The sequence below is a fragment of the Natronomonas amylolytica genome (genome assembly GCF_037031205.1).
GTDB classification, from domain to species: Archaea; Halobacteriota; Halobacteria; order Halobacteriales; family Haloarculaceae; genus Natronomonas; species Natronomonas amylolytica.
The window spans coordinates 1-54274 of sequence record NZ_JAYEZM010000004.1 but is presented as its reverse complement, the minus strand read 5'-3'; the positions used below and the strand labels follow the sequence as shown (position 1 = coordinate 54274).

Here is a 54274-nt window from a genome sequence, read left to right as displayed (position 1 = left end):
TGCCAGCGCGGCCGTCTTCGATTCCGGAACCGACGCCGTTTCTATCGAATCAGACGCCTACGTCCCCGAGAGCGGCGGCATTCATCCGCGCGAAGCCGCCGAACACATGCGCTCGGCGATTCCCGCCGTCGTCGAAGACGCCCTCGACCACGTCAGAGCCGAGTACGGCGACCCCGCCGAAGCCCTCGATGCCGTCGCCTTCTCCCGCGGGCCGGGCATCGGCCCCTGCCTTCGCATCGCTGGCACCGCGGCCCGCGCGCTCGCTGGCGCGCTGGAGGTGCCGCTGGTCGGCGTCAATCACATGGTCGCCCACCTCGAAATCGGGCGGCATCGCTCCGGCTTCGACTCGCCGGTCTGTCTGAACGCGTCGGGTGCCAACGCCCACCTCCTCGGCTTCCGGAACGGCCGGTATCGCGTCCTCGGGGAGACGATGGACACCGGTGTCGGCAACGCTATCGACAAGTTCACCCGCCACGTCGGCTGGCAGCATCCGGGCGGCCCGAAGGTCGAAGCACACGCCCGCGACGGCGAGTACGTCGACCTCCCCTACGTCGTCAAGGGGATGGACTTCTCGTTTTCGGGTATCATGTCCGCCGCGAAGCAGGCCTACGACGACGGGACGCCCGTCGAGGACGTCTGCTGTGGTCTCCAGGAGACCATCTTCGCGATGCTCACCGAAGTCTCCGAGCGCGCGCTGTCGCTGACCGGCGCCGACGAACTCGTCCTCGGCGGCGGCGTCGGGCAGAACGACCGCCTCCGTGAGATGCTCGAATCGATGTGTGCGGAACGCGGCGCCGACTTCTACGCGCCGGAACCGCGCTTCCTCCGCGATAACGCCGGCATGATAGCTGTCCTCGGCGCGAAGATGTACGACGCGGGCGATACGGTTCCCATCGAGGAATCACGCGTCCTGCCCGATTTCCGCCCCGACGAGGTCGACGTGACGTGGCGCTCGGACGAGGCGGTCGCGAAACCGGTTCCGGCCGACGAGCGCGCGCAGGGCGCCGAGGCCGTCGTCGACCTCGCGCCGGCCGACGAGCGCGTTTATAAACACCGCCTCGCCAAGACCTACCGGCACCCCGAACTGGACGCGAAACTCAGGCGTCGGCGGACGCGGTCGGAGGCCCGACTGACGAGCGAGGCACGACGGCTCGGCGTCCCGACGCCCGTCGTCTACGATATCGACCCCGTCGAGGCGACGCTGGATTTCGAGTTCGTCGGCGAGTCGGACCTCCGGGAGGCTCTGACCGAACCGCACGTCGCGGCTGTCGGCCGCCATCTCGCGTTGTGTCACGAGGCGGGGTTCGTCCACGGTGACCCGACGCCGCGGAACGTCCGGGTCGCCCCCGAGGAGGCCGACGGCGGGCGGACTTACCTCATCGATCTCGGCCTCGGCTACTACACCGACGACATCGAGGACTACGCGATGGACCTCCACGTCTTCGAGGGCGCCGTCGGCGGGACGGCCGACGACGCACCCGCGCTCGTCGAGGCCTTCGAGGCCGCCTATCGGGAGACGGGCGACGAGCGCGTCGTCGAGCAGTTGCGCGAAATCGAGGAACGCGGCCGGTATCAGTAGCTTCGGTCGGCGTCCCCGGGGCCTATAAGTTCCGGCCCGCCCTATGTCCGAGCATGCCAGAGAAACCGCAGTCCGGCGAACTGTTCGGAATCCCGTATAACTTCGACAAGCCCTCGCTGGGGCGTATGATGTCCTCGTACTGGCAGCCCGACGAGGGGATGTTGGTCGAGAAGCCCTTCGGCGTCGGCTACACGCTGAACCTCGCCAACTGGCGGTCGTGGGTCGTGCTGGCGGTCGCAGGGGCGCTCTTCTACCAGCAACAGCAGTCCGGCTCCGAAAGCGAGGAGATGGAGGACGAGGAGCCGGTCGAAGTCGTGGTCGACGACTAGCGAGACCCCGAGCGTAGCGAGGGGTCTCGATTAAATCGAGCGGCGAACGGAGTGAGCCGAGAGATAGGAGGTTTCGACCGTAGGGAGAAACCTCGATAAAGTCGAGCGGTGACCGCAGGGAACCGCGAGACAGCAAGACGTAGACTGTACGGAGGCGTCTCGGAGAATCGAACCACAATCGGACCTTTTAGTGCGCCGGCCGCCGAACCGACGCGCATGTACGACGGCCTGAAGGGGTTCCGTGATTTCTACCCCGGCGAGATGTCTGCCCGGCGGGAGGTCACCGACAAAATCGAGGAGCGCGTGCGTCGGTACGGCTTCCGCGAGGTGGGGACGCCGGCGATGGAGCGGACCCAGATGTACGTGGACAAATCGGGCGAGGAGATCGTCGAGGAGCTCTACCACTTCGAGGACAAGGGTGGCCGCGACGTGTCGCTGACGCCCGAACTGACGCCGACGGTCGCGCGGATGGTCGTCGCCCGCCAGCAGGCCCTCCAGAAGCCCATCAAGTGGTTCTCGACGCGGCCCTTCTGGCGCTACGAGCAGGTCCAGCAGGGGCGCTTCCGGGAGTTCTACCAGACGAACGTCGACATCTTCGGGTCGGAGGAACCGGAGGCCGACGCCGAAATCCTCGCGGCGGCCGCGGATATCATGACCGACCTCGGCCTCTCCGGCGATGACTTCGAGTTCCGGGTCTCCCACCGCGACATCCTCGGCGGGTTGCTGGAATCACTCGACAGCGACGTGGATACGACCGACGCGATTCGCGCGGTCGACAAGAAGGAGAAGATCGATATCGAGGAGTACTACGACCTGCTGGTCGCGGCGGGCCTCGATTACGAGGAAGCCGAGGCCTTCGACGACGTGCTCGGGACCGACGACCTCGACGACCTCGTCGACTTCGCTGAGACGGACCGCGTCGAAAGCGCCGTCGAGAACCTGCGTGCGGTGCTTGCGGCCGCCGAGGACTTCGGCGCCCGGGAGTACTGTACGATTTCGCTGGAGACGGCCCGCGGGCTCGATTATTATACCGGCGTCGTCTTCGAGTGTTTCGACACCGCCGGCGAGGTCTCGCGGTCGGTCTTCGGTGGCGGCCGCTACGACGACCTCATCGAGGGCTTCGGCGGCGAACCGACGCCTGCCGTCGGCGTCGGCATCGGCCACGAGACGCTGTCGCTGCTCTGCCAGCGCGCGGACGTCTGGCCCGAGGAGGAGGTCGCGACCGATTACTACGTGCTGACGGTCGGCGACACCCGCTCCGAGGCCGCCGAAATCGCTCGCGAACTCCGCGAGTTGGGCCACGTCGTCGAACTGAACCTGACGGGCCGCGGCTTCGGCGACCAACTGTCGTACGCCGACGGCATCAACGCTGAAACCGTCGTCGTGGTCGGCGAGCAAGACCTCGCGGACGACGCGGTCACCATCAAGGACATGGAATCGGGCGACCAGAAGCAGATTCCCATCGACGAGTTCCCACCCGACGGGGGGCGTCCGACCTACGACGACTACGAATAACGCGGCCACGAGGTATTTTATCGCGGCGGGACACAGGTTCCGACAGCAATGGCACTGCTCTCGCTTCGGGACCAGGGGAAGGTACTCACCAACGAGCGCGCCGAGGAGATCGGCATCGTCACCGATGTGGCCCCCGACGAACAGGTCGCCTACGTCGAACCCGACCCGGGGGTCACCGACGCTATCGTGCAGGGCCTCGGGTTCGGCGAGGCGGACGAGGACGACCTCAAGGTTCCGGCCGATACGGTCGAGACGATTACCGGCTCTGAACTCCGCATCCGCACCGACTACTGAACGTTCGCGGCCGCGGGTCCGACGGCGGACCGCCATCTCCAAGCCGCTGGCCCTCCGGTACACGAGGTATGCGCACGTTTCGGGTGGCCTACGACGGGACAGACTATCGCGGCTTCCAGCGCCAGCCCCACGGCGAGACGGTCGAGGATACGCTGTTCACGGCGCTCGCGGCGCTCGATATCCCCTTCGAGGACGGCGCCCCGGCGGGCTATTCGGCGGCCGGTCGCACCGACGCTGGCGTCTCCGCCCGCGCGCAGACCGTGGCTATCGAGGCGCCCGACTGGCTGACACCCCGGGCGCTCAACGGCGAACTCCCCGCGGGTATCAGGGCATGGGCCCACGCCGACGTGGACGAGGGGTTCCACGCGACACACGACGCCGTCGAGCGCACCTATCGCTACTTCCTGTATGCCCCCGACCTCGACGACGAACGCGCCGAGCGCGCCGCTGGGCGGCTCTCCGGCGCCTACGACTTCCACAACTTCACGCCCGATTCGACGGGGACCGAGCGTGACCTGACGGTGCGACTCCGACGGGACGGACCCTTCCTCGTGGTCGACTGTGTGGCCGGCGGGTTCGCCCGCCAACTGGTCCGCAGAGTCGTCTCGGCGGTCGAATCGGTGGGCCTCGGCGAGCGCGAGGTGGCCTTTCTCGACCGGGCGCTCGGCGACGAACCGCTCGACGGGCCCGACGGAATCGCCCCCGCGGCCCCGGAACCGCTCGTGTTGCTCGACGTGGCGTATCCCGGCGTCGAGTTCGCGGTCGACGAAGCGGCCGCAGCAAGCGCTCGTGAGGTGTTCGCCGAGCGCCGGCGCCGACGGCTGTCCGAAGCCCGCGTTGCCGGGTCGTTGGCCCCGGAAACGGTCGACCGGTGACGACGGGTTTAGGGCGTTACCGCCCAAACGAGGCGGTATGAGTTCGGTTCCCGAGCGCAGCGACATCGCCGAGGAGTACACGTGGGACCTCACGGACCTCTTTGCCGACGAGGAGGAATGGGAGGCGGCCTACGAGGACGTCGAGGAACGCCTCGCGGACCTCGAAGCCTACGAGGGACGCGTCACCGAGGACGCCGAGACCCTCCAAGAGGTACTGGAGCTTCGCGAATCCATCATGCGAGAGGTCTCGAACGTCGCCGCCTATGCCCGAATGCGGAAGGACGAGGACACGACGAACCAGACGTATCAGGCGCTTGCGGCTCGCTCGCAGTCGCTGGCCGCCGACGCCTCCAGCACCGCGAGCTTCATCGAACCGGAACTGCAGGAACTCGACCGCGAGGCCATCGACGCGTTCGTCGACGAGAACCCGGAACTGGAGACCTACGAGCACTACTTCGACGACGTGTTGCGGATGAAGCCACACACCCGCTCGGCCGAAATCGAGGCGCTGCTGGCCGACCTCAGCGAGGTGACCGATGCGGCCGGCGACGTCTACAACATGCTGACCAACGCGGACATGGAGTTCCCCGCCGTCGACGACCCGGAGGGCGAACCCCAGCGCGTCACGCTGTCGAACTTCGCGAAACTCCAGAAGAACCCGGACCGCGAGTTCCGCCAGCGCGTCTACGAGGCCTTCTACGACGAGTGGAGCGAGTACCGCAACTCCGTCGGCACGGCCTACAAGAACAGCGTCAAGTCCGACTCCAAACTCGCGGCCGCGCGCAACTACGAGACGGCCCGGGAGGCCGCCCTCGACGGCCCGAACGTCCCTATCGATGTCTACGACACGCTGGTCGATACCGTCGAGGACAACCTCGACGTCCTGCACCGACATGCCGAACTGAAACGGGACTGTCTCGGCGTCGACGACCTGAAGATGTGGGACCTCTACGCGCCGCTGGCCGGCGGCGAGAGCCCCGAGGTCGACTACGAGCAGGCCAAGGAGTACGTCATCGAGGCGGTCGCACCGCTCGGTGAGGCCTATCAGGAGCGGATGGCCGAAGGACTGGAATCCCGCTGGGTCGACGTCTACGAGACGGCCAACAAGCAGTCGGGCGCCTACAGCGGCGGCACCTACGACAGCCAGCCGTACATCCTGCTGAACTATCAGGACGACATCGCCTCGATGTACACGCTGGCTCACGAACTCGGCCACTCGATGCACTCGGAGTTGACCAGCGAGGAACAGCCCTACGTCTACTCCGGCTACGAGATATTCGTCGCCGAGGTCGCCTCGACGGTCAACGAGGCGCTTCTGACCCGGCACCTGCTGGAGACGGTCGACGACGAGGCGTTCCGCAAGCACGTCCTCGACGAGTACCTCGAACGGTTCCGGTCGACGCTGTTCCGCCAGACGATGTTCGCCTCCTTCGAGCATCGTGCCCACGAACTCAGCGAGGCCGGCGAGGCGCTGACGCCCGACCGACTGGACGACCTCTATGGCGACCTCAAGCGCCAGTATTACGAACCCGCCGACGTCGACGACCGCATCGCCCGCGAGTGGATGCGCATCCCGCACTTCTATCGGGCCTACTACGTCTACCAGTACGCGACGGGCATCAGCGCGGCCAACGCCATCGTCGAACACATCGACGCCGAGGGCGAGGAGGCTGCGGCCGACTACCGCGAGTTCCTTCGGTCGGGGTCGCACGGCTACCCGCTGGAGTTGCTGGAGACGGCGGGCATCGACATGTCGACGCCCGACCCCGTCCAGTCGGCCATCGACGCCTACGACGAGATGGTCGGCGAGTACGAGTCGCTCCAATAAGGTTCGAGCGACCGGCCGCCACGCCCGTCTCGTGGTGTGGTACCTCCTAGCGCAACCGTTTCCCCCACCCAAAGCCACTTTTAATCTCCAACTCCTACGGTCCAGCAATGTCGCATAGTCCCTCTCTTCCCGACCGGCCGACCCTCGACCTCGACCCCGATATGTCGGAGGAAGAGCGGCTCGCCGCGCTTCGGGAACACTTCATCGACGTCTCCCAGGTCCACGACGAACTCGCGGACCAACTCGAAGACGCCCGCTCGCGTCAGGCGGACCTTCGAGAGGAGGTCAGCGACCTCCAGGAGCAAAACGAGGCGCTGAAAACCTCGTCGCTGTACATCGCGACGGTCGAAGAGCTCACCGACGACCAGGTCCTGCTCAAACAGCACGGCAACAATCAGGAGGTCCTGACCGACGTCTCCCCGCGGCTCTACCAGAAGCTCGAAGCGGGCGACCGCGTCGCCATCAACGACTCCTTCGCCATCCAGACGGTTCTCGACCAGGAGACCGACGCCCGCGCACAGGCGATGGAAATCTCCGAGAAACCCGAGGTCCACTACGAGGACATCGGCGGCCTCGACGAGCAGATTCAGGAGGTCCGGGAAGCCGTCGAGGACCCCCTCACGAACCCCGAGAAGTTCCAGCAGGTCGGCATCGAACCGCCGAGCGGCGTTCTCCTCTATGGCCCGCCGGGGACCGGCAAGACGATGCTCGCGAGGGCCGTCGCCAACCAGACCGACGCCACCTTCATCAAGATGGCCGGCTCCGAACTCGTCCAGAAGTTCATCGGCGAGGGCGCACGCCTCGTTCGCGACCTCTTCGAACTCGCCGCGGAGCGGGAACCCGCCATCATCTTCATCGACGAGATCGACGCCATTGCCTCGAAGCGCACCGAATCCAAAACGTCGGGCGACGCCGAGGTCCAGCGGACGATGATGCAACTCCTCTCGGAGATGGACGGCTTCGACCAGCGCGGCGACATCTCGATTATCGCCGCGACCAACCGCTTCGACATGCTCGACCGCGCCATCCTCCGACCCGGCCGGTTCGACCGCCTCATCGAGGTGCCCGAACCCGACATCGAGGGCCGCGAGCGCATCCTCGAGATTCACACGCGCGACATGAATCTCGCGCCGGAACTCGACCTCCACGCCGTCGCCGAGGAGACAGAGGGCTTCACCGGCGCCGAACTGGAGAGTCTCGCCACCGAATCCGGGATGTTCGCCATCCGCGACGGTCGCACCGAGGTCACCGACACGGACTTCGAAGACGCCCTCGAGAAGGTCTCCCGCGAGGAATCGCCCGGGAAGCCGATTGCCTTCTATTAGAACCACTTTTTGCACCTCCTTCGCGCGCCTTCGGCGCGCTCAGTCGGGCAAAAACGTGGTGAAAATATGCGCGCGTACTCCTTCCGCGAGCCTCCGGCTCGCGTCAGTCCGTGCGCGCTACGGCGCCTCGCTTCGCTCGGCGCCGGGAACCGCTTCGAGAGGGTTCTCCGAACCCCCTCTCGCGGATGCTAATCTTATACATTGACTTAGCCAGCTAAGAGAGAACTCTATTTCGGCTTGCTGAAACAACTATAGTCTTGTATCCGCCGAGTGGGGCCTTCTTCGAAGGCCCCCGAGGCGGTTCCCGGCACCGAGCAAAGCGAGGTGCCGTAGCGCCGACCGACTACCGCGCGGCCGTCAGGCCGCGCGACTGGAGGGAGGCGCGCATATTTTCACCACGTTTTTGCCGCGGAGCCGGGTCTGGCGCCATAGCGCGCCAGACCGGCGGAGCGTGCAAAAAGTGGGCTTTAATACTTGGGCTCGGCGTCCGTGAGTTCGTAGACGTCGTCCATCAGGCCGTCGCGGCGGGACTGCCAGTCGTCGAACTCGTCGGGGGTGGTCGGGTAGTCGTCGTAGACGTCCTTGAGGTCGGTCGCGTACTCGTTGAGTTTCTTGAGTTCGAAGAGGGTACTCCAGTGACCAAAGGTCTTGATGGCGGTCTTGATCTTGAGCGGCCAACTCATGGAGGCGGTGCCCTCCAGCGCGAGCGCGTCGGCGAGTTGCTGGCCGGGCATCGCGCTGATGATGTCGACGAGGTAGTCGGTGTCGTAGGTGCCGCCCCAGATGTTGTAGAGGTCCATCGCGGCGAAGCGCTTGCCGAAGTCCGTCTGGACGCGGCGGTTGTACTCCCAGAGGGCGCCCTCGCTCGTGTCGCCGTCGCTGATGGCCTCGATGGCGGCTTCGGCGGCCCACGTGCCCGCCTTCGCGGCGCCGGGGATGCCGCCGCCGGTACAGGGGTTGACGTGGCCCGCGGCGTCGCCGACGGCCATGTAGCCGGGCGCGACCGCCGAATCGTAGGGGCGTCGGGTCGGGAGCGCGGCGCCGAGTTTGTCCTTGACGGTGGCGTTCTTGAACTCGTCGCGGTTGCGGAGGTCCTTTCGGAGGTGTTCGACGAGTTTCATCGGCTCCTTGTTCATCTGGAAGCCGAGGCCGACGTTGATTTCGGTCGGGGTGCGCGGGAAGTACCAGAGGTAACCGAGTTCGGCGGTCGGCTTGAAGACGATGGCGTTGTGCCAGTCGACGGGTTCGTCGACCTCGACGATTTCGCGGTAGGCCGAACAGAACTGCTGGTAGTTGACGTTGGTGTCGAAGGTGGTGTCGTCGAAGTCGGTCTTGTCCTGTAGGAGGGACAGCGAGCCGGCGGCGTCGATGAGGACGTCGGTCTCGAACTCCTTGACGGAGCCACGCTGGGTGGCCGTGACGCCCTTGACGGCGCCGTTCTGGACGACGTCCTGAACGACGGTCTCGTAATGGACGTCGGCGCCGGCGCGTTCGGCCTCTTCGAGGAGGACCTCACCGTAGCGTTTCCGGTCGACGATGGCACCGTTGCCGCCGCGGAAGCCGATATCGAGGTTCTCGTCGGTCTTGGGGTTCTCGAAGCGCGCGAGGGTGATGCCCTCGTTGGTGAACGATTCCTCGCGGAGGTAGTCGAGGTCGATGACGTCAGGGAAGGTACTCGTGCCCTTGATGGCGTCGCCGCAGGCGATGCGGCCGCCTTCGTCCTCGGTTTTTCGCTCGAGAAGGGCCACGTCGAGCCCCTCTCCAGCAGCCGTTGCCGCGGCGAAACAGCCGGCGGTCCCGCCGCCGACAACGACCATGTCATACGTTTCTGCGGGCATGTTCGGGCGTTAACACGGAAGAGCATAAATAACCAACCTTTGGGCTTCCGTCGCGACGTGTTTCGGTTTCCCCCCGGACTCGCCGGTGACCCAACCGTTTTCGCCGGCAACGACGAATAGTCGGATATGACGCAACGAGAACCCAGCCGCAGCGCTCCCGAACGGAGCGGCATGCCTGCCCTCGGATTCGGAACGTGGCAGAACGACGACCCAAAACAGTGTACGGAATCGGTTCGAACCGCCCTCGAGACGGGCTATCGGCACATCGACACCGCTCAGGCCTACGGCAACGAGGCCGCCGTCGGCGAGGGCATCGCCTCGGCGTCGGTCGACCGCGAGGACGTCTTCCTCGCGACGAAGGTGTGGATCGACCAACTGAGCCACGACGACGTGCTCGAATCGACCGAGGCGAGTCTCGACCGTCTCGGCACCGACTACCTCGACCTGCTGTACGTCCACTGGCCCGCGGACGCCTACGACCCCGAGGGAACCCTGTCGGCCTTCGAGACGCTCTACGAGGACGGCCGCATCGAGAACATCGGCGTCTCGAACTTCGAGCCGTCGCATCTGGAGACGGCACAGGAGGTCATCGACGCGCCCATCTTCGCCAATCAGGTCGAGATGCATCCGCTGCTCCCCCAGCGGGAACTCCGGGAGTACTGCGAGGACGCGGATATCGAACTGGTCGCCTACTCGCCGCTGGCACGCGGTGACGTCTTCGAGGTGGACGTGCTCACCGACATCGCCGACGACCACGGTGTCTCGGCCGCGCAGGTGAGCCTCGCGTGGCTCCGACAGAAGGACGTGACGGCGATTCCGAAGGCGACCGGCGCCGACCACGTTCGCGACAACTGGGAGTCGCTGGACCTGACGCTTTCGGATGCCGAGGTGGGCCGTATCGACGATATCGACCGGACGGACCGCAAGGTCGACCCCGGATTCGCGCCCGACTGGTAGGCCGAAACCGTCAGACGGCCGCAAGCCGAGGCCGGAACCTATTTTGGGTGGCGACCGGAGTGTGGGAGTATGTCAGCGGGCGGCCTCCTCCAAGGAATCAAAATCGACATCGTCCGGCTCCACGAGACGTGGATGGAGCTCGTCTTTCCGCGCCAGCGGACGGCCGTCCACAACGTGCTCGGGAAGTGGACGCCCCGGACCCGCGGTGACCGAATCAAGTACCGCATCTGGGCTGCCCTCGGCGTTCTCGTCGTCGCGTTGCTCTATCCCCTCTTAGTCGTCGGCTTCGCCGTTCGATTCAATGCCAAGCGGTTCGACAGCGCGACGGCCCGCCTCGGCATCATCGGCGTCGTGTTGCTCGCGGCGGTCGTCTGGGGCGGCTTGACCGCGCTCGCTCGCGTCCGCCTTTCGTTCGATGGGTTCGTTGCCGTCGGTGCAGCGAGCGCCGTCGCCGTCGCTTCCGCCGGGTTAGCGGCCCTCTTCAGCCGTGTCGGCGGCCGTGGCACGACGGTCTTCTTCGCGTATCCGTTCGCGATGAACGCCGTCTTCCTGCCGCCAGTCGTCGCGGCGCTGTACGACCCCTCACTCGGCGTCATCATCGAGCAGAGCACGCAAATCGCGAACTTCTTCCGCGATAGCGTCTTCGTCGGGCCGCTGGACCCGGTGAGCGAGTATCTCAGCAACAACTACGACTTCGAGGGGGTCGTGGTCGCGCTGATGTGGTTCGCAATCGCGACGCCGCTGGGCTGGTTCCTCGGCTTCGTGGTGACGCTGGCCGACGCGGTTCGGCCGCGTTCGGACGAGGAATAGCCCGGCGCCGACTTCGGCTCCGGTGTGGTTTTTTGGGTGTCGCCGCTCTGGTCGCGGATATGCCCTCCGAGCTCCGGAAACGCGTCGATGTCGCCATCGTCCTACTGTGTCTCGTTTTCACCCTTCTTTTCGCGCTCGCGTATCATCGACTCGGGCTGGGTGCTATCCTCACGGTGCTTGCCGGGTTCCTGCTCGGCGGCGTAGTCTTGCTGGGGCTTTCGGCTATACAGTAGAGCAGGTAAAGCCCGAATCGGACGCAAGTCTGGAATTCAATATAAATACGGCCGGTCGGTCAACGACGGCAGGAGTAGCACCCGGCGCGAGGCCGGAGGCCGAGCGCCGTGGTGGTGATGTTCACCGTGCGACCGTAGGGAGCGCGGGACCAAGGGCCGACCATCGGGAGGCCCGCAGTGTCTTTTTCATGAAAGTTTTTGCCGCGAGCGCGGAGCGCTCGCGTGCAAAAAGTTTCACATGTAGCCGAGGTCGCGCAGGCGCTCCATCAGGTCCTCTTTGTCCTGGGCGCGGCCGGCGCGCTCGGTCGTGTTCTCGAGGTCCTGCAGCCAGGCAGGCTCTTCGTCGGATTTCTCGGTCGAGATCTCGCTCCCCAGCGAGCGGAACCCGGCGAAGTACTTCGGGGAGACCGGGATGTCCTCGTGGGTGAGGTCGTTCGGCAGGTCGTCGTAGTCCTGCGGGACGTAGCCGTCGTCCGGGAAGTCCGGGACGGTTTCGGGGACGACGTAGAACCAGAAGGCGTCCCAGACGTCGGCTTCGTCGAACTGCAGGATGGGCTGGATGCGGTCGTGCGGGGGGTAGATGTCGGGGTCGTGGCGGGGGCTGAAGAACGTCTCGTCGGCGCGGGCTTCCTGTTCGTCCCAGCGGATGCCGGAGATGATGCCGTCGATGCCCTCGGATTCGAGGGTGTTGTTGAGCGCGACTGTCTTCAGCAGGTGGTTGCCGACGTAGGTGTCCAGCAGGAACGGGAAGGTGTCCTCCTCGTATTCGAGGATGTTGCGGATGTGGTGCTGGTTGTTCTCGTCGAGGGCGTCGACGGGGATGTCGTCGCCGGGTTCGAGGCCGTTCTCGTCGACGTAGGCGCCGACGTCCTCGTTGCGCGCGAAGATGACTTCGAGGTCCCACTCGTCGGCCCAGCGTTCGACGAACTCGATGAGTTCGTCGAAGTGCTGGTAGTGGTCGATGAAGACCGTCGCCGGCATCTCGTAGTCGAACTGCTCGACGACTTCCTTCACGAAGTACAGCGTCAGCGTCGAGTCCTTCCCGCCGGTCCACATGATGGCGGGGTTTTCGTACTCCTCGAGGCCCGTCTGGACGACCTCGATGGCCTTCTCTATCTTGTCCTCGAGGTTCGGGTAGTCCTCGGGGTTTTCGCCTTCGCCGTCGGTGTAGTCGACGTCGACGTAGTCGGGGAATTCACTCATAGCGTATAATTACATCTCATTATAGATGTAAGGGTCTTTTGGGTTCGGCGAACCTCGGGGCGGCCGGTGACGCGATGTCGGCGCTTTCGGCAACACTTCGTTCGCGGGTGACCGCGGCACCCGAAACGACTTTTCGTCGTCGGCTTCCAGATGTCGGCGATGGCTGAGTGCAGCAACTGCGGGACGGAGATGGAGTCTCGACCGGGCGGTCTCCGGGGGTTGCTGTCGTTCTCCTCGGCCGAGGGCTACGAGTGTACGAGCTGTGGCGCGACGCTCTGTGTGGAGTGCAAACGCGAAAAGGTCATCAACACGATGGGCGGCTCCGACGTGACCTGTGGCGTCTGTGGTGGCCGGCTGGAACCACGGTAGTTCGGACGATGTGACGCGTTTTGGAATGGTGGCGCTGTCGCTCGGCAGGTAGCTGGCTGGAAAAGCGGCTGTGTTTCAGTCGTCGCTGATGAACTTGTTGTCCCGCCAGTTGACGGTGTCCTCGCCGTCGCGCTCGCGGGGGTCGTCGATGACCTCGATGCTCGCCGACCGCTCTTCGCCGTCGACGATGCGGGTGGCTTCGAGTTCGTCGTCGACGGCTGCGATGGCGGTCAGCGTGCCCTTCTTGGCGAACTTCGCGAGGTCGCACAGTACCTCGAACATCGGGTACTGCAGCGCCGTATTCTGGAGTACGGTCTCGCGGTCGCCCTTGAAGCAGGCGTACTCGACGAGTTTGGAGTTGATCTCCTCCTCTTCTTCCTGCAGTTGGCCGCCTTCGCCGAGGCTGCCCCACTGTGGGCCGTCATCGTCGTCGCTGTCGGTCGAAGCGGCACCGTTCTGCGGTTCGGGTGGCGTCTCGGACCACCCGTCCTCGGTCTCGTAGATGCGGTTCTCGGTGACGCTCGCCTTCAGCTGTGCCGTCGGCGTGTACTTCGAGATGTTGTCTTCGGCCGCAACGGCACTCACGATGAGTGTGTTGTTTCGCCTCGTTACTTCGACGTCCTCGATTTCGACGGGTAACTCGTACTCGTCGAAGAATTCGTGAACGTCGTCGAGTTGCAGTTCCAGCGTCGAATGAAGTCTGTAAACACGACTGGTCATGGTATCCCTGTCCCACAGAGGGCGCTTACCCTCTGACGCGAGTGGTCCGCCTAAATGTAGGGGTTCATCACTTATATCACCTGTCCTTCCCTTTGTGATGGAATGACACAGGGCTCCGCGGTAGTCAGGCGTTGAGTTCGGCGGCGAGTTCGCCCTGCTCGTCGAGCTCCTCGAGGATGTCGCTCCCGCCGATGAACTCCCCGTCGACGTAGACCTGTGGGATGGTCGTCCAGCCGCTGTGCCGCTCGAGGGCCGCTCGGAACTCGTCGCTGGCGGTCAACACGTCGACGGTCTCGATGTCGTCGCGGTGTCGCTGGATGTGGCTGATGGCCTTCTCGGAGTAGCCACACTGCGGGGCGATGGGGGTCCCCTTCATGAACAGCACCACTTCGTTTTCCGCGATGGTTTCGTCGACCAGTTCGTCGACCTGTTCCTGTGGGAGTCCCTCGTCGAATGACATACCCCCTCTATCGGCCGCGGGGGGAAAGCGGTTGCGCCACCGCCGAACGGCTGTCGGTGGCGTCACCGTCGCCGCCGCCGTTTCTCGTCGAGCAACCGCTTCGTGGCCTTTCCCGGGCCGCCCTCGATGGGCCACCCCTTCGAACGCCACGCGGGCGGTTCGGGCGCGAACGCCGAACACCGACCGGAGCACTCGGCGGCGGTCTGTTCGCGGCCCTTCGCGGCACACCACGGGAACGGCCCCTTTGGTTTCCGTACTTCGAAATGCCGACAGTCGGGCCGCATCGTATCGGCGTAGGAGCGCCAGCCGCGCTCGTAGGCCCGTTCGGCGATTTCGAGGCGCTTGCGTGCCTTCCATTCGGGGTCGGCGTACTCGAACCGGCAGGCCGAAGCGTCGTAATCGCCGCCGTCGGGCCGTTCGAGAATCCGCGTGCCGGGCTCGCCGACCGCCAGCGTTCGGGGGTTCCAGACCGGGTCGGCCCGCCAGCCCTCGGGGCCTTCGGAGACGGCGAGGATGCCGACCTCGACGGGCATCGCCTCCAGTAGCGCGGGTTCGATTTCCTCGCGTGTCGCCCGCGTCGCCAGCCAGACCTCGTCGGCCAGCGACAGACCCACGTCGTGTTCGAGTTGGTCGGCGAGGGCGCGTGCGGCGGAGGCATCGAGGTCCGGTTTGTTCTCGATGGCGACGATGCGGTCGACCCAGTCGGGATAGCGATAGCGGCGACGAATCTCGATGCGGTTGCCATCCCGGCGCGTCTCGATGAATCCGCGGTCGGCGGCCCGGTGGACGGCCTCCCGGACGTAGCGCCACGGATAGCTGGGTTCCGGAAGCGCGTCCCGGTAGAAGGCCCACGACCCGGGCGCGTTGCGGGCGATATGCAGGAGGTCCGAATCCAGTCGCTCCTCGCCGAAGGGCGCGCGGTGGTCGAGGGATGGGTCGGTCGTCTCCACGACGAGGGTGTCCCAGCGGCGCCGCTGGGTGCCGAGTTGCCGGGCGACGAGCGCTGTGGATTCGGCATCGCTCGCGTCGCCGTCGCTGTTGGCGGCGGCCGACCGCCCGCCTCCCTCGGGCGGCCAGTTGCGCTCGGCCCACGAACAGACCCGCAACTCGAAGCCGAACTCCTTCACGGCCCGGTCTCGGAGTCGCGGGACCGTAAGCGGTTCGGGGAGCGGCGACTACCTTTTTCACGTCGCCCGCGCAAATATTGCCGTATGGCAGAATACGACCACTACATCGGCGGTGAGTGGGTCGACGGCGACGGCGAGGCCTTCGAGAGTGCGAACCCGGCGACCGGCGAGACGCTGGGGACCTTCCCCCGCGGCACCGACGCGGAGGTCGACCGCGCGCTGGCGGCCGCGGACGACGCCTTCGAGGAGTGGCGGAACCTCTCCTACATCGACCGCGCGGAGTACCTCTGGGACATCTATCACGAACTGCGCGACCGCCACGAGGAGTTGGGCGAAATCGTCACCAAGGAGTGCGGCAAGGAGATCTCGGAGGGCAAAGCCGACGTCACCGAGGCCTGGCACATGGTCGAGTGGGCCGCCGGAAACGCCCGCCATCCCCACGGCGACGTGGTGCCCTCCGAGATTCCGAGCAAGGACGCCTACATGCGGCGGAAACCCCGCGGCGTCGTCGGCTGTATCACGCCCTGGAACTTCCCGGTCGCGATCCCGTTCTGGCACATGGCGGTCGCCCTCGTGGAGGGCAACGTCGTCGTCTGGAAACCCGCCGAGCAGACGCCGTGGTGCGGTCAGGTCGTCGCCGAGATGTTCGACGACACGGGCATCCCCGACGGCGTCTTCAACATGGTTCAGGGCTTCGGCGACGCCGGCGCCGCCATCGTCGACGATGACCGGGTCGATACCGTCCTGTTTACCGGCTCTTCGGAGGTCGGCCACTCCATCGCGGACACGGTCGGCGGCACGCCCGGCAAGCTCGCCGCCTGCGAGATGGGCGGCAAGAACGGTATCGTCATCACCGAGGAGGCGGACCTCGACATCGCCGTCCATTCGGCGGTGATGTCATCGTTCAAGACGACGGGCCAGCGCTGCGTGTCGAGCGAACGGCTCATCGTCCACACCGACGTCTACGAGGCGTTCAAGGAGCGCTTCGTCGAGGTCGCCGAGAAAATCGCCGTTGGCGACCCCCTCGACGAGGGCACCTTCATGGGTCCGCTCGTCGACGAGGACCAAATCGAGAAGTTCGGCCGGTACAACGACCTCGCCCGCGAGGAGGGCGCCAACGTCCTCGTCGACCGTGAGGAACTGGGTGCCGATGAGGTTCCCGAGGGCCACGAGGATGGCCACTGGGTCGGGCCGTTCGTCTACGAAATCGACTACGACCCCGAACTTCGGTGTATCAAGGAGGAGGTCTTCGGCCCCCACGTCGCGCTCATCGAGTACGAGGGCGACATCGACCGCGCCATCGAGATTCACAACGACACGCCCTACGGGTTGGCTGGCGCCATCATCTCCGACGACTACCGGCAGGTCAACCGCTTCCGCGACCGTGCGGACCTCGGTCTCGCCTACGGTAACCTGCCGTGTATCGGCGCGGAGGTTCAACTGCCGTTCGGCGGCGTCAAGAAGTCGGGTAACGGCTACCCCTCCGCACGCGAAGTCATCGAGGCGGTCACCGAACGCACGGCGTGGACGCTGAACAACTCCAAGGACATCGAGATGGCGCAGGGTCTCTCGGCGGATATCAAGACCGAAGAGGAGTGACCTGCTAGCGGTTTTCTCGCGACGAGACGCGTCTCTCAGGGTGACGAGCGCGTGGAAACGAGGTGGCGGAGAGGAGTTGGGAGGCGGACGAGCGAGCCGAGGACCGGGCAACCTCGACTCGGTGGATGGACGGGCGCGCGGCGGGCGTTGTTGGTCTGCCATCACGACGAGAAAAGCGTCGTTCAGGCAAGCAATTCTAGCTCGGGCTAACTAATAAACCCTCGTTTCCTCGGCCTACCGTCGGTCCCGCAGTGCGGGGAATTCCTCGCGGACCGCCTCGACCCGGTCAGGGTCGCAGTCGGCGTAGACGATGGTCGCGTCGTCGTCCGACGAAGCAAGCGGCGTCCCCCACGGGTCGTAGACGGTCGAGCGGCCGACCAGCGAGGCGTCCTCGAAGGCCACCGAGCCGTTGACCGCGCCGACGTAGAGCAGGTTCTCGACCGCGCGGGCACGCGGCAGGAGCTTCCAGTGTTCGACGCGCGGGTAGGGCCACGCGCTCGGGACGAGTACCATGGTGGCACCGTCGTCCACGAGACGGCGGTACAGTTCCGGGAAGCGCAGGTCATAGCAGGTCGTTACGCCGACGGTGTGGCCGCCGAGTTCGGCGGTCGGCAACTGTTCGCCCGGCACCAGCAGTTCGGCCTCCGCCGAATCGTAGCCGAAGAGGTGGTGTTTGCGGTAGACGAGGCGGCGCTTGCCGTCGGCATCGAACAGGACGGCGGTGTTGGCCAGTCCCGATTCGGCGGGGACGGCTTCGCCGGCCTCAGCGGAGGCCGCGAGGTCCTCGACGATGGTACCCGCCAGCACCGACACGTCGTGTTCGATAGCCGCCTCGCGGATTCGTCGGTGTGTCTCACCGCCGAGCGGTTCGGCGGCGCGTTCGTAGCTCTCGAAGGCGAAGTAGCCGACGTTGAATATCTCGGGAAGCGCGACGCAGTCGGCGCCCTCCTCGGCGGCGGTTTCGATGGCCGAGACGGCGCGCTCGACGTTGTCGTCGACGGCCGCCGATTCGATAGAAAGTTGGGCGAGCGCGAGGCGCATCGGGAGTTATTCGGGTGTGACCCGCCATGTCGTCGACCGGGCGCGGGACCACTTCTCGATGTCGACGTCCTCGGAGTTCTCGGCGAGTCGCGGGAGGCGGGCCCCGACCTGTTTGGCGGTCAGGCCGATGGCGTCGGCGATGTGTTTCGCGCGGAAGTACCGGTCACCACCGTCGGCGCGCTCCCGGAGATGCGAGAGGATGCGCTCGTCTTCCTCGCTGAGTTCACTCATGCGTACCCCTAGTTGATGGACGGGCTTAAGATGCGCCCTTCATGCGGACCGGTGGAACTCGTTGCAGCGGTCCGTATCAGGCGTAGACGTGGTAGGCCGCGATGGCCAGCGAGCCGGCCAGCATCGCGACGGCGAAGGAGCCAGCGGCCGCGATCTGGTCGCCCGTGAAGCCGAAGACAGTCATCCCGGCGGCGCCGAGCACCGCGAGAACGCCCAACATCAGCGGGAATCCGACACCCTTGTCCGTCGTCGAAGCAGTTGTCATATCCGCGTCTACGGCACGGCGCACATAAATCCCGCCGTTCGCGATTCGGCGCCCTCGCGTCGGTCTCGGCCCCGTCGCCGACACCGTCGATGGAGGCCATAGAGTATATCTTCCCGGCGCGTTTCGTCGTGAAGTGACGATGACATCCGACCGTGGGATTTTGGGCCTCGCGAAACTGAAGGTCGCGGCGGCGGTGCTCGGCGTTCTGACCGCGTCGCTTCTCGGCGCCGTCGCCTTCGGCGTTCTGGGCGCGCCGTCGGTCGAGGCCGTCGACAACGAGTTCGGCGAGGTGACACAGGAGACCACGGTCATCCACACCGACCTGGTGGTCAACAACCCCAACCCCATCGGCGTCCGCCTCGGGGATACCCAGATCAACTACACCGTTCGGATGAACGACGTCCCGATGGCGACCGGCGGCGGCGAGGGCCTGAACATCAAGAGCGGCAACTCCACCGAGGCGTTCAGAACCGAGATGGACAACGGCCAGATTCCGCCGTGGTGGCGCAGCCACATCGAGAACGGCGAGGTGACACAGGTCAGCATCAACGCGACCGTCCACACCTCCGTCCTCGGCGAACGCGAGTTCGACACCCAACAGCAAAAGCGGGTCGAGACCGACCTCATCGGCCAGTTCAACTCCGAGGAGACTCGGCCGATAAACGCCGACGACCCGCCGCCGACGACCTCCAACCCCATTCTCTACGTGAACCGGACCGGCGCCCAGTGGGGGAGCGTCACCGAACAGGAGACGCCCATCGATATGCAGTTCGACGTGTACAACCCGCAGCTCGAACCGTACGTCGTCACCGAGATGGGCTACGAGATAACGATGAACGACGTGCTCGTCGGCGAGGGCGCCACCGAGGACACCTACGTCATCGAGGGCGGGTCGACGGAGACCCTCAACACCCGCGCGGCCATCCGGAACCAGAACCTCGACGAGTGGTGGGTGACCCACCTCCAGCGGGGACAGGTGACCGACCTCCGCATCGAGTTCTATGCCCGCGTCGAGTTGCCGACCGGGAACACGATCCGAATCCCGCTGGACGAACTCACCTACGAAGAGACCATCGAGACGGACATCTTCGGCAACGAGGAAGGAAACGAAAGCGCCGGCAACGAAACGACGCCGACGCCCGGCGGCGAGACGACTCCCACGTCGACACCGACGCCGACCCCTACCCCGACACCGGACGACGGTGGCCTGCTGGATTCGACGGAGACGCCGACGGCCACACCGACACCGACCGAAACCGACGACGGTATCGTCTGATACTCGATTGCTCGTCCTGACCGAGCGTTAGGATTATGTCGCTGCCCGTTCCCAACCCGTGTATGGAACGGAGTAGTCAGTCTCCGGATCGAGTTCTCCGGTAGCGACGTACACGTCCAATCCGACGCCGACCGTATCGGCATCAGTATCGACGGAACCACCCACGAGTTGCCTCGCGAGACCGCCAGCCAGTTAGCCGACGCTATCGGCGACGCGATAGCCTCCCGCGAGGAGTTCTTCCGGACGGCGGGGGAGTACCGTGCCGACGGGTCCTACGTGGTCTCCCGACGCGGTGCCGATTCCTCGGGCAACGCGAAGGTGTTCGACTCCTTCGAGCGCCTGCGACGGCTCTACGAGCGACTGCCCGAGGAGTTCGACGCCGAAGCCGTCGGCCGCACCGGGATTACCGGCTCCCGTCGACACATGATACTCAGACACTTCGCGGAACACCCTGCCTTCGACTGTGAGACGGTTTCGCGGAATCCGCTACGGATTCGGAAAGGGACCGCCGAGATGACTGGCGAGGAGGTGGTCATCGCAGACTGAGGACGTGAAAAAAGAAACGTGGGGTATCCGCCGAGGGGGCGTTTGAAAAACGCTCCCGAGGTGGTTCCCGGCGGCGAGGCCGAAGGCCGAGCCGCCGTAGCGAGCGGTGACTAACGCGCTCGACCGAAGGGAGAGCGCGGCTGGAACCGTTCGCGCATATTTTCCCCATGTTTTTGCCTGACCGAGCGCGCCGAAGGCGCGCGAGGGAAGTGCAAAAAGTGGCTACTGGATGGAAACGTGGTCGCTGTCCTCGTTCAGCGCGAGGTTCGTCGCGATTTCGGCGTTTCGGACGGCGTATTGTGCGGTCTGGCCGAGGCTGACGAGCACTTCGCGGATGCGGAGGAGGTCCTCGTTGGGCATCTCGTCGAGGTCGTCGAGGATTTCGGCCTCGCGGTCGCCGATGTCGGCGAACTTCTCGCGGGTCTCGATGGCCTTGTCGTAGTCGCGCTCGACGGCGGCGGCGACGCCGAGTTCGGTGATCTCGTTGACCTGGTCGGTGAACTCCCGGATGCGGCGCATGGTCGCCTGGTCGACGTCGAGAGCGTGGCCCTCGGTTTCGAGGACGATTTCGGCGATGTCCTCGGCGTTGTCGGCGGTGAGTTCGAGGTTCTTGGCGATAGAGCGGTAGCCGATGAGCGGGAAGCCGGAATCGAGACCGACCGCGCGTGCGAGATTCGGGTTCTGGTAGGCGGTGAAGATGAGGCGAAGCAGGAGGACGAAAATCTTGTTCGCCTGTCGCTCTCGGTTGAGGGCGCGCTGTGCGAGGTCGGGGTTGCCGTGGGCCAGCGCCTTGATGGCCTCGTTTCGCATGGTCGAGCCGGTCGATTCCAGCCGTTCGAGCAGGTTATCGAGGGTGAAGTCCTCGGGGTCGACCGAACAGCGAATGGCGATGCGTTCGGGCGTCTCCTCGATGACGCCGAGGCCCATCAGTTGGGTTTCGGCGTTGTAGACGGCGTTGATTTGGGCGGAATCGAGGGTGTTGTCCTCGCCGACCTCGACGTGGATGATGCGCCGGCCGAGGACGTACTGAGCGATGATGGCGCGCTCGACGGCGTCGGCGTCGAGGTTCTGGGCGTGGATGACGGCCTCGCTTTCCTCCTGCTGGACGGACTCGGGCATGACCGTCAGCGTGCCCTTCGACCCCATCCGCAGCGAAACCTCGTCCCCTTTCTCGACGTCCTGCTTGCTGGCCCACTCGGCGGGCAGGGTCATCGCCAGCGTCGACGGCCCCAGCCGCTGTACCTTGCGTGTCTCCATACCGACCCCACGTGGTCAGCAACCTTAATATTCACTATATGTGGGGTATGCTCGACACGTTTCATAATATTGTGTCAGGAACGATGCGGCAAGACACGAATCCTTAGTCGGTTCCAGCGCAGAAGATGAGGCATCAGAGTATCCGCCGAGCGGGGCCTTCAAGAAGGCCCGCGAGCAGACGGCCGCAGGCCGGCCCGTGTGAAACGTGATTAGTCGTCGTCGCTTTCGGCCGTCGCCTGCCCGTCGCCGGGGTGGCCCTCGTGTTCGACGGCCCGGGCGCGGAGGTCCTCCGAGATGGCGGGGATGTCGTCTTTCGTGACCGGGCCCTGCTCCTCGATTTCGTCGAGCGAACGGGGGAAGGCCCGGAGGTCGTAGTGGTTGCCGATACCACAGCGGGCGCCCTCGCCCATCGCGGTGGGAATCTGGTTGTGGCCGGGCGTCACGTCGCCGACGGCGTAGACGCCGTCGACGTTGGTGCGGCCGTGGTCGTCGACGGCGATGCTGTCGTCGTCGTTCAGTTCGACGCCCAGCGACTCGGCGAGGTCGGTGTTGTAGTTCGAGCCGTACATCGGGAAGCCGCCGCGGTACTCTCGGCGTGTACCGTCCGCGAACTCGAAGGCTTCCAGCCAGCCGTCGTCGCGCTTTTCCATCCCCGTAATCTCCTCGTGGATGACGTCGATGGGGTGGTTTTCCAGCATCTCGCCGGTCTCCTCGGACCACTCCGGTTCCTCGCCGCGTGTGAGGAGGTCGACCTCGGGCGTGAAGTTGAGCATGATCATGGCGACGTGGGCGGCCGAATCGCCGGTGCCCATCACGTAGACCGGTTCGTCGACGAACATGTAGGCGTCACAGTGCAGACAGTAGTGGAGGCCCTTGCCGGTGCGGGGCAGCGGCGGGTCGGGCCGCTCGTCGGAGAAGCCAGTCGCCAACACGACGTGGTCGGTCGTCACTTCGACGTTGCCGGCGGTGACGTGGTAGCCCTCGTCGGTCGCCTCGATATCGGAGACGAAGTCCTGGTAGTAGTCGGCACCGTATGCCTGAACCTGTTCGGTCGCCGTCGCGAGGAACTCGTTGCCGGAGGTGTCCTCGGTGACGCCGATGACGTTGTGCGTGTCCAGCATCATCGCCGCGCGGCCGCCGCCGCGGTTGATGATGGCGGTATCGTGGCCGAGTCGCGTGGTGTACAGCGCTGTCGTCAGTCCGGCGGGGCCCCCGCCGACGACCGTCACCTGATAGTGGTCCGTCATTGTACCCCCGTATCCGTCCCTCGGGCTTAACTGTCCGGCCCATGTGCCGACCGAGCGCATACCGCCCGGCCGTTGATATACGACGGCGAGTCGAAAGGTGCCTAAAAACGCGGACGAATCAGGCTTCGATGGGGTCGTCCAGCATCTCGACCTGCAGGTCATCGCGGTCGACGGCCAACCGGAAGGTGGGGACGGTCTTGGAGATGACTTCCACGACGCCCTTGTCTTCGAGGCTCCGCAGACCGGAGCGGACGGCGTCGGTGTCGGGGTCAAGTCCCGTCTCTCGGAGGGCATGAAGGACGGAAACGACGCTCTGTGGTTCCTCGTCGGGCCCGGCGATGACGTCCAGAATCCGCGCCTGCAGTTCGGGCACGCGGACGATGTCCTCGCCGACGTCCATCCCGACGAGGTCGGCGGCCTCCGGCGTCGCGCGGATGAGGCTGTCCTCGTCGCGGTAGTAGTACTCTTTCAGTTCCGATTCCAGATACTGGTGGACGTCGCTGCCGCTGTCCATCCCCCACCGGTCCTGCAGTTCGCTGTTCTTCGTCGGTTGTAGGGCCACGAGGTCCGCCAGCCGGGATTCGGCCTGCTCCGAGAGCGTCATTGGGGTCGACTACGCGGTGTCGGGTACAAAAAGGAGGCGGCTCACGGAGCGGCCACACGTGGCCTTATGGTCTCGGCCGCCGTTGGCCGACGCATGACCACGGTCCGGATCGATACGGAGGGCGGCGTGGGGACGCTGACCATCGACCGCCCGGAGCGGTACAACGCCCTGGATTCGGCGACGCTGGAGGCCTTGGAGGGCGCCCTCGCGGACGCCCGAAGCGCCGACATCGACGCGCTGGTCCTCACGGGCGCCGGCGACGACGCCTTCTCGGTCGGTGCCGACGTCCGCGAACTCGCCGACGCGACGGTCGCCGAGGCCGACGCCTACATGGAGACCGCCCAGCGTGTCACCCGGACCCTCCGTCGGTTTCCGGTGCCGACCATCGCCGCCATCAATGGCTACTGTCTCGGTGGCGGCTGGGAGTTCGCCCTGAACTGCGACATCCGCGTCGCCAGCGAGCGGGCCGTCCTCGGTCACACCGAACTCGACCTCGCCGTCGTGCCCGTCTGGGGCGGCGTCCGGAAACTCGTCCGACTGGTCGACGACGAGACGGCCCGCCGGCTGGTCTTCTTCGCCGAACGCGTCGACGCACAGGACGCCTACGAACTCGGCCTCGTGGGCGACGTCATCGCCCACGACAACGTCGCCACGTACGCGGCGGGCCTCGCCGAGGACATCGCGACCAGACCCTCCTTCGCCATGCGGGCCGCCAAGGAGGCCTTCGAGTACGCGTGGCGCGAACCGGACGCCGAGCGGGGCTACCAGCGCCGCCTCTGGGGTGAACTGTTCGGCACCGACTCCCAGCGCGAGGCGATGCGGGAGTTCCTCGACCGCTGACCTGCTTATAAATACACGGTGAAAGCCGGCTCAAAATGGCTGCTTAAGACGTGTGTCACGCCTACGGATATCGATTCCTCTAGGGTGATGATAGGGGTTTCACACAATCTTTTTCAAGGACTGTATAGTGCATGACGCACAGCGATGGTCATTCCAACCCCAGATAGCGGGATTCTGAAGCGGATTTACGCCAATATCGTGGGTTCGGGTGGGTTCGTCTCGCTCGACATCCCCGATAAGATACTGAAACGGCTCTACACCTACGGAAGTCTGAAGGACACCGACGAAGGTATCGAGTTCGAGGTGAAGAACCGCCTGCAGGACGCCAAGTTCGCGGGTGTCTCCCGACTCGTCGTCAACGGCGAGGAGATAGCGCCGGAGTCGGTTCGGCTGGAAACGGCCGACGGCAAGACCTTCACCCTCGATGAGGTCTCCTCGGAGGACCCGATTCAGTTCCCGGTCGGCACCACGGTCACCGTCGTCGTCGAGGGGTTCAGTCTGCCGAGCGGCGACCACGAGATACTCATCGACTTCCTCGCCGAACCGTTCGGCGAACTCTCCCTCGAAATCGAGGACACCATCCGCGACGAGGGCCAACTCCCGAGCATTCCCCGCTCGGAGGAGGACAACTACAGCGAGGAGGCCATCGCCGAACGGCACGAGTGGCTCGAAGAGCAGACGGGCGTCGACCTCGAACACGTCCCCGAGTACTCCTTCGATTCCTCGAGAGGCGAGGGCAACATCGAGAACTTCGTGGGCGTCGCACAGATGCCGCTCGGCATTGCCGGCCCGGTCAAAGTCGACGGCGAACACGCCGAGGGCTACTACCCGATTCCGCTGGCGACGACCGAGGGGACGCTCGTGGCCTCCTACAGCCGCGGGATGAAGGCCATCAACATGAACGGCGGCGCGACGGCGACCGTCTCCGACGACCGGATGAACCGCGCGCCCGTCTTCGTCTTCGAGGACGCCCGCAACGCCCGGGACTTCCGCGATTGGGTCTTCGACCACTTCGAGACCGTCAAGGAGAAAGCCGAGGAGACCTCCAGCGTCGCCGAACTCCTCGAAATCGAGGACTACCTCACCAACAACTTCGCCCACCTGCGGTTCAGTTTCGAGACGGGGGACGCCGCCGGTCAGAACATGGTCGGCAAGGCCACCTTCGCGGCCTGCAACTGGATCCTTCAGGAGTATCCGGGCTACGTCGAGAGCTTCTATCTGGAGGGCAACTTCGCGACCGACAAGAAGGCCTCCAAGGTCAACGACCTGATGACCCGCGGCAAGCGGGTCACCGCCGAGGTGACGCTGGACCGCGAGACGTGCATCCATCATCTCGGTGCCGAACCCGAGAGCCTCGCCAATCACAGCGAAATCGCCACTATCGGCTCGCTCTTCTCGGGCGCCAACACCAACGGGGCCCACCCCGCGAACGGACTGGCGGCGCTGTTCATCGCGACCGGACAGGACGAGGCCAACGTCGCCGAATCCTCGGCGGCCATCCTCAACACGCGACTTGAGGACGACGACTCGCTCCACATCTCGGTGACCATCCCCTCGCTCATCGTCGCCACCTACGGCGGCGGGACCGGGATGGCGACCCAACAGGAATGTCTGGAGATGCTCGACTGCGACGGCCCCGGCAACGTCAACAAACTCGCCGAAATCGCGGCGACGACCGTGCTGGCCGGCGAGATATCGCTCGGTGCCGCCATCTCCGCCTCGGACTGGGTGACCAGCCACGAATCGCTCGGCCGCAACCGATAGCGCCTCCGTTCGGTCCTGCTCCCACTTCTATCCCGGCCCTCAGAGGTGAGGCTAGCAGACTAAACGTCAGTGTCTCCTACACTGGTCCATGACACACGTCCTCAATATCCACACCAGTACACTTCATAAACCGGTCGACGAGGAGGAAACCGGACTGGCCGTCTGTGGCTCGCTCAGAGGCGTTCCACAGGCGCGCACCCAGTTCGTCTCCGAGGCGGAACTCGAGACCTACGACGGCGTGGCACGCTGTGGGAACTGCTTCGAGGGCACCGGCGGCTACTGACGCCGCGCGGCTGTAACGCCGACGGTCGGCGATTACTTCGCTGCTCGCTCCCCGATCTCTTAGGAACACGTTTCATTCTGACCGCCCGTCAATCGCTCCGACCCAAGCGGAGCGACGGGAAGGCGGCCCCTTCCAGCGTCTCCTCGACCTGCGTCGCAACGAGGACCAGCGCCGCCAGCGCCAGTATCGCGCCGAAGGCGAAGGGGACGACGAACCCGTAGCCGAACAGCAGCCCCGACGCGAGCGGCCCGATGGCCGTCCCGAAGCCGAAGGCCATCGTCAGCACCGACAGCGTCGTTCCGGACTGGCCCTCCTTGGCGAGGTCGCCTGCGACCGCCAGCGAGGGCGCAAACACCATCGCCACCGAGACCCCGTGCAACAGGCGGGCGACGAGCATCGTCCACGGGGAGGTGACCAGTCCCTGCGCGAGGACCGCGGGCGCGAGGATGAGCAGGCCGCCGACGAGGAAGGGCCGCCGGCCGATGCGGTCGGCGGCGCGACCGATGGGCATCTGCAGGGCGACGTTGGCGATGACGACCGCCGCGAACTGCACGCCGAACCACGTCGGACCCTGCTCCAGGCGGGCGTTGACCGGCTCCTGCAACGTCGCGAACAGCGCGATGCTGATGGCCATAAAGAGCGTGCCGACCCCGAGGACGAAGATGGGGTCGAGCAACTGGTCTGGCTCCTCGCCCGTGACCGAAACCGAAAGCTCGTCGGTGGCCTCGGCCTTGGCGATGTCCGGTTCCTCGACGAGGGCGGTGACGAGCGTGAAACTGACGAGCGCCCCGAGGACGGCCACGCCGAATGCGGCGTCGAACCCCGAGAGGACGATGCCGTCGGCGAGAACGTAGGGGCCGGCCTGCACCACGAGGCCGGCCACGATGGGGCCGAAGCCGAAGCCGATGAGCCGGAAGGTGTTGAACACGCCGAAGTTGCCGCCCCGTTCGGCGTCGCTCCGCGCGAGGTCGTTGACCAGCGCGATGGTCGTCGGGATGACGAAGGCACCGCCGAGGCCCTGCAGCGCCCGCACGACCAGCAGCGCCTCGTAGGTGTCGACGAACGCGTAGGCGACTGCTGTCACCGCCAGCACGGCCAGCCCGAAGAGGATGTAGACCTTCCGCCGGCCCGTCCGGTCCGAGAGCCGCCCCGTAAACGGCTGGGCGGAGCTGTTCAGGAACCCGAAAAGCGACAGCGCAAAGCCGATGAGCAACTCCAGCGTTATCTGATAGCCGAACACCGCCGCTCCCTCGATGCCCGGCAGCGCCAACTCGCCGCTGGCGATATAGAGCGGGAGGACGATGATCAGAAACGAGTTCGCGACGGCGTCGGCCATCCGGGCCAGCGCCAAGACGATGACTCGGCGGTCCGTCCCCAACATCTACCGATTGGTGGGTCCGCCCCCGTATCACCTTTCCGAACGCCGGCGAAGCTTTGTCGCTGGCCGTACTATCGCTACCATGGCATGAACCGTCAAACTCAGTCGCATCGAGAGTGTCCTCGACTCGCTTTCCTACCCCGTCGACCGGGCGCACGCCGTCGACCAATTGGACGACGTAACCGTCGAACTGGCCGATGGCGAGACGAACCTCGGCGACGTCGTCGCCCGAACCGCCAGCGACCGCTACGACTCCGCCGCGGAACTCCGGGACGAACTCTACGAATACCTCCCCACGGAAGCCATCGGCGAACCCGGCCAGTCCGAAGGGGATAGCTGACGGTTCGTTGTCGTCTGTCACCGACGAGTACCCGGTCGGGGGCGGCGCTCGCCGGTAATTCGTTGCAACACGCCGTATAAACCCCGCCGCTTAAATACGCGGCTGGTCTTTTCAGACCAAGATGGAATTTTGCGACGAGTGCGGTTCGATGATGCACAGCGAGGACGGGGTGTGGGTCTGTAGCTCCTGTGACTTCGAGAAGGTCAAGGGCGACGACGACGCCGCCCGGATGACCACCACCGAAGGACAGGACCACGACAGCGGCCCCGTCGACATGTCCGAGGTCGACGACGCCGAAATCGGTCCGACGACCAACGCCCGCTGTCCCGAGTGCGGCCACGACCGCGCCCGCTACGAGATGAAACAGATCCGCGCCGCCGACGAATCCGAAACCCGCTTTTTCACCTGCGTCGAGTGCGAACACAAGTGGCGCGAGGACGATCACTAACAGCCACTTTTTGCACCTCCTTCGCGCGCCTTCGGCGCGCTCAGTCGGGCAAAAACATGGGGAAAATATGCGCGCCTCCTTCCAGCCGCGAGCCTCCGCTTCGCTCCGGCTCGCGTTAGTCAGTCGGCGCTACGGCGACTCGCTTCGCTCGTCGCCGGGAACCGCTCGGCGCTACGCGCCTCGCGGATGCTAACTGCCATCTCTGTTTAATATCGCGAAACGTGTTCAGAAGTTAGCCTCGCCAGTGCAACCGCTACGAAGCGTGAATATCGTGAAAGTGAGAGAACCGCAAATCGTGGTGTGCGACTATCCGGCGGCCGTCAGGCCGCGACAGGAGCGAGTCGCGTTGTGGAGCAGTATTAGAGTTTGCCGGCCTTCTGCAGCTTCATGAGGTCCTCGGTGTCGAGGGTCTCGCCTTCCTTGAACTTCTGGTAGATTTCCTCGGCCTCTTCCTTGGCGGCCTCGCGTTCCTCGGCGCGCTCGTCCTCGCGCTCTTCTTCCTCTTCCTTGTCGAGTTCGCGGAGGCGCTTCTGGACGCGGACGAAGTCCTCGTGGTGCCGGTCGGCGGCTTCCTGGGCGTCGACGAACTTCTCGTGCCACTCGTCGGCCTCGTCACGGATGTCGTCGGCCTCGCGGTAGGCCTCGATCATCTCGTTGTGGTGCTCTTGGGCCTTGTCCGCCAGCTCGGTCACCTTCTGGTGATGCTGGGAGGCCTCGGCGCGGACTTCCTGGGCTTCCTCTTTCAGCTCGTCGAGGTCGTCCGTCTGGTTGAGCTTGTCCTTGCGGTCTTGGAGCTTCTCGCGTTTCTCCTCGATCTTCTCGATGAGTTCGCGCTCGTCCTCGGTCGAGAGAACCTCGGTCTGCTGTTTGAACTCCAGCTCCTCGATTTCCTCCTTGAGCTGGTCGACGCTCTTGCCCTCGTCGAGTTCGAGGTCCTCCTTGAGGTCGTCGACCTTGTCGAAAAGCTCGTTGGCCTTCGCGTTCAGCTCGTTGCGCTTTTCTTTGTGTTCCTGAACCTGCTCGTTCAGTTCGTCCCGCTTCTCGCGGTGTTCCTGGGCTTCGTCGACCTTCTCACGCGTCTTCGCGTTGAGTTCGTCGCGTTCGGAGGCTCGCTCGGAGGCCATCTGGTTCAGCTCGTTTCGTCGGTCGCGCAGTTGACCGGCGAGCTTGATGAGCTGCCCTTTGGATTTGTTTTCGAGGTCGTCGTCTGTGAGTTCTACGTTGTCGGATTCGTTAATTGACTCTGCCATGGTTATCGATCTACTCCATTACCGCTCCGGCGGCGACAGCTACCACTGGTGGAAAGCCCAGTCGCCGTATAAGGAAGTGCTCCTGTCATTCTGGTCGGCTGACGATGCTGCCGAACGCCGGACGCGTTCTGGTACCTATACGTACTGGATTGCCGTATTTAAAAATTGCGGAGGTTTGACCCCGTGAAAACAGCTACCATACGGCGGAATTCGTGCGTTATTGGTTACCAAACGGTGACGTTCGGGTATATAAATGAATCTCGGCCATCGCGTCGCGAACGGACGCCCTGAAGTAGTGGCACCGATTCGGGCTGGGTATGGAACGACGCGTACGCGCGAGCGGCCACGAGAACGTCTCGGCCGAACACGCGAGCACCTTCGAGGTGACCAGCGACGACTGGCTCACGCCCGCGGGCGATTGCATCCTCGCGGTCGAGGCCGATACCGTCCCCGCCGACCTCGATTCGGAATTCGTCGAGGCCTGCCAGTCTCACGAAGCGACGATTACGGTCACGCTCCGCGCGGACGGCCACGAGGAGACCATCACGGGTCGCGGCCACCCCGACCTCTCCTTCGAGAACGACCGGAGCATGGTCGGTCGCACCAGCGACTACGTCGACGACCGCACGGTCATGGTCGGCGCGGACAAGGCGGCCGCCGACCTCGACCGCGACCTCGTCGCAGCGCTCGCCGCGGGCGCGGACCTCGAATGCGTTCTGCGCGTCGAGGCGTAGCCGTTCGACCCGAAACGCCGGTCCGTCCATGACGGGCCTGCCGGGGGACGTAGCGTTTTTTCGACGTGGGCCATACTCCCCCGATATGAACGACGAACCCGCCGAGAACATCTCCGGCGGCGAATCGGGCGGCGGTGCCTTCGCCGAGTTCGACCCCGAAACCGCCGATACGCGCGCCGAGCAGGTCGTCGACCGCCTCGGCGAGCGCTACTGGCAGAAGACCTACGGCGGACAGGACGGCTTCGAGTGTCTCGTCCGGACGATTCTGAGCCAGAACACCTCCGATAAGGCGAGCCAACCCTCTCACGACGCGTTGATGGAGCGATACGGGACGGATAATCCGGGTGACCTCGCCGAAGCCCTCGCTGCCGCCCCACAGGACGAACTCGCCGAGACCATCTCCTCGGCGGGCCTCTACAACCAGAAATCGGAGACGCTCATCCGCCTCGCCGGTCGCATCGTCGAGGAGTACGGCGGCGAAGACGGCTTCGACGCGTTCGTCAAGGACGGCGCCCCCGACGAGGTCCGGAGCGCTCTGCTCGACATGAAGGGCGTCGGGCCGAAAACGGCCGACTGTGTCCTGCTGTTCTCGGGTGGCCGCGGCGGGGTGTTTCCCGTCGACACCCACGTCCACCGCATCGCCCGCCGGATGGGGCTTGCCCCCGCCGACGCCGACCACGAAGAGGTCCGCAAACACCTCGAAGCCGTGGTTCCGGCCGAGAAATGCGGCTTCGGCCATACGGCGATGATTCAGTTCGGCCGTGAGTACTGCTCGGCGCGCAAGCCTGCCTGTCTCGACGACCCCGACGCCTGCCCGATGGCCGACCGCTGCGAGCAGGTGGGCGTCTATCCGGAGACGGGCGAGGTCGTCGACCCCGCCGAGGCGCCCGAAGCCGACGACTGAGGGCCGCGGCGTTTTTAAATGGCCGCCACCGACACTCGCGTAGTGCTGACGAAGGACCTCCTCCGCGTCTCGCGGGCCGGCGGCGGCTACCATCCGCAGTTCACCGACCCCGCGGACGCTGACCTCGCCGCTCGCGTTCTCGGCGTGTATCAGGGCCACGTCGGAAAGCGCCGCGAGGAACTGGAGGCGGCCCTGACCGACCTCGAACGGGAGGCCGACGATTTCAAACTGGTTCGGGGGTTCGCCAAACTGCTGGAACGGGAGGCGACCTTCGAGACGCGCGCGCCGGTCGGCCCGATTCGGGCACGCACGGCGGCCTTCGAGGCCGCCGAGGCCGCGGGCGGCGTCGTCACGGAGGCCGACCGCGAAGCGGCCCTGAAACAGGCGGCCGACCGACTCGGAGCCGACGCCGACGACATCGACGCCTCGCTCTTTGCCGACCGGGACATCGAGCAGGTCCTGACCGACTGCGACACCGGATACGGCCCCGAGAGCCTCCGCGAGCAGTACGACCTTTCGCTCGCTCAGACCGCCCTCTTCGACGCCACGGAGGTCCGCGTCCGCTCCTCGGACCCGAAGGCGCTCGTTTCGGCCGTCAAACGCCTTCGACTGATGTACGAAATCGAGCGGACCGACGAGGGCCGCGAGGTCATCGTCACCGGTCCCGACGCGCTCTTTCGGCGCTCACGGCGCTACGGGACGCGCTTTGCCCGTCTCCTGCGAACGGTCGCGACGGCCAACGAGTGGCATCTCGAGGCGACCATCGACGACCGAGGCACCGAGCGCCTGCTGACGCTCGACACGGGCGACGTGACCGTACCGGGCACCGACCCCGTCGCCGACCCGACCTTCGACAGCGGCGTCGAATCGGACTTCTACGCCCGCTTCGAGTCGCTGGACCTCGATTGGGACGTCGTCCGCGAACCGGAGCCGCTGGCGGCGGGCGAACACGTCGTCATCCCCGATTTCGCCTTCGACTGGAAACATTCCGACTTTCGCGTCTTCTTCGAAATCATGGGATTCTGGACGCCCGAGTACGTCGACAAGAAGCTCTCTCGGTTTGCGGACCTCGAAGACGTGGCGTTCATCGTCGCCTACGACGAGAGCCTCGGCGTCGGCGAGGACATCGAGGCGGCGGGCCACCGCGCGATTCCCTACAAGCGGACCGTCCGCCTCAAGGACGTCCGAGATGCCTTGCGACACTACGAGGATGACCTCCGGGCCGAAAGCGCCGATTCGGTGCCGGACGAACTGACCCCCGAGGCCGACGTGACGACCATCGCCGTCCTCGCCGAGGAATACGGCGTCCCCGAATCCGCCATCGAAGAGGCTGCGTTCCCGGACCACGAACGGGTCGGTCGAACGCTCGTCCGGCCCGCTGTGCTCGAGGACATCGCCGACGACATCGAGGCAGGAATGGACCTCTCGGAGGCCGAGGCGGTGCTGGACGAGCGAGGGCTCGACGAGACGAGCGCCGTCCTCTCGCGGGTCGGATTCCGGGTCGAGTGGGAAGGCCTCGGCGGTGGGACGATTCGCGAAAAGTAGCCTACGAAGGCCGGGTTCCGAGTCGGTTTCGCTGCTGCACGTACTCGACCAGTTCCGCGACCGGCACCGGTTCGTAGCCCGTCATCTCGACGGAGACGTTGCTCCGGCGGTTCTCGGGGTCGACGAACGGGAACTCCTCGGGACGCATGTCGTGGTGGTGGCCGTGAACGAGCCAGTCACCTCGGTTGGCCGGGGCCTCGGCGGGGTCGTGGACGCAGACGAACCGGTAGCCGCCGGCCTCGAAGCGATACTCCCGGCGCGCCGAAACGGCGCGGGTCCGCCGGACGCCCTCGTCGTGGTCGCCGAGGACGAACGTAATCTCGCCGTTCAGGCGACGGAGCCACCGCCGGACCGTCGTCGGTTCCGACGGCACCACGAGGTCGCCGAGATAGACGACCTCCTCGTCGGGGTCGACGACCCGATTCCAGTTCTCCAGCAGGCGGTCGTTCATCTCGCCGACCGACGCGAAGGGGCGGTCGGTGTAGTCGAGTACCTCGGCGTGGTCGAAATGCAGGTCGGCGGCGAGATAGCGGGTCACGGTCAGACGTCGCGCTGGCGGCCCTTCGGCATCTGGGAGCGCAACTCGTCGTGGACGTAGAGGCCGACGCCGATGGGCTCGACCTCGCCCGCGATTTCGTGGGCAGCGATGAGATAGCCCCAGTCGCCGTCCCAGTCGGGATCGAGGTCTTCGCCCTGCACGAAGGCCTCGGCTTCCCCGTCGTCGAGGACGATGACGTTCTTCGTCGCCTCGCGGCCGAACCGCTGGACGGCGTCGGTCGTCGGCTTCCAGTGTTCCTGTCGAGTCCGGAGGAAGGTCATGCCGAGGCCCTCGACGTCGGCGGGCGAGTCCATGTCGTCGGCGAAGGCCCATATCTTCCCGGCGCCCTTCTCCCAGAAGGTGTGGCCGGCGAAGGTTTCGCGGTCGAGGCCGAACCGCTCGACCCACCAGTCGATGACCTCCTCGCGGGTGGCCCGGCCCTCGATTTCGCGGTCGGCGGCGGTCGCGGGCAGTCGGTCGAACACCTGTCCGTCGTTGCTCATGCGGTCACCTCCAGTTTCGCACAGAAGAACCCGCCCGTGTCGTTCTGATGGGGATAGACGCGCTTGGCGCGGGCCATCGTCTCGTCGAACTGCTCGCCGTCCCACTCGGTGATGCCGGGGGAATGTTCGAGGCCGAGGTCGTAGTCGACGAGGCGAACGTCGTGGCTGTCGAGGGCCGACTGGAGGACGGCCTCGTTTTCCTCGGGCGCGAAGGTACACGTCGAGTAGACGACGGTGCCGCCATCGCGCGTAATCTCGATAGAGCGGTCGAGGATGGCCGTCTGGACGTCGACGATGCTCTCGATGTGGCCCAAAGACCAGTTCTCGAGGGCGTCGGGGTTCTTGCGGATCGTCCCCTCACACGAGCAGGGCACGTCCACGAGGACGCCGTCGAACGGTTCCCCGCCGAAGGGTTTCAGCGAGAAGTTCCGCGCGTCCTGTCGGGTGACGACGACGTTCGTGACCCCACAGCGTTCGGCGTTGGAGCGAAGGGCTGACAGCCGACCGAGGTTGTTGTCGTTGCCGACCAGCGTCCCGCGGTCGTCCATGAGCGAAGCCAGTTGCGTCGTCTTGCTTCCCGGTGCGGCACAGCAGTCCAGCACGCGGTCGCCGGGGTCGGGAGAAAGCGCCAGCGGCGGGATGGCCGAGACCTCCTCTTGGCCGTGGACCCAGCCGTGGACGTAGGGCCAGGTGTTGCCGGGGGAGACGCCGTCGGCCAGTCGGAAGAGGCCGTCGTGCCACTCGACGCGCTCGTAGTCGACGCCCGTCTCGTCGAAGGCCCGGCGGACGCGGTCGGGGGTCGCCTTGATGTCGTTGACTCGGACGACCGACGGCAGCGGGCGCTCGCAGGCCTCGTGAAACGCCTCGGCGTCGTCGACGAGCGAGTCGTATCTGTCGAGCGGGTCCATACGCGTCCTGTGGTTGCGGTGGCTTTGTCGGTGTCGGTCTCGAGCGGTCGACGGGAACGCCGATGGCCGCCCGAAAGCGTATCTGACCGTCCGGCGACCACAGTTAAGGGGCGTCCACGCCACCGTATACCTATGGCACACGTTCAGGTTCAGGCCGACGGTATCGACCTCGATTCGCCCGTGCTGGTCGAGGGGCTGCCGGGGGCCGGCCTCGTCGGGAAGATCGCGGCCGACCACCTCGTCGAGGAGTTCGATATGGACTACTACGGCGCGATTCACTGCGAGGGACTCCCGGAGGTCGCCGTCTACGAGGGCGAACAGTCCGATATCCGGCCACCCGTCCGCCTCTACGCGGACAGCGAGCACGACCTGCTCGTCCTCCAGAGCGACGTCCCCATCTCGCCCAGGCAGGCGAGCGAGTTCGCCACCTGCGTCACGGGCTGGCTCGACGCCAACGACGTCTTCCCGCTGTATCTCAGCGGCCTCCCCGAGGAGAAAGACGGCGTTCCGGAGATGTACGGCGTCGCCACCGGCGCGGGCCACGACCGCATCGAGGCGGAGGGCATCGTCCCGCCCCGACAGAGTGGTATCATCACCGGGCCGACCGGCGCGCTGCTCAACCACGCCGCCGAAACGGACCTCGACGCCGTCGGCCTCATCGTGCAGACGGAGGCCCAGTTCCCGGACCCGGAGGCCGCTCGCGTCCTCCTCGAACACGGTATCGGCCCCCTCGCCGACATCGACGTCGAGACCGACGCGCTCATCGAGCGTGCCGACGAGATTCAGGAGGCCCGCGAGGAACTCGCCAAGCGCCTCCACGAGGCCGACGAGGGGAGCACGCAAGCCCAGTCGATTCGCGGCTTCCAGTAGCCGGTAACTGTTTTTAGACGCCGCCAGCGACCGCCAGCAGTTCCGCGATGACGACGTGCAACGTCAGGTCGCGACGGCGATGACCGCCACCGAAACCTCCCCGGTCGGCGGCACGAGGGCGAACAGGTAGGGCAGCACTGCGAGGACGCCGACGAACCCGGCGAGAAAGAGGACGGCGAACGGCGCTCTGCCGATGCGACTCATGGGCGTGGTCTCGTGAGGCGGCGAGAAAAGGGTTCGCGGTGGCGGCCGCTATCGGCCGGCCGACCGGTCCCGTGTCGGGATTACTCCTCGTCGTCCTCGTCGCCGTCGAGTTTCTCGTCGAGGAACTCGTGGGCGTCCTCGAGTATCTCGCGGGGGCCGTCCTGCGTGATGGTGTTTATCGCCTGCTCGTAGTCGCGCCACTGCATGTCGCGGTGCTCCTCGGAGAGTTCCGCCGACGCCTCGTAGGATTTGGCGACGAACAGGTGGACGGTCTTGTGGATGGTCGTTCCGTTCGCTTCGAACACGTAGTCGTAGTCCTTTCGGAAGCCGTCTAACAGCCGGAAATCCTCGATTCCGGCCTCCTCTTTCACTTCGCGGATGGCGGTCTGCTGGAGTTCCTCCGAGCCCTCGACGCCGCCTTTGGGAAACTCCCAGTCGCCGGGACGGGACTTGAGCAGCAGGTACTCACGCCGGCCACGCGTATCGCGAAAGAGGATGGCTCCCGCGCTCGTGGCCTCTTGCATTACTTTCGGGTAAACGGCCACCGCTTAAAGGGATATCGGACGGCCGATTCCGGCGTTTGGGGTCGGCGCCCACACCGCTGGTCGGATAGGTGCGCTTTTGAGCATCGAGCATCCAGTAGGCTGTATGCCCTTCGTCACCACCCTGACGCTCCAGAGCGGGGACCGCAACGTTCTGGAACGAATCGTCGGGAACATCAAAACGCGCGCCGAACGGAAGGGCGTCGAGCTTCGGGGACCGCACGCCGAGTCACCGCACGACGCGTCGATACCGCAATCCAAGCGGCTCTCGGCCAGCGGCCCCCGATTCCGGTCGTGGAACTACACCGTCTATACGCGAACGATGGAGGTCGTCGGCCACGACGAGTTCGCCCGAAACGTCGCCGGCCAGGAGTTCCCCCCGGGTATCCACCTCGACGTCGACGTCGAGCGCGTGTCCGCGCCCGGCAGTCGCTAGTCCAGTTCCGTAAACAGCGTCCCGGACTCCCTGATTCGGACGTCTATCGACGATAGCTCGTCGACGCGCTCCCAGTCGTACGTTCCTTCGGTTCCGGCGGTCGTCACCACCCGAAGCCGCAGGTCCGCGTTCGGAACCGCCTCGCCGTCGACGGCGAAGCCCTCCTCCGGCGCCAACGTCGCCCGCTGTCGATACACCTGTTCGAGTTCGGTCGTGTCGACCGTGGTCGTTTCGGTATCGGTCGTTCCGGCGTCGGTTCCCCCGGATTCGGCCGCTCCATCCGGAAGCCGGTACATCCGGAGGGTCACCCGCGTTTCCTCGTCGAGTTCGTTGGTGACGAACACCGCCGTCGATGTCCGGCCGGGCGACCCGCCCGTACACCCCGCGAGCGTGACGGCGGAGAGGCCCCCGACACCGGCGAGCAGACGCCGCCGTGAAACGTCCATACGGCACGTAGTCACCGCGGCTCAAAGAGCGTGTCGTCAGCGGTCGAGCACCGACAGTATATGTTTGGGGCGTGCTACGGACCACGTATGAGCACGCGCCGTGACCGACTGGTCGAACTGCGCCGGGAGTTGCACCGCCACCCGGAACCCGCCTGGAAGGAGTTCTGGACGACCGCACGCATCGTCGAGGAACTGGAATCCATCGGCGTCGACGACCTCTACGTCGGCCGTGACGTACTGGCCGACAAGCGACTCTCGGTGCCCGAAGCCGACGAACTCGACGCGTGGATGGCCCGCGCACGCGAGGCTGGCGCCGACCCCAACCTGCTGGAGAAGATGGAGGGCGGCTGGACCGGCGCCGTCGCCGTCATCGAACAGGGCGAGGGACCAACGGTCGGCCTCCGGGTCGATATCGACGGCCTGCCGCGGGAGGAATCGACCGACGAGGACCACCACCCTGCCCGCGAAGGCTTCCGCTCGGAGACGGGCGCGATGCACGCCTGCGGCCACGACGCCCACGCGACCATCGGCCTCGGCGTCATCGAGGCGGTCAAGGATAGCGACTTCTCGGGAACGCTGAAGGTGTTCTTCCAACCCGCGGAGGAGGTCATCGGCGGCGGCAAGCCGATGGCCGAATCCGGCCACCTCGACGACGTCGACTACCTCTATGCGCTCCACGTCGGCCTCGATTTCCCGACCGGCGAAGTCGTCGCCGGCATCGGCGGCATCCTCGCGGTGACGCAGTTCTACACGACGTTTTCGGGCGCACCGGGCCACGCGGGCGCCCGACCGGAGGAAGGTCGCAACGCCGTGCAGGCGATGGCGACCGCGGTCCAGAACCTCTACGGTATCCCCCGCCACAGCGACGGCGCCTCCCGCGTCAACGCCGGGCGGGTCGGCGGCGGGACGGCGACGAACATCATCCCCGAGGAGGCGTTCGTCCACGGCGAGGTCCGCGGCGAGACGACCGAGATTCGGGATTACACCTTCGACCGCGCCGAGAAGGTCTTCGAGGGCGCGGCGCTGTCCCACGATTGCGAGTGCGATATCGAAATCGAGGGCGAAGCCCCCTCCGCGGAAAGCGACGAGGAACTGGTCGATATCGTCCACGGTATCTCAGAGGCCCACCCCGAGGTCAGACAGCCAACTCGCCGGGGCGAACTCGGCGGCAGCGAGGACGCCACCTTCCTCATGCAGTACGTTCAGGACAACGGCGGTCTCGCGACCTACGTCGGCATCGGAACGGACCATCCGGGCGGCCACCACACCGCGACCTTCGACGTCGACGAGGACTCGCTGGAGATCGGCGTCGACGTGCTAAGCGAGGCCATCGAGGCGACGAGTCGGCGGAACCCGGATTCGCAGTCGTAGGCGTCCCCGGGCTTATAAGAGGTACCGTTCTTCGTCCTCGCTCAGGTCGACGAAGGAGTCGGCGGCCTCGACCAGTTCCTCGGCGGTCGAGGAGCGAAAGCCCATGACTTCGGTGCGGACCCCCTCGTGTCGGAGGTGGGTACAGAGGCGGGCGAAGTCGCCGTCGCCGCTACAGAGGACGAAGGTGTCGATTTTGGAGGCCAGCGTCACGGCGTCCAGCGTCATCCCGAGGTCCCAGTTGGCCTTCTGGCTACCGTCGGCGAAGGTCTTGATGTCCTTTATTTTCGTCTCGAAGCCGATGTCGCGGAGCGCCTCGAAGAAGTCCTCCTCGGAGGGCGATTCCGCGCGGATGACGTAGGCGATAGCCCGGACGAGTTCGCGGTCGGCGACGGCGTCATCGAGGATGGCGGTGTAATCGAGGTTCTGCGAATAGAGGGTGTGTGCGGTGTGGTAGAGGTTCTGCGAGTCGGCAAGGACGGCCACTCGCTGGTTTGCGTGAATCGGCGGCATATCGGAAATGGTTCGGCCTCTCGGATATGCCTTCGTATCGCTCGACCTACGCCGCGGTCTTCTCTATCTCGCCTTTGACGTGGGCCGCATCGAAATCGTGGTCGGGCCGGAGATTGACGAAATCGAGGAACTCCCGGGCCGAAAGCAACTCCTCGGCGGAGTAGTGGTCGGCGGCCGCCGCGACGGCGTCGGCCGCCCCCAAAAGCGGGGCCAGCGAGGCCAGCGCGCACGCGAGGTCGTAGGCCTTCGCGTCCTCGATGGCGTCGCCGCTGACTCGCGTCGCGTCGATGAAGTAGAGCGTCTCCTCGCCGTCTTTCGGTGCCACGAGAACGTTCTCGGCCCGCAGGTCGCCGTGGGCGATGCCGGCGGCGTGCATCCGCGAGAGGTTCTCGAAGAGGTCGGAAACGAGCGGGTCGAGTTCCTCGCGGGACACCTCATCGAGCGTGCGAAAGGAGGGCAGGTATTCGAGGACGAGCACGCCGAGGCCGTCGTGTTCGAAGGCTTCGAGGGGTTCGGGCGCCTCGACGCCCAACTCGCGCATCCGCCGGGTCGATTCGAGTTCGTGTTCGGCCATCTCCAGCGGCGTCGAGAAGTGCTCGAAGAAGCCCTCGGTGCCCGCGGAGAAGGCGCCGATGTTGCGACCCGCCGTCAGGAGGCCGTGGACCAGCGTGTGCTGGTCGGCGATGACCTTCACGAACCAGTGCTCGTTGACGACACACGGCACCGACAGCCAGTTGTCCGCCTCCAGCGGCTCGATGGAGTCCAGCGACTCGCCGTAGCGTTCCGCGACCTCCTCGCCGACCGACCGGAGTCGGGACTGTGGCACGCTCGCCCGGAGGACGCGTCGAAACGCCATCCTCTCTGGGTAGGCCGCCTCGGGACTTAAACGTGCGTGCGAGCGGAGAAACGATAAACGAGTGGTCTCTGGTGCCGGCACGTTTATTTTGCCGCCGTCGAAGCATTCTGTCATGGACTTCACGCTCCCCGACGAACACCAGATGACCCGTGAGGTCGTCCGGGATTTCTGTGAGACGGAAATCGAGCCCATCGCACAGGACATCGAGGACGACCACCGCTTCCCCGAGGAAATCTTCGAGGAGTTGGCCGACCTCGACCTGATGGGCGTGCCCGTCCCCGAGGAGTACGGCGGTGCCGGCGGCGACTATCTCATGTACGCGCTCGTCGCCGAGGAACTCGGCCGCGTCTCCGGGTCCATCGGCCTCTCGTATGTCGCCCACACCTCGCTGGCAACCATGCCTATCGTCAAGTTCGGGACCGAAGAGCAGAAGGAACGCTGGGCCAAGCCGCTCGCGGAGGGCGAGTATCTCGGCTCGTGGGCGCTGACCGAACCCGAATCCGGCTCCGACGCCTCCGACATGGACACGATGGCCGAGAAACACGGCGACGAATACGTCCTCAACGGCACCAAGCAGTTCATCACCAACGCCAGCGTCGCTGGCTCCGTCCTCGTCAAGGCCGTCACCGACCCCGGCGCCGGCTACGACGGCATCTCGACGTTCATCGTCGACCCCCAGCAAGACGACGGCTTCGAGGTCACGACCGTCTGGGACAAGATGGGTCTCAACGCCTCGCCGACCTGCGAGATTCAACTCGACGACGTCCGGGTCCCCGAGGACCGCCTCCTCGGCGAGGAGGGCGACGGCTGGGACCAGACCAAGAAGACGCTGGACGGCGGCCGTATCTCGATTGCCGCGCTCTCGACGGGCCTCGGAGTCGGCGCCTTCGAGGCCGCCCGCGATTACGCCACCGAACGCGAGCAGTTCGACCAGCCCATCTCGAAGTTCGACGCCGTCCGCGACATGATCGTCTCGATGGACCGGAAAATCGAGCGTGCGCGCCTGCTGACCCACAAGGCCGCCGTCAAATACGACGACGGCGAGGACGTGACCCGTATCTCCTCGCTGGCCAAACTCGACGCCTCCGAGATTTCGCGGGAGATCGCCGAGGACGCCGTGCAGGTGCTGGGCGGCTACGGCTACACCACCGACTTCGCCCCCCAGCGGTTCTATCGGGACGCCAAGCTCATGGAGATCGGCGAGGGGACCAGCGAGATTCAGCACCTCGTGCTGGGCCGTGAATTAGGGCTCTAACTACCATCCGTTCGATTTCGTAGCCGGCCCGTGGTCGGCCCGAAGGCTGTCGGCGCGGTTCGCTTCGTCGTCGAGCGCCGTCGACAGCAGTTTCCGTTCGGCCTTTCGGAGGTGTTCGTGAAGCGTCGCTCGGCTGATATCGAGCGCTTCGGCGAGTTCCTCGTTGTTGATCGCCCGTGGCCACTCGTAGTAGCCGCGGGCGAGTGCCTCCCCGGCGACCTCCTGTTGGCGCTGGGTCAGCGGGGATTCGGACGTCGCGCTGAACTGTTCGAGTTTCCCGAGGGTGACGGTGCCGAACTCCTCGAGGTCGTCGATGATGTCCTTGAGGTCCTCCCGGCGGAACACCAACACGTTGTACTCCCGCTGTTGGCCGTGGACCGTGTTCGACCGGCGTAGCGTCCCGTGATTCCGGTAGATGGCCGAGTACGCACCACACGAGGGCTTCGTCACGAGGAGGTTGTCGGCGTCCAGCCTGTCGACGTGTTCGACCTGCTCGGCGGCGTCGAGTTCCCGCTGGAACCGCTCGGCGTACTCACCCGCCCGGATGACGAACGTCACCGACCCGTTCCGGACCTCCTCGATCTCGATCGGCAGTGGCCTGTCGGTATCCGCGGTGAGCCGCCGGAGGATGCATTCCCGGTGTTGTGTGAAGTGAATCGTCGCGGTGAACATCTCGGGGTTCCCGAACTATCCGGGCCCGACGAGGATAAATGGTCGTACGTAATGGCCGCTCCACGACACGTTCCATCACTACCATATGCGAACTCGATGGGCGGTGGTCAACCCTGGTATAAAAAGACCCAACAGCTGTTGGGAGAATTCTTACCCTCCGAACGACTGTATCCTACTGTACGATATCAAATGACACACAACCTCGGCGTGGACGTCGGTGGCACCTTCACGGACGTCATCGTCTTCGACGAATCCACGCACGAACTCACCATAGACAAGGTACTCTCGACGCCGGAGAACCCCTCCGAAGGCGTCTTACAGGGTATCGAGGAAGCGACCACGAAGGCCGGCACGTCGGTCGAGGAACTGGACCTCCTCTTCCACGGCACGACGGTCGTGACGAACATGCTGCTGGAGGAGACGGGTTCTCGGGTCGGTCTCATCACGACCGAAGGCCACGAGGACGTCCTGCATCTGGCGCGTGCCTGGACGCCCGGCCCGCTGTACGGCTGGATGGACATGGAGAAACCCGACCCGCTCGCGGACCTCGTGGACACGCGAGGGATTTCGGGGACGATTAATTCACCGGACGGCGAGGAGACGGAACCGCTCGACGAGGCGGAGGTCCGCGAGGCCGTTCGGGAACTGGAAGCCGCGGGCGTCGAGTCGTTGACCGTCGCCCTGCTCAACTCGTATCTCAACCCGGAACACGAAGAGCGGGTCCGGGAAATCGTCGAAGAGGAAACGTCGGAGTTGCCCGTCTCGATATCGTCGGAGATCGTCCCCGAATACGGCGAGTACGAACGGACGCTCACGACGGTCATCAACGACTACGCCCGCCCGCAGGTCATCCAGTACCTCGACGACCTCGATGCGTCGCTGAACGAGGCCGGGTCGACGGCCAAGATGAACGTCGTCCGGTCCGACGGCGGACTGATGAGTTCGGCGGCCGCCAAGAGCCGCCCGGTCGAACTCGCCCTCTCCGGTCCCAGCGGCGGCGTCGTCGGTGCCGCGACCATCGCCTCGAAGAAGGGCGTCCCCGACGTGCTCACGCTGGATATGGGCGGCACGTCGACGGACGTCTCGCTGGTCGAGGACGGCACGCCCGAGACGACGCGCCAGACCAAGGTCGGCTATCGGGAGTTCAAATCCCGGTCGGTCGACGTGAACACGGTCGGCGCGGGCGGCGGCTCCATCGCCCGCGTCCAGTTGAGCGGGTCGCTGCAGGTCGGCCCGGAAAGCAGCGGTGCCGACCCCGGACCCGCCTGCTACGGACAGGGCGGCGAGGAGCCGACGGTCACCGACGCGAACGTCGTCCTCGGTCGCATCCCGTCGGGAGTCCAGTTGGGCGGGAAGATGGACCTCGACCACGAGGCGGCCCGCGAGGCCATCGCCGGCATCGCCGAGGAGCGGGGCAGTTCCATCGAGGAGGCCGCACAGGCCATCCTCGACATCGTCAACGAGAACATGCACGGCGCGCTCCGTGTCGTCTCCGTCGAGCGTGGGTACGACCCCCGTGATTTCGGCCTCGTCGCCTTCGGTGGCGCGGGCCCGATGCACGCGAACGCGCTCGCGGACGTGATGGATTCGTACCCGCTCGTCATCCCGCCCGGCCCGGGCGTCATGTCGGCCTTCGGCTTCCTCACCTCGGACGTGCAAAACGAGTTCTCGGAGACCTATCTCCAGACCGACGACGACGTCACCGGCGACGACGTCTACGACGAACTCCAGTCCCTGCGCGAGGAAGCGACCGACTGGCTGAACTCCGAGGGCGTCGACGAGGCAAACCACGCCTTCGAGTACTTCGCGGAGTGTCGCTACTTCCGACAGGACATCCAGATGTCCATCCCAATCGACATCGACAATCTGCGGAGCGAGACGGGCCTCGCCGAAATCAAGGACGACTTCGAGAGCCGCCACGACCGCCGGTTCGGCTTCACGCTCGATGCGCCGCTGGAAATCGCCAACCTTCGGGTCATCGGGAAGGGGACGATTCAGGGCGTCACCATCGAAGCGGCGGACCTCGAAGGCGCCGACCCCAGCGACGCGCTGGTGGCCACCGACGAGGTGTATTTCGACGGCCGCTACCATGACACGCCAATCTACGACCGAACCGAACTGCGACCGGGCAACGAACTCGCGGGGCCGGCCATCGTCATCGACGACGACTCGACGGTCGTCGTTCAACCGGACCACACCGCGACCATCGACCGCTATGCGAACATCGAAATCACGCGAGGTGATGGCCAATGAGTGCTGAAACGCCGGATTTCGTCGGCGAGCACGATATCGACGCGACGACGCTCGACATCATCGAGAGCACGCTGGCCAACACCCGCGACGAGATGGACCGGGTGGTCGAGACGACCGCCATCAGTCCGGTTATCCGGGAACAGTCCGACCAGTTCCCGCTCATCGCCGACCGTCACGGCCGGATGGTCATGGGCCAGTTCGGGTCGGCCATCGACACGATAATCGAGAACTCGCCGTTCGACTGGGACGACCTCGAGGACGGCGACGTCATCGCCACCAACGACCCCTACATGTGTGCCGGCGCCGTCTCGCACACGCCGGACATGCTGCTGTTGCGGCCCATCTTCTACGAGGGCGACCTCGTCGGCTTCTCCAGCCAGTGGGGGAACCTGATGGACGTCGGGGGGAAGACCCCCGGGAGCATGCCGGTGCAGGCGACCACCATCTTCGAGGAGGGGATTCGCCTCCCGCCGGTCAAGTTGTACAAGGGCGGGGAGTTCGACAGCGAACTCCTCGAGACGTTCGCGCACAACACGCGCCTGCCGGACCACGCCGAAGCCGACATCAAGGCACTGGCGGCCGGGACCAAGGCCGCCGAGACGCGCGTCCACGAACTCTGCGACCGGTTCGGCAAGGAGACGTATCTGGAGGGCTGTGACGCCATCCTCGACCGCACCCGGGACGGGATGATAAACCTCATCAACGAGTTCGTCCCCGAGGGCGAACGCTACACGTTCGAGGATTACGTCGACGACGACGGGATGGGCAACGGCCCCATCAAACTCCACCTCGAAATCTACCGGGAAGGCGATACCGTCCATCTGGACTGGACCGGGACGGACGAGCAGGTGCCCGGGACGGTGAACTTCCTCCTGAACGAGAAGATGTTCAAGATGTTCACGGGCGTCTTCCTCATCATGGCGTTCGACCCGCTGTTGACGTTCAACGACGGGTACTACGACCTCTTCGAGGTGACGCTGCCCGAGGGGACGGTCGTCCAGCCGGAGTATCCGGCCGCGCTCGGGAACCGACTCCCGATGATGGCCCGACAGTTCGACGTCCTGCAGGCGACGTTCTCGAAGCTCATCGACGGCTTCTCGGTGGCGGGGAGTTACGGCACGTCGCCGAACCTCGTCTACGCGGGCACCGATTCGGAGGGCAACGACTTCCAGATGCTCGAAATCCTCTACGGCGGCATCCCGGCCCGGCCGGGCGGCGACGGCCTCGACGGCCACTCGTGGTGGCCGCTCTTCCGGACGGTTCCCGCCGAGTATCAGGAGGCCTACTATCCGCTGACCATCGACGAGTACAGCACCCGAGCGGACACCGGCGGCGCGGGCACCTTCCGCGGCGGCCACGGAATCACGAAGGTCTACACCTTCGAGGAGCCGGGTGCAATCACCTTCCAGGACGACCGCGCCCACACCTACCCGTGGGGCGTCGACGGGGGCTCGCACGCACAGACGAGCGAGAAGAAACTCGTCCGCACCGACGGAACCGTGGAGGAACTCCCGTCGAAGGTCGAGAACGTCGCGGTGTCGGCCGGTGACAAACTCGTCTTCAGCACCGCCGGCGGCGGCGGGCTCGGCGACCCGCTCGAACGCGAGGCCGAGACCGTCGCGACGGAGGTCCGCCGCGGGCTGATATCGGCCGAAGCCGCTCGCGACGAATACGGCGTCGTCCTCGACGATGACGACACCGTCGACGCCGACGCGACCGATCGGCGGCGCGAGGAGATTCGACAGGACCGCGACGAACTGGCGGACTTCGACTACGGCCCGCTGCCGGACGACGACGAACTCGCCGAGCAGATAGCCGCCGAACGCCGCGAGTTCGAGGGACGGCACGACTGAGACGCCCCGACCATTCCGCCTTTCAGCGACAGACTACCCAACATCATGGACCGGCCAACCGAAATCGACGACTACTACGAGGGCGAGGAGTTCGGCGCGAGCGTCGGCCTCGGCGAACGGCCCGCACTCGTGGTTATCGACCTTATAAACGCCTTCACGGACCCGGGGACGGAACTCGGCTCGGAGGTCGACGGCGTCATCGAACAGACCGCGCGTCTCCTGTCGGCCTTCCGCGAGCACAACCTTCCCCGATACTTCACGACGGTGGCCTTCGAGGAATCGTACGGCGACGCCGGCCGATTCATCGAGAAGGTGCCGGCGTTGCGGGAGCTACGTCTCGGAACCGAAGCCGTTGAGGTCGACGACCGTGTCGCGCCCGTGGATGACGAACGGGTCGTCCTCAAGAAGTACGCGAGCGCGTTCTTCGGGACCGACCTCGAAACGGAGTTGACGACCCACCGGGTCGACACGCTCGTCATCGCCGGCGTCACGACAAGCGGTTGTGTCCGCGCGACGGCCGTCGACAGCCTGCAACACGGCTATCGGACCATCGTTCCGGCCGACGCCGTCGGCGACCGCGCCGAAGGCCCCCATCGCGCGAACCTGCTCGATATCGACGCCAAGTACGGAGACGTCGTCGAGACCGACGACGTAATCGCCCACCTCGACCAAGACAACGAAACCTAGCATGACACGACAATCGGATTCATCGTTGCGCGTATCACCACCCACCGCTGTCGGCAGCGACAGTGACGACCGACACCCGGCCAGCGAGTCGAACGATGTCTAAGACCACGCAAACGTACGGTGGGGAACTCCGAAAGCGCCTCCAGCAGGACGAACTGCTGGCCTGTCCCGGCGTTCACGACCCGCTGACGGCGGCCGTCGCGGACCACGTCGGCTTCGATGCGATATACATGACGGGATACGGGACCTCCATCTCGAAGGTCGGCTATCCCGACGCCGGCTTCATCACGATGCCGGAGATGATAGACAACGCCGCGAACATCCAAGAACGGATCGACGTGCCGCTCATCGCGGATGCGGACAACGGCTACGGCAACGCGACGAACGTCGTCCGGACCGTCCGCGAATACGTCAAGGCCGGCGTCGCGGCCATCCACATCGAGGACCAGACGTTCCCGAAACGCTGTGGCCACACGAAGGGACGGCAGGTCATCCCGAAGGAGGAAGCGGTCGGGAAGATAGCCGCTGCGGCCGACGTTCGGGACGAGCGGGCCGAGGAGTTCGTCATCATCGCCCGGACCGACGCACGCGGGACGGGCGACGGCTCCCTCGATGAGGCCATCGACCGGGCCAACGCGTTCCTCGATGTCGGCGCCGATATCGCGTTCATCGAGGGGCCGACCGATACGGACGAACTCCAGCGCATCGGCCGCGAGGTCGACGGCCCGCTCGTCTACAACTTCGTCGGGGACGTCGGCACCTCGCCGTACGTGCCGCTGGAGTCCCTCGAGGAGTGGGGCTTCAATCTCGTGTTGTTCCCGATATTCTCGACACTGTCGACGATAGCCAACGTCCACGCGGACATGACCGCGTTCGCCGACGACCCACTGGAAGCGATGCGGAGCGTCGACGATGCCTTCGCCGCCGAACCGGTCGGGAGCCTCCACGAGTTCTCCGGCTTTCCCGAAGTCGTCGAGTGGGAGGAGGAATATCTCCCCGAAGCCGAACAGGAGAAATACGAGGGGTCGCTCGGCGACGAATTGACCGATACGTGAGCGTTCGCTGCTAAACTACTTTCAACAGCCGCCGTTCGAATTTCCCGACCCGAACCCGCTGCCAGCCGCGCAACTCCTCGTCGAGGTCGGGGTCGCCGGTGTCGACCCGGAGGACGCCGATATCGTCGAGTTTCTGCTTGGAGGCGATGACCTCGATTTCCGATTGTCGAATCACGTCGGGGGAGATCTGGTCGTTGCCGCGGCCGAAGATGAACCCCTGCCCGCCGATGGGTGAGACGACGATGACGTTGCGCTCGCCGAGGTTCGCGAGGATGTCGGATTCGCCGGCGTCGCGTGTCAGTACCTCGCCGTTTCGCCAGACATCGACGCCGAGCGGCGAACCGTTGAAGCCGAGTTCGGTCTTGACCGCGTCGACGGTCGACCCCGGCCCGAGGATGTACGTGCCGCCTTCGTCACCGATGTCGCCGGCGACGGCCTCGGCCAGCGCCTCGATGGTGCCGCCGCCGATTTGCTTCGAGGATTGAATCTCGTCGCCGACCGGCACCTCCGCCAGTGCCTTGAGTTCGGTCGTCACGTCGCCGCCGCGGTAGGCGTCCTCGTCGATGTCGTTGACCTCGCGGGTCTCGGTGCGGTCGAAGGTGGCGGCGATGCGGCCCGCCGCGCGCGGGGTGACGGCGAAGACCGACGAGTAGACCTTGACGCCGCCGGGGACGCCGAGGATGGGCACCTCGGCGTCGCGTTCGTCCAGCGTCTCGGCGACGTCGACGGCGGTGCCGTCGCCGCCGACGAAGAGGATGAGGCCGACGTCCTCCTCGAGGAGTCGGCGGACGGCCTCTTTGGTGTCGGCAGAGGCGGTGTCCTTCCCGTCGCGGCTCTCGGGGTGGCCGACGACGACGGGCGAGAAGCCGGCGGCGACGGCCTCGTCTCCGCCCATCACGCCGCCGTAGGTGTAGAGTTCGACGTCGGTGGGCTGTTCGCGGAGGTGTTCGAGCGCCTGCTGGGCGCGGGAGGGCGCGCGGGGTTCGGCGCCGCGGCGGCGGGCCTCCTCGACCTTGTTGTCGGTGCCTTTCAGTCCGACGCGGCCGCCCATGCCGGCGATGGGGTTGACGACCAGCCCGATTCGTCGCATACCGGATGACGGGCCGCCGAAGCCAAAAACTGCGTGGTCTCGGGGGTGAACGGCGGCGTGACGCGCCCGCCCGTCCGAAGCGGCGGGAAGCGAATCGATTAAGGGACGGCCGGAAAAAGGGGGGCGTATGAACCTTCCACTGCAGGCGTTTCAGGACTCCCCGGGAATCATCGACGCGTCGGGGTGGGTCGTACTGATTGCCAGCCTCGTCGTCACCGTCGGCTGGCTCTGGTATCTCTACCGGTAACCGCTCGCACCTTTTATAAAACGTCCGCGTTCTCGCGGAGCCACGCGGCCGCCTCGTCGACGGCCTCCTCGTCGGGACTCTGAATCTTCACCCGGACGTGGTCGCCGGGATAACTGCCGACCGTCACGCCGAAGCGCTCCTGCAGTTCCTCGAAGCGGTCGAGGAGCGCGCTTTCGGGTTCGTCGACGACGACGAAGGCGACGTGGCTGGTCTCGCCTTCGAAGTCGCCTTCGACCTGTTCGAACATCGCCTTCATCTCGGCGGGGACGCCCGGCAGGACGTAGACGTTCTCGACGACACAGCCGGGGGCGACGCCCTCGGTGTTGTGCAGCGGGCGTGCGCCGGCCGGTAGGTCGGCGGTGCCGTCGGTGAGGTCCTCGCGTTGGTAGCCGCCCTCGGTGGCGAGCCACTGGAGGACCGCCTCGTTGGGTTCGACCTCGCGGCCGACGGCGGCGGCGACGCTCTCGATTGTCAGGTCGTCGTGGGTCGGCCCGAGACCGCCGGTGACGACGACGGCGTCGTATTCGGCGGCGTACTCGTTGACGACGCGGGCGATGTCGGCTTCGCGGTCGGGGACCGTGGTGGCGCGTTCGACGTTCGCGCCGCGGTCGGTCAACCGCTCGCCGAGCCATGCGGCGTTCGTGTTGACGGTATCCCCGGAGAGCAACTCGTCGCCGACCGAGACCAGCGCGACGTTCATACACGCGGTTGGGTCGCACCCGGCTAAACCCCGTCGAACCCGGGACGGCGGCGGCTACCGCATCCCCGGTGGCGGTCCCTCGCGGTCGTCGTCGTACTCGACGTCGAGGCCCTCCTCCTCGCGGAGTTCCTTGGCCTGCTGAATCTGGAGATAGTAGTAGACGGCGCCGATGGCTCCGATGACGCTGGCGATGGCGGCGAGACCGCCGAACAGCCAGATGTCGCGGTCGAGATACCACCGCAACACGAGGATGGGACTGTCGACGCTCTCCCAGTGGAGTTCCACCCGGTCGCCGACCTGCTGGCGGCCGTCGGGGGCCGGCCGGACCTGCGAGAGGAGCGGAATCGACGCGTCGGTGTTCGGCGGGAGCGCGACCTCGTAGTCGCCCTCGACGACCGTCTCGACGGTGAGTCGCTTCCCGTTCTTCGGCGTCGTGAAGGCGATTTGTCCCTCCTCGTGGGGCAGGTCGACGATGGCACGCTGGCGGGTCGAATCGACCCCCAGTTCGTCGGTCGGTTCCGTGGTGCCGTTCGGATAGATACGGGTCTGCTCGCCGTCGACGTATCTGACGATGGTGCCGTTCGGATAGCGGAACTGGAGGCCGCGTAGCTCCAGCGGCCGCTCGATGGCGAAGGCGTCGGTCCGGTAGAGTTCGATGGTGCCGTTGTCACCGGTCTTCTTCGCCGAGACGTCGTAGACTGCGGTGTAGTTGTTGCGGTTGATCTCGATGGAGGCGTTCCGGTCGGTATCGAAGTCGTAGTCGGCGTCCTCGGAGAGCGCCTCGGGGTCCGCGGCGTCGGGGCCGAGGACCGTCGAACAGCCCGCAAGCGCGAGGACGGCCACGAGCGCGACGGCGGCGAGCAGGCGGCGGTTCATGGCTGGTCAGGGAACGACGGCGAGTAGTTCGGCTTGGAGGTGCGGTCCGATGTCCGAGAGGAGCCCCGGCGCGTCGGTCTCCTCGCGGCAGACGATGCTCTGTTCGAGCAGGCCGAGGCGCTCGACGGTGACGATGTCCTGTGCGTGGCCCGAGCGGTTGACCGTCGCGCGGACCTCCGCGCGGGTCGCGCTGTTGACGTTGACGCGCTCGGTACCGCGAGTCCACTCGTAGAGGCGGTCCCGCTCCTCGTCGGCCAGTCGGGCGGGTTCGCCCTCGTCGCCCTCGACGAATCGGAGGGGCATGTGCTGGACGAGGCCGAACCGCGTGCGAATCTGGGACGGCGTGCCTTGCCCGAGGCCGAGTTCGTCGCTCGGAACCCGAACGTTCTCGCCGGCATCGAGGACGAATCCGTCGTCGTCCCACGATTCCAGCGTGCCGACGTAGGTTTCGCCGACCTCTCGGTGCGGGGTTATCGCGCCCCACTCCTCTGTTAGGAGGCTCCGGGCGGCGGGGGCGTCCTCGCCGGTCAGCGTCACCGACGGGAAGCCGTCGTCCCGGAGGCCGAGCGTGAACTCGGCGTCGAGGTCGGCGAGGTCGTTGGCGACGAGCGATTCCAGCGAATCGAGCGAGCGGCGTTTGGCCTCCCCCTCGACGTAGACCTTGGTTGCGAGAATGACCATCTACTTGCCGTCCTCGACGTGCAGTTCGTCACGGAGCTTTTCGATGCGGTCGTCCATCGCCTCGATGAGTCGTTCGTTGTCCATCGTTTCCAGTGGGCCGCCGCATTCGGGGCATTCGAAGCCGAACTCCATCGCCTCGCCGAACTCGAAGCGGACCTGACAGTTGTTACAGAGGTAGAACTCGTTGTCCCGCTCGTACTGGCGGCGCTCTTCGAGGGCCTCCAGCAGGCGTTCCATCTCCTCTTCGAGCTGTTCGGGGATGTTCTCGTACTGGAAGGTCCACAGATAGGTGAGCCAGCCCGAATCCTCGTCGCGGAGGCGCCGATAGGAGGCGAGGTCGTTCTCGTAGAGGATGAACAGCGCCCGGCGAACGTCGTTGAGCTCTAACCCGAGTTCCTCCGCGAGTTCCTCGTCGGTGACCTCACCGTCCGGCGGGGCCGCCGCGACGGGCATCCCCGAGGGACCGACGAGCTCGTGGAGGTACTTCTGAATCACCGGGTCGTTCAGCAGTTCCTCAAAAGCCATTGTGTTAAATTGCGCCAGCGAGTCGTTTAAAAGCTCCGAAAGGGGTGTCTCGTTCGGACTGCTGTCGTCCGTATCACTCCTCGTCGACGGGTTCGACCTGCTTGCCCGTCGCCTTCGGCACCACCTGCCGGTCGGCGTCGGCCCATTCGCGGTCGAGTTCCCGCCCCTCGAAGAGGCGGTCGAGGAAGACCGCGAGGCCGGCGACCTCCGAGTGGGGCTGGTTCGTCACGCCGACGTTGTAGTCGGCGGCCTCGTAGACGTCGAAGGGAACCTTCTCGGCGCCGACGACGACCAAGAGCGGTTCCTCGCGGTGGTCATCGCGAACGTCGTCCTCGACGTCCTGTATCGGCAGGCCGTACATCGTCAGGTGGACGACCGTCCCGTCCCACTCGCGGAGCAACTGGCGGTGGCTGTCGGTCAACTCCACCTCGAAGGGGCCGCCGAACCGGCCGGTGATATCCTCGATGGTCCCCTTCGGGTTCGAGGCCTCGCCCGCGATGACCACCCGGTCAGCGCCGAGGGCCCGCGCCGTGAGGCCGACGTGGGTCGTCATCCGGTTGTCCCGGCCGGGCCGGTGGCCCAGTCGGAGGACGACGACCTCGGGTTCGTTCTGCATACCGGCCCCTTGCGCGGCCGCTCGTTAGGGGGTTTCGTTTGCGGGATGTGCGGTCTCGACGACCTGCGGCGGCGCATGCGGTGTCGACGGGCCGAAACCCACTTGGCGCCCCCGGACGGACCGTCGGTAATGAACCTCGAAGGAAAGCGCGTCTGCATCACTGGTGGCGGCGGCTTCGTCGGCTCGCATCTCGCCGACCGCCTCGTCGCCGACAGCGACGTCACCGTCGTCGACACGTTCGCCAATGGCCGTCGCGAGTGGGTCCCCGACGCCGCCGCTATCGTCGACGGCGACATCCGCGAAGCGTCGGTCATCGGCGAGGCCATCACCGCCGAGACGGACCTCGTCTTCCATCTGGCCGCCGACAAGGACCCCAGCCGCGACGAGGTGGGGCAGTTCCGCGAGAACAACGCCCTGACCGAATCGGTCGTCGAGCGCTGCCGCGAGGTCGGCGTCGACAGCATCGCCTTTACCTCCTCGTCGGTGGTCTACGGCGAAGCGCCGCGACCGACGCCCGAGGATTACGCCCCGCTGGAACCCATCAGCATTTACGGCGCCTCGAAACTCGGTGAGGAGTCGCTGCTGTCGGTGCATGCCCACAGCCACGATTTCACCGTCTGGAACTTCCGATTCGCCAACATCGTCGGCCCGCGTCTCCAGTTGGGGGCCGTCATCCCCGACTTCATCCGGAAGCTCCGGGAGGACCCCTCGGAGTTGGAGATTCTCGGCGACGGCCGACAGGAGAAGTCCTACATGCACATCGACGACTGCGTCGACGCGATGTGCCACGTCGTCGAGCACGCGGACGCGCCCGTCAACACCTACAACCTCGGTACCCGGACGACCACGTCCGTCCGGACCATCGCCGACATCGTCGCCGACGAGATGGGGATAGAGCCCGAATACACCTTCACGGGCGGCGACCGCGGCTGGGTCGGCGACGTGCCGCGGATGCGACTCTCCGTCGAGAAACTCGCCGCGCTCGGGTGGGAACCCGACGGCTCCTCGGACGACGCCGTCCGGCAGGCCACGCGGGAACTGCTGGAGCAGGACTTCGAGACGGAGTCAGACTGAAAAGGGCGTTCGCGCCTCGACGTCCCGTTCGACGACCCGAAGCGTCGCCTCGGCGGTGTAGTCGCCGGGATTGGGGTCGGGCCATTCCGCGTCGAACGTCGCCGTCTCACCGGGTTGCAGTTCCGCGGTCGTCAGCATCTGCGCGAACGCTCTGTCGTCGCTGTATCGCCAGACCTCCTCGCTGCCCTCGTAGACGGCGAAGTCGGCCTTGCAGGCGTCCCGGAAGGTCAGTTCGACGGTGCTGTCGCCGCCGTTGGCGACGACGAAGCGAAACGAGACGCCGCCGCCGACGGTGACCTCCAGCGACGATTCGAGCATACCCTCTGTTAGGCGTCGCGGTTTAAATGATTACGCCGGGGAAGCAAGGTCGTGTTTAGTTAAGGATGAAGAGTGAGGCGTGGTGATTTTGTGCTGGTCTATGGCAGAAATCACACGCCTCAGCGGTCGTAGCGACTGGATCGAGTTAGATTTTGTGGAGCGAGAGCGGACACC

The 54274-nt window shown here is 65.7% G+C and carries 59 protein-coding genes and 2 pseudogenes (1 of these 61 cut by a window edge); 32 read left to right on the top strand and 29 right to left on the bottom strand.

Features of this window, described 5'->3' with window-relative positions:
* The 7 genes from U5914_RS05890 to pan2 all read left to right on the top strand — a co-directional run.
* On the top strand, nucleotides 1-1579 hold the 3' portion of the coding sequence (locus U5914_RS05890; protein ID WP_336134831.1) for a bifunctional N(6)-L-threonylcarbamoyladenine synthase/serine/threonine protein kinase. Its footprint begins 38 nt before the window's first position; 1579 of the gene's 1617 nt are visible here — the last part of the coding sequence; the start codon falls outside the window, past its left edge; the stop codon is at nucleotides 1577-1579.
* Between the two features lie 53 nt (nucleotides 1580-1632).
* On the top strand, nucleotides 1633-1908 hold the full coding sequence (locus U5914_RS05885) for a DUF5808 domain-containing protein (protein ID WP_336134830.1): 276 nt from the start codon (nucleotides 1633-1635) through the stop codon (nucleotides 1906-1908).
* A gap of 216 nt (nucleotides 1909-2124) precedes the next feature.
* On the top strand, nucleotides 2125-3423 hold the full coding sequence (gene hisS / locus U5914_RS05880) for a histidine--tRNA ligase (RefSeq protein WP_336134829.1): 1299 nt from the start codon (nucleotides 2125-2127) through the stop codon (nucleotides 3421-3423).
* 48 nt (nucleotides 3424-3471) lie between these two features.
* Nucleotides 3472-3717, top strand: coding sequence for a hypothetical protein (locus tag U5914_RS05875; RefSeq protein WP_336134828.1), 246 nt, complete (start codon nucleotides 3472-3474; stop codon nucleotides 3715-3717).
* Between the two features lie 68 nt (nucleotides 3718-3785).
* On the top strand, nucleotides 3786-4592 hold the full coding sequence (truA, locus tag U5914_RS05870; RefSeq protein WP_336134827.1) for a tRNA pseudouridine(38-40) synthase TruA: 807 nt from the start codon (nucleotides 3786-3788) through the stop codon (nucleotides 4590-4592).
* Between the two features lie 37 nt (nucleotides 4593-4629).
* Nucleotides 4630-6420, top strand: a complete 1791-nt coding sequence (gene pepF / locus U5914_RS05865) for an oligoendopeptidase F (protein WP_336134826.1) — start codon at nucleotides 4630-4632, stop codon at nucleotides 6418-6420.
* A 107-nt stretch (nucleotides 6421-6527) separates the two neighbouring features.
* The gene (pan2, locus tag U5914_RS05860) at nucleotides 6528-7745 is read left to right on the top strand and encodes a proteasome-activating nucleotidase Pan2 (protein ID WP_336134825.1); all 1218 of its coding nucleotides are present in this window, start codon (nucleotides 6528-6530) and stop codon (nucleotides 7743-7745) included.
* A gap of 467 nt (nucleotides 7746-8212) precedes the next feature.
* On the opposite strand, the gene U5914_RS05855 is transcribed toward pan2, so the two are convergent.
* On the bottom strand, nucleotides 8213-9583 hold the full coding sequence (locus U5914_RS05855) for a geranylgeranyl reductase family protein (RefSeq protein WP_336134824.1): 1371 nt from the start codon (nucleotides 9581-9583) through the stop codon (nucleotides 8213-8215).
* Between the two features lie 126 nt (nucleotides 9584-9709).
* Here U5914_RS05855 and U5914_RS05850 point away from each other — a divergent pair, with 126 nt between their 5' ends.
* The 3 genes from U5914_RS05850 to U5914_RS05840 all read left to right on the top strand — a co-directional run bounded on the left by U5914_RS05850 (nucleotide 9710) and on the right by U5914_RS05840 (nucleotide 11583).
* Complete coding sequence (locus U5914_RS05850; protein ID WP_418766748.1) at nucleotides 9710-10540, top strand: aldo/keto reductase; 831 nt, start codon at nucleotides 9710-9712, stop codon at nucleotides 10538-10540.
* A gap of 69 nt (nucleotides 10541-10609) precedes the next feature.
* Entirely contained in the window at nucleotides 10610-11350 is a 741-nt protein-coding gene (locus U5914_RS05845; RefSeq protein ID WP_336134823.1) for a hypothetical protein, read from the top strand.
* A 59-nt stretch (nucleotides 11351-11409) separates the two neighbouring features.
* Complete coding sequence (locus U5914_RS05840) at nucleotides 11410-11583, top strand: hypothetical protein (RefSeq protein WP_336134822.1); 174 nt, start codon at nucleotides 11410-11412, stop codon at nucleotides 11581-11583.
* A 234-nt stretch (nucleotides 11584-11817) separates the two neighbouring features.
* Here the strand turns inward: U5914_RS05840 and U5914_RS05835 are convergent, their stop codons facing one another.
* Nucleotides 11818-12786: a phosphoadenosine phosphosulfate reductase family protein gene (locus U5914_RS05835; protein WP_336134821.1), complete on the bottom strand. Its 969-nt coding sequence runs from the start codon at nucleotides 12784-12786 to the stop codon at nucleotides 11818-11820.
* A 159-nt stretch (nucleotides 12787-12945) separates the two neighbouring features.
* Here U5914_RS05835 and U5914_RS05830 point away from each other — a divergent pair, with 159 nt between their 5' ends.
* Nucleotides 12946-13155: a SprT family zinc-dependent metalloprotease gene (locus U5914_RS05830; protein ID WP_336134820.1), complete on the top strand. Its 210-nt coding sequence runs from the start codon at nucleotides 12946-12948 to the stop codon at nucleotides 13153-13155.
* Nucleotides 13156-13230: 75 nt separating this feature from the next.
* On the opposite strand, the gene U5914_RS05825 is transcribed toward U5914_RS05830, so the two are convergent.
* From U5914_RS05825 to U5914_RS05815, 3 genes are all read right to left on the bottom strand, one after another.
* Entirely contained in the window at nucleotides 13231-13875 is a 645-nt protein-coding gene (locus U5914_RS05825; protein WP_336134819.1) for a DUF7110 family protein, read from the bottom strand.
* A 124-nt stretch (nucleotides 13876-13999) separates the two neighbouring features.
* Nucleotides 14000-14335: a glutaredoxin family protein gene (locus U5914_RS05820; protein WP_336134818.1), complete on the bottom strand. Its 336-nt coding sequence runs from the start codon at nucleotides 14333-14335 to the stop codon at nucleotides 14000-14002.
* 62 nt (nucleotides 14336-14397) lie between these two features.
* Nucleotides 14398-15462 carry a DUF5787 family protein gene (locus U5914_RS05815; RefSeq protein ID WP_336134817.1) on the bottom strand — a complete coding sequence of 355 codons (1065 nt, stop codon included), beginning with the start codon at nucleotides 15460-15462 and terminating at the stop codon, nucleotides 14398-14400.
* A gap of 84 nt (nucleotides 15463-15546) precedes the next feature.
* Between U5914_RS05815 and U5914_RS05810 the strand changes: the two genes are divergently transcribed.
* Nucleotides 15547-17061 (top strand): aldehyde dehydrogenase family protein, encoded by a 1515-nt coding sequence (locus U5914_RS05810; protein ID WP_336134816.1) that lies wholly within the window; start codon nucleotides 15547-15549, stop codon nucleotides 17059-17061.
* Nucleotides 17062-17295: 234 nt separating this feature from the next.
* On the opposite strand, the gene U5914_RS05805 is transcribed toward U5914_RS05810, so the two are convergent.
* From U5914_RS05805 to U5914_RS05795, 3 genes are all read right to left on the bottom strand, one after another.
* Complete coding sequence (locus U5914_RS05805; protein ID WP_336134815.1) at nucleotides 17296-18102, bottom strand: carbon-nitrogen family hydrolase; 807 nt, start codon at nucleotides 18100-18102, stop codon at nucleotides 17296-17298.
* 6 nt (nucleotides 18103-18108) lie between these two features.
* The gene (locus tag U5914_RS05800; RefSeq protein WP_336134814.1) at nucleotides 18109-18333 is read right to left on the bottom strand and encodes a DUF7123 family protein; all 225 of its coding nucleotides are present in this window, start codon (nucleotides 18331-18333) and stop codon (nucleotides 18109-18111) included.
* A gap of 76 nt (nucleotides 18334-18409) precedes the next feature.
* Nucleotides 18410-18598: a DUF7525 family protein gene (locus U5914_RS05795; RefSeq protein WP_336134813.1), complete on the bottom strand. Its 189-nt coding sequence runs from the start codon at nucleotides 18596-18598 to the stop codon at nucleotides 18410-18412.
* Between the two features lie 139 nt (nucleotides 18599-18737).
* Here U5914_RS05795 and U5914_RS05790 point away from each other — a divergent pair, with 139 nt between their 5' ends.
* Entirely contained in the window at nucleotides 18738-19874 is a 1137-nt protein-coding gene (locus U5914_RS05790) for an LEA/WHy family protein (RefSeq protein WP_336134812.1), read from the top strand.
* A 168-nt stretch (nucleotides 19875-20042) separates the two neighbouring features.
* The gene (locus tag U5914_RS05785) at nucleotides 20043-20420 is read left to right on the top strand and encodes a DUF7528 family protein (RefSeq protein WP_336134811.1); all 378 of its coding nucleotides are present in this window, start codon (nucleotides 20043-20045) and stop codon (nucleotides 20418-20420) included.
* A 222-nt stretch (nucleotides 20421-20642) separates the two neighbouring features.
* Here the strand turns inward: U5914_RS05785 and U5914_RS05780 are convergent, their stop codons facing one another.
* From U5914_RS05780 to U5914_RS05770, 3 genes are all read right to left on the bottom strand, one after another.
* Nucleotides 20643-21677: a phosphate uptake regulator PhoU gene (locus U5914_RS05780; protein ID WP_336134810.1), complete on the bottom strand. Its 1035-nt coding sequence runs from the start codon at nucleotides 21675-21677 to the stop codon at nucleotides 20643-20645.
* Nucleotides 21678-21886: 209 nt separating this feature from the next.
* Nucleotides 21887-22924 (bottom strand): NAD(P)/FAD-dependent oxidoreductase, encoded by a 1038-nt coding sequence (locus U5914_RS05775; protein ID WP_336134809.1) that lies wholly within the window; start codon nucleotides 22922-22924, stop codon nucleotides 21887-21889.
* A gap of 118 nt (nucleotides 22925-23042) precedes the next feature.
* Nucleotides 23043-23528 carry a DUF5797 family protein gene (locus tag U5914_RS05770; RefSeq protein WP_336134808.1) on the bottom strand — a complete coding sequence of 162 codons (486 nt, stop codon included), beginning with the start codon at nucleotides 23526-23528 and terminating at the stop codon, nucleotides 23043-23045.
* Between the two features lie 93 nt (nucleotides 23529-23621).
* Here U5914_RS05770 and U5914_RS05765 point away from each other — a divergent pair, with 93 nt between their 5' ends.
* The 3 genes from U5914_RS05765 (at nucleotide 23622) to U5914_RS05755 (ending at nucleotide 26415) form a co-directional block, all read left to right on the top strand.
* Entirely contained in the window at nucleotides 23622-24368 is a 747-nt protein-coding gene (locus U5914_RS05765) for an enoyl-CoA hydratase/isomerase family protein (RefSeq protein WP_336134807.1), read from the top strand.
* A 144-nt stretch (nucleotides 24369-24512) separates the two neighbouring features.
* Complete coding sequence (locus tag U5914_RS05760) at nucleotides 24513-26132, top strand: hydroxymethylglutaryl-CoA reductase (protein WP_336134806.1); 1620 nt, start codon at nucleotides 24513-24515, stop codon at nucleotides 26130-26132.
* An 88-nt stretch (nucleotides 26133-26220) separates the two neighbouring features.
* Entirely contained in the window at nucleotides 26221-26415 is a 195-nt protein-coding gene (locus U5914_RS05755) for a hypothetical protein (protein WP_336134805.1), read from the top strand.
* 88 nt (nucleotides 26416-26503) lie between these two features.
* On the opposite strand, the gene U5914_RS05750 is transcribed toward U5914_RS05755, so the two are convergent.
* On the bottom strand, nucleotides 26504-27796 hold the full coding sequence (locus U5914_RS05750) for an MFS transporter (RefSeq protein WP_336134804.1): 1293 nt from the start codon (nucleotides 27794-27796) through the stop codon (nucleotides 26504-26506).
* 103 nt (nucleotides 27797-27899) lie between these two features.
* Between U5914_RS05750 and U5914_RS05745 the strand changes: the two are divergent.
* Both U5914_RS05745 and U5914_RS05740 read left to right on the top strand, forming a co-directional pair.
* A pseudogene (locus U5914_RS05745) lies at nucleotides 27900-28133 on the top strand (DUF5789 family protein); the annotation flags it as partial.
* 121 nt (nucleotides 28134-28254) lie between these two features.
* Nucleotides 28255-28581, top strand: coding sequence for a transcription factor S (locus U5914_RS05740; protein ID WP_336134802.1), 327 nt, complete (start codon nucleotides 28255-28257; stop codon nucleotides 28579-28581).
* A 359-nt stretch (nucleotides 28582-28940) separates the two neighbouring features.
* On the opposite strand, the gene U5914_RS05735 is transcribed toward U5914_RS05740, so the two are convergent.
* Entirely contained in the window at nucleotides 28941-29831 is an 891-nt protein-coding gene (locus U5914_RS05735) for a coiled-coil protein (protein ID WP_336134801.1), read from the bottom strand.
* Nucleotides 29832-30148: 317 nt separating this feature from the next.
* On the opposite strand from U5914_RS05735, the gene U5914_RS05730 reads away from it, so the two are divergent.
* The 3 genes from U5914_RS05730 to U5914_RS05720 all read left to right on the top strand — a co-directional run bounded on the left by U5914_RS05730 (nucleotide 30149) and on the right by U5914_RS05720 (nucleotide 33014).
* Entirely contained in the window at nucleotides 30149-30565 is a 417-nt protein-coding gene (locus tag U5914_RS05730) for a DUF371 domain-containing protein (protein WP_336134800.1), read from the top strand.
* An 85-nt stretch (nucleotides 30566-30650) separates the two neighbouring features.
* The gene (locus tag U5914_RS05725) at nucleotides 30651-31469 is read left to right on the top strand and encodes an endonuclease III domain-containing protein (RefSeq protein WP_336134799.1); all 819 of its coding nucleotides are present in this window, start codon (nucleotides 30651-30653) and stop codon (nucleotides 31467-31469) included.
* Nucleotides 31470-31511: 42 nt separating this feature from the next.
* A complete protein-coding gene (locus U5914_RS05720) occupies nucleotides 31512-33014 on the top strand; it encodes a DUF790 family protein (protein ID WP_336134798.1) in 1503 nt (500 codons plus the stop codon).
* Nucleotide 33015: 1 nt separating this feature from the next.
* Here U5914_RS05720 and U5914_RS05715 read toward each other — a convergent pair whose 3' ends face one another.
* The 3 genes from U5914_RS05715 to U5914_RS05705 are packed head-to-tail and all read right to left on the bottom strand — an operon-like array spanning nucleotide 33016 to nucleotide 34963.
* Nucleotides 33016-33552: a metallophosphoesterase gene (locus U5914_RS05715; RefSeq protein WP_336134797.1), complete on the bottom strand. Its 537-nt coding sequence runs from the start codon at nucleotides 33550-33552 to the stop codon at nucleotides 33016-33018.
* Between the two features lie 2 nt (nucleotides 33553-33554).
* Complete coding sequence (locus U5914_RS05710; protein ID WP_336134796.1) at nucleotides 33555-34055, bottom strand: DUF7122 family protein; 501 nt, start codon at nucleotides 34053-34055, stop codon at nucleotides 33555-33557.
* Entirely contained in the window at nucleotides 34052-34963 is a 912-nt protein-coding gene (locus tag U5914_RS05705) for an RsmB/NOP family class I SAM-dependent RNA methyltransferase (protein ID WP_336134795.1), read from the bottom strand. The genes U5914_RS05710 and U5914_RS05705 overlap by 4 nt, the downstream gene beginning before the upstream one ends.
* Nucleotides 34964-35095: 132 nt before the next feature.
* Between U5914_RS05705 and U5914_RS05700 the strand changes: the two genes are divergently transcribed.
* Nucleotides 35096-35833 carry a proteasome assembly chaperone family protein gene (locus tag U5914_RS05700; RefSeq protein ID WP_336134794.1) on the top strand — a complete coding sequence of 246 codons (738 nt, stop codon included), beginning with the start codon at nucleotides 35096-35098 and terminating at the stop codon, nucleotides 35831-35833.
* 63 nt (nucleotides 35834-35896) lie between these two features.
* On the opposite strand, the gene U5914_RS05695 is transcribed toward U5914_RS05700, so the two are convergent.
* Nucleotides 35897-36037: a hypothetical protein gene (locus tag U5914_RS05695; protein WP_336134793.1), complete on the bottom strand. Its 141-nt coding sequence runs from the start codon at nucleotides 36035-36037 to the stop codon at nucleotides 35897-35899.
* Between the two features lie 80 nt (nucleotides 36038-36117).
* Nucleotides 36118-36561, bottom strand: coding sequence for a bis(5'-nucleosyl)-tetraphosphatase (locus U5914_RS05690; protein ID WP_336134792.1), 444 nt, complete (start codon nucleotides 36559-36561; stop codon nucleotides 36118-36120).
* A 124-nt stretch (nucleotides 36562-36685) separates the two neighbouring features.
* Here U5914_RS05690 and U5914_RS05685 point away from each other — a divergent pair, with 124 nt between their 5' ends.
* Complete coding sequence (locus U5914_RS05685) at nucleotides 36686-37015, top strand: uS10/mL48 family ribosomal protein (protein ID WP_336134791.1); 330 nt, start codon at nucleotides 36686-36688, stop codon at nucleotides 37013-37015.
* Here U5914_RS05685 and U5914_RS05680 read toward each other — a convergent pair.
* The gene (locus U5914_RS05680) at nucleotides 37012-37461 is read right to left on the bottom strand and encodes a hypothetical protein (protein WP_336134790.1); all 450 of its coding nucleotides are present in this window, start codon (nucleotides 37459-37461) and stop codon (nucleotides 37012-37014) included. The genes U5914_RS05685 and U5914_RS05680 overlap by 4 nt on opposite strands.
* Before the next feature lie 87 nt (nucleotides 37462-37548).
* Between U5914_RS05680 and U5914_RS05675 the strand changes: the two genes are divergently transcribed.
* On the top strand, nucleotides 37549-38832 hold the full coding sequence (locus U5914_RS05675) for an amidohydrolase (RefSeq protein WP_336134789.1): 1284 nt from the start codon (nucleotides 37549-37551) through the stop codon (nucleotides 38830-38832).
* 12 nt (nucleotides 38833-38844) lie between these two features.
* On the opposite strand, the gene U5914_RS05670 is transcribed toward U5914_RS05675, so the two are convergent.
* Nucleotides 38845-39342: a LabA-like NYN domain-containing protein gene (locus U5914_RS05670; RefSeq protein ID WP_336134788.1), complete on the bottom strand. Its 498-nt coding sequence runs from the start codon at nucleotides 39340-39342 to the stop codon at nucleotides 38845-38847.
* A 46-nt stretch (nucleotides 39343-39388) separates the two neighbouring features.
* Nucleotides 39389-40198 carry an RIO1 family regulatory kinase/ATPase domain-containing protein gene (locus U5914_RS05665; RefSeq protein ID WP_336134787.1) on the bottom strand — a complete coding sequence of 270 codons (810 nt, stop codon included), beginning with the start codon at nucleotides 40196-40198 and terminating at the stop codon, nucleotides 39389-39391.
* Between the two features lie 112 nt (nucleotides 40199-40310).
* Here U5914_RS05665 and U5914_RS05660 point away from each other — a divergent pair, with 112 nt between their 5' ends.
* The gene (locus tag U5914_RS05660; RefSeq protein WP_336134786.1) at nucleotides 40311-41453 is read left to right on the top strand and encodes an acyl-CoA dehydrogenase family protein; all 1143 of its coding nucleotides are present in this window, start codon (nucleotides 40311-40313) and stop codon (nucleotides 41451-41453) included.
* Here the strand turns inward: U5914_RS05660 and U5914_RS05655 are convergent, their stop codons facing one another.
* The gene (locus U5914_RS05655; RefSeq protein WP_336134785.1) at nucleotides 41454-42125 is read right to left on the bottom strand and encodes a helix-turn-helix domain-containing protein; all 672 of its coding nucleotides are present in this window, start codon (nucleotides 42123-42125) and stop codon (nucleotides 41454-41456) included. It lies immediately after the preceding gene.
* A 189-nt stretch (nucleotides 42126-42314) separates the two neighbouring features.
* Here U5914_RS05655 and U5914_RS05650 point away from each other — a divergent pair, with 189 nt between their 5' ends.
* The 4 genes from U5914_RS05650 to U5914_RS05635 all read left to right on the top strand — a co-directional run bounded on the left by U5914_RS05650 (nucleotide 42315) and on the right by U5914_RS05635 (nucleotide 47973).
* On the top strand, nucleotides 42315-44378 hold the full coding sequence (locus U5914_RS05650; protein WP_336134784.1) for a hydantoinase/oxoprolinase family protein: 2064 nt from the start codon (nucleotides 42315-42317) through the stop codon (nucleotides 44376-44378).
* Nucleotides 44375-46231 carry a hydantoinase B/oxoprolinase family protein gene (locus U5914_RS05645; protein ID WP_336134783.1) on the top strand — a complete coding sequence of 619 codons (1857 nt, stop codon included), beginning with the start codon at nucleotides 44375-44377 and terminating at the stop codon, nucleotides 46229-46231. The genes U5914_RS05650 and U5914_RS05645 overlap by 4 nt, the downstream gene beginning before the upstream one ends.
* A gap of 45 nt (nucleotides 46232-46276) precedes the next feature.
* Complete coding sequence (locus tag U5914_RS05640) at nucleotides 46277-46918, top strand: isochorismatase family protein (RefSeq protein WP_336134782.1); 642 nt, start codon at nucleotides 46277-46279, stop codon at nucleotides 46916-46918.
* Between the two features lie 95 nt (nucleotides 46919-47013).
* Nucleotides 47014-47973 (top strand): isocitrate lyase/PEP mutase family protein, encoded by a 960-nt coding sequence (locus tag U5914_RS05635; protein WP_336134781.1) that lies wholly within the window; start codon nucleotides 47014-47016, stop codon nucleotides 47971-47973.
* 10 nt (nucleotides 47974-47983) lie between these two features.
* On the opposite strand, the gene U5914_RS05630 is transcribed toward U5914_RS05635, so the two are convergent.
* The 6 genes from U5914_RS05630 to U5914_RS05605 form a co-directional block, all read right to left on the bottom strand.
* Entirely contained in the window at nucleotides 47984-49063 is a 1080-nt protein-coding gene (locus U5914_RS05630; protein WP_336134780.1) for an ATP-NAD kinase family protein, read from the bottom strand.
* Between the two features lie 260 nt (nucleotides 49064-49323).
* Nucleotides 49324-50010 (bottom strand): competence/damage-inducible protein A, encoded by a 687-nt coding sequence (locus U5914_RS05625; protein WP_336134779.1) that lies wholly within the window; start codon nucleotides 50008-50010, stop codon nucleotides 49324-49326.
* A gap of 54 nt (nucleotides 50011-50064) precedes the next feature.
* Nucleotides 50065-50886, bottom strand: coding sequence for a DUF5803 family protein (locus U5914_RS05620; protein WP_336134778.1), 822 nt, complete (start codon nucleotides 50884-50886; stop codon nucleotides 50065-50067).
* A gap of 6 nt (nucleotides 50887-50892) precedes the next feature.
* Nucleotides 50893-51567, bottom strand: coding sequence for a DUF2110 family protein (locus U5914_RS05615; protein ID WP_336134777.1), 675 nt, complete (start codon nucleotides 51565-51567; stop codon nucleotides 50893-50895).
* Complete coding sequence (gene tfe, locus U5914_RS05610) at nucleotides 51568-52092, bottom strand: transcription factor E (protein ID WP_336134776.1); 525 nt, start codon at nucleotides 52090-52092, stop codon at nucleotides 51568-51570. It abuts the gene before it with no gap.
* Between the two features lie 73 nt (nucleotides 52093-52165).
* Nucleotides 52166-52708 carry a tRNA (cytidine(56)-2'-O)-methyltransferase gene (locus U5914_RS05605; RefSeq protein WP_336134775.1) on the bottom strand — a complete coding sequence of 181 codons (543 nt, stop codon included), beginning with the start codon at nucleotides 52706-52708 and terminating at the stop codon, nucleotides 52166-52168.
* 129 nt (nucleotides 52709-52837) lie between these two features.
* Between U5914_RS05605 and U5914_RS05600 the strand changes: the two genes are divergently transcribed.
* A complete protein-coding gene (locus U5914_RS05600) occupies nucleotides 52838-53782 on the top strand; it encodes an NAD-dependent epimerase/dehydratase family protein (protein ID WP_336134774.1) in 945 nt (314 codons plus the stop codon).
* Here the strand turns inward: U5914_RS05600 and U5914_RS05595 are convergent.
* Nucleotides 53774-54100 (bottom strand): BsuPI-related putative proteinase inhibitor, encoded by a 327-nt coding sequence (locus U5914_RS05595; protein WP_336134773.1) that lies wholly within the window; start codon nucleotides 54098-54100, stop codon nucleotides 53774-53776. The genes U5914_RS05600 and U5914_RS05595 overlap by 9 nt on opposite strands.
* A 100-nt stretch (nucleotides 54101-54200) precedes the next feature.
* Here U5914_RS05595 and U5914_RS05590 point away from each other — a divergent pair.
* Nucleotides 54201-54274: pseudogene (locus U5914_RS05590) on the top strand (IS6 family transposase); the annotation flags it as partial.

Bases quoted from the DNA above. Each gene is read 5' to 3' on its own strand.
- U5914_RS05885 (WP_336134830.1), top strand. From the start codon at position 1,633: ATGCCAGAGAAACCGCAGTCCGGCGAACTGTTCGGAATCCCGTATAAC.
- hisS (WP_336134829.1), top strand. From the start codon at position 2,125: ATGTACGACGGCCTGAAGGGGTTCCGTGATTTCTACCCCGGCGAGATG.
- U5914_RS05875 (WP_336134828.1), top strand. From the start codon at position 3,472: ATGGCACTGCTCTCGCTTCGGGACCAGGGGAAGGTACTCACCAACGAG.
- truA (WP_336134827.1), top strand. From the start codon at position 3,786: ATGCGCACGTTTCGGGTGGCCTACGACGGGACAGACTATCGCGGCTTC.
- pepF (WP_336134826.1), top strand. From the start codon at position 4,630: ATGAGTTCGGTTCCCGAGCGCAGCGACATCGCCGAGGAGTACACGTGG.
- pan2 (WP_336134825.1), top strand. From the start codon at position 6,528: ATGTCGCATAGTCCCTCTCTTCCCGACCGGCCGACCCTCGACCTCGAC.
- U5914_RS05855 (WP_336134824.1), bottom strand. From the start codon at position 9,583: ATGCCCGCAGAAACGTATGACATGGTCGTTGTCGGCGGCGGGACCGCC.
- U5914_RS05850 (WP_418766748.1), top strand. From the start codon at position 9,710: ATGACGCAACGAGAACCCAGCCGCAGCGCTCCCGAACGGAGCGGCATG.
- U5914_RS05845 (WP_336134823.1), top strand. From the start codon at position 10,610: ATGTCAGCGGGCGGCCTCCTCCAAGGAATCAAAATCGACATCGTCCGG.
- U5914_RS05840 (WP_336134822.1), top strand. From the start codon at position 11,410: ATGCCCTCCGAGCTCCGGAAACGCGTCGATGTCGCCATCGTCCTACTG.
- U5914_RS05835 (WP_336134821.1), bottom strand. From the start codon at position 12,786: ATGAGTGAATTCCCCGACTACGTCGACGTCGACTACACCGACGGCGAA.
- U5914_RS05830 (WP_336134820.1), top strand. From the start codon at position 12,946: ATGGCTGAGTGCAGCAACTGCGGGACGGAGATGGAGTCTCGACCGGGC.
- U5914_RS05825 (WP_336134819.1), bottom strand. From the start codon at position 13,875: ATGACCAGTCGTGTTTACAGACTTCATTCGACGCTGGAACTGCAACTC.
- U5914_RS05820 (WP_336134818.1), bottom strand. From the start codon at position 14,335: ATGTCATTCGACGAGGGACTCCCACAGGAACAGGTCGACGAACTGGTC.
- U5914_RS05810 (WP_336134816.1), top strand. From the start codon at position 15,547: ATGGCAGAATACGACCACTACATCGGCGGTGAGTGGGTCGACGGCGAC.
- U5914_RS05805 (WP_336134815.1), bottom strand. From the start codon at position 18,102: ATGCGCCTCGCGCTCGCCCAACTTTCTATCGAATCGGCGGCCGTCGAC.
- U5914_RS05800 (WP_336134814.1), bottom strand. From the start codon at position 18,333: ATGAGTGAACTCAGCGAGGAAGACGAGCGCATCCTCTCGCATCTCCGG.
- U5914_RS05795 (WP_336134813.1), bottom strand. From the start codon at position 18,598: ATGACAACTGCTTCGACGACGGACAAGGGTGTCGGATTCCCGCTGATG.
- U5914_RS05790 (WP_336134812.1), top strand. From the start codon at position 18,738: ATGACATCCGACCGTGGGATTTTGGGCCTCGCGAAACTGAAGGTCGCG.
- U5914_RS05780 (WP_336134810.1), bottom strand. From the start codon at position 21,677: ATGGAGACACGCAAGGTACAGCGGCTGGGGCCGTCGACGCTGGCGATG.
- U5914_RS05775 (WP_336134809.1), bottom strand. From the start codon at position 22,924: ATGACGGACCACTATCAGGTGACGGTCGTCGGCGGGGGCCCCGCCGGA.
- U5914_RS05770 (WP_336134808.1), bottom strand. From the start codon at position 23,528: ATGACGCTCTCGGAGCAGGCCGAATCCCGGCTGGCGGACCTCGTGGCC.
- U5914_RS05765 (WP_336134807.1), top strand. From the start codon at position 23,622: ATGACCACGGTCCGGATCGATACGGAGGGCGGCGTGGGGACGCTGACC.
- U5914_RS05760 (WP_336134806.1), top strand. From the start codon at position 24,513: ATGGTCATTCCAACCCCAGATAGCGGGATTCTGAAGCGGATTTACGCC.
- U5914_RS05755 (WP_336134805.1), top strand. From the start codon at position 26,221: ATGACACACGTCCTCAATATCCACACCAGTACACTTCATAAACCGGTC.
- U5914_RS05750 (WP_336134804.1), bottom strand. From the start codon at position 27,796: ATGTTGGGGACGGACCGCCGAGTCATCGTCTTGGCGCTGGCCCGGATG.
- U5914_RS05740 (WP_336134802.1), top strand. From the start codon at position 28,255: ATGGAATTTTGCGACGAGTGCGGTTCGATGATGCACAGCGAGGACGGG.
- U5914_RS05735 (WP_336134801.1), bottom strand. From the start codon at position 29,831: ATGGCAGAGTCAATTAACGAATCCGACAACGTAGAACTCACAGACGAC.
- U5914_RS05730 (WP_336134800.1), top strand. From the start codon at position 30,149: ATGGAACGACGCGTACGCGCGAGCGGCCACGAGAACGTCTCGGCCGAA.
- U5914_RS05725 (WP_336134799.1), top strand. From the start codon at position 30,651: ATGAACGACGAACCCGCCGAGAACATCTCCGGCGGCGAATCGGGCGGC.
- U5914_RS05710 (WP_336134796.1), bottom strand. From the start codon at position 34,055: ATGAGCAACGACGGACAGGTGTTCGACCGACTGCCCGCGACCGCCGCC.
- U5914_RS05705 (WP_336134795.1), bottom strand. From the start codon at position 34,963: ATGGACCCGCTCGACAGATACGACTCGCTCGTCGACGACGCCGAGGCG.
- U5914_RS05700 (WP_336134794.1), top strand. From the start codon at position 35,096: ATGGCACACGTTCAGGTTCAGGCCGACGGTATCGACCTCGATTCGCCC.
- U5914_RS05695 (WP_336134793.1), bottom strand. From the start codon at position 36,037: ATGAGTCGCATCGGCAGAGCGCCGTTCGCCGTCCTCTTTCTCGCCGGG.
- U5914_RS05690 (WP_336134792.1), bottom strand. From the start codon at position 36,561: ATGCAAGAGGCCACGAGCGCGGGAGCCATCCTCTTTCGCGATACGCGT.
- U5914_RS05685 (WP_336134791.1), top strand. From the start codon at position 36,686: ATGCCCTTCGTCACCACCCTGACGCTCCAGAGCGGGGACCGCAACGTT.
- U5914_RS05680 (WP_336134790.1), bottom strand. From the start codon at position 37,461: ATGGACGTTTCACGGCGGCGTCTGCTCGCCGGTGTCGGGGGCCTCTCC.
- U5914_RS05675 (WP_336134789.1), top strand. From the start codon at position 37,549: ATGAGCACGCGCCGTGACCGACTGGTCGAACTGCGCCGGGAGTTGCAC.
- U5914_RS05670 (WP_336134788.1), bottom strand. From the start codon at position 39,342: ATGCCGCCGATTCACGCAAACCAGCGAGTGGCCGTCCTTGCCGACTCG.
- U5914_RS05665 (WP_336134787.1), bottom strand. From the start codon at position 40,198: ATGGCGTTTCGACGCGTCCTCCGGGCGAGCGTGCCACAGTCCCGACTC.
- U5914_RS05660 (WP_336134786.1), top strand. From the start codon at position 40,311: ATGGACTTCACGCTCCCCGACGAACACCAGATGACCCGTGAGGTCGTC.
- U5914_RS05655 (WP_336134785.1), bottom strand. From the start codon at position 42,125: ATGTTCACCGCGACGATTCACTTCACACAACACCGGGAATGCATCCTC.
- U5914_RS05650 (WP_336134784.1), top strand. From the start codon at position 42,315: ATGACACACAACCTCGGCGTGGACGTCGGTGGCACCTTCACGGACGTC.
- U5914_RS05645 (WP_336134783.1), top strand. From the start codon at position 44,375: ATGAGTGCTGAAACGCCGGATTTCGTCGGCGAGCACGATATCGACGCG.
- U5914_RS05640 (WP_336134782.1), top strand. From the start codon at position 46,277: ATGGACCGGCCAACCGAAATCGACGACTACTACGAGGGCGAGGAGTTC.
- U5914_RS05635 (WP_336134781.1), top strand. From the start codon at position 47,014: ATGTCTAAGACCACGCAAACGTACGGTGGGGAACTCCGAAAGCGCCTC.
- U5914_RS05630 (WP_336134780.1), bottom strand. From the start codon at position 49,063: ATGCGACGAATCGGGCTGGTCGTCAACCCCATCGCCGGCATGGGCGGC.
- U5914_RS05625 (WP_336134779.1), bottom strand. From the start codon at position 50,010: ATGAACGTCGCGCTGGTCTCGGTCGGCGACGAGTTGCTCTCCGGGGAT.
- U5914_RS05620 (WP_336134778.1), bottom strand. From the start codon at position 50,886: ATGAACCGCCGCCTGCTCGCCGCCGTCGCGCTCGTGGCCGTCCTCGCG.
- U5914_RS05615 (WP_336134777.1), bottom strand. From the start codon at position 51,567: ATGGTCATTCTCGCAACCAAGGTCTACGTCGAGGGGGAGGCCAAACGC.
- tfe (WP_336134776.1), bottom strand. From the start codon at position 52,092: ATGGCTTTTGAGGAACTGCTGAACGACCCGGTGATTCAGAAGTACCTC.
- U5914_RS05605 (WP_336134775.1), bottom strand. From the start codon at position 52,708: ATGCAGAACGAACCCGAGGTCGTCGTCCTCCGACTGGGCCACCGGCCC.
- U5914_RS05600 (WP_336134774.1), top strand. From the start codon at position 52,838: ATGAACCTCGAAGGAAAGCGCGTCTGCATCACTGGTGGCGGCGGCTTC.
- U5914_RS05595 (WP_336134773.1), bottom strand. From the start codon at position 54,100: ATGCTCGAATCGTCGCTGGAGGTCACCGTCGGCGGCGGCGTCTCGTTT.